Annotated in this window: 42 protein-coding genes and 2 pseudogenes (2 of these 44 only partly in view); 19 read left to right on the top strand and 25 right to left on the bottom strand. The window is 60.8% G+C overall.

Annotated features, from left to right (window positions below; translation table 11 throughout):
• The 16 genes and pseudogenes from acuI to tssB all read right to left on the bottom strand — a co-directional run.
• Nucleotides 1–552 carry the 5' portion of an acrylyl-CoA reductase (NADPH) gene (gene acuI / locus J3P81_RS12040; protein ID WP_434563974.1) on the bottom strand. The gene continues 435 nt to the left of window position 1, outside the view, so only the first 552 of its 987 coding nucleotides appear in the window; the start codon lies at nt 550–552; the stop codon falls past the left edge of the window.
• A gap of 54 nt (nt 553–606) precedes the next feature.
• Entirely contained in the window at nt 607–1,419 is an 813-nt protein-coding gene (locus J3P81_RS12035; protein ID WP_420764019.1) for an oxidoreductase, read from the bottom strand.
• A 252-nt stretch (nt 1,420–1,671) separates the two neighbouring features.
• Complete coding sequence (locus tag J3P81_RS12030; protein ID WP_434563972.1) at nt 1,672–6,552, bottom strand: M10 family metallopeptidase C-terminal domain-containing protein; 4,881 nt, start codon at nt 6,550–6,552, stop codon at nt 1,672–1,674.
• 91 nt (nt 6,553–6,643) lie between these two features.
• Nucleotides 6,644–7,996, bottom strand: a complete 1,353-nt coding sequence (locus J3P81_RS12025) for a TolC family protein (protein ID WP_434563970.1) — start codon at nt 7,994–7,996, stop codon at nt 6,644–6,646.
• A 1-nt stretch (nt 7,997) separates the two neighbouring features.
• Nucleotides 7,998–9,317 (bottom strand): HlyD family type I secretion periplasmic adaptor subunit, encoded by a 1,320-nt coding sequence (locus J3P81_RS12020; RefSeq protein ID WP_434563968.1) that lies wholly within the window; start codon nt 9,315–9,317, stop codon nt 7,998–8,000.
• Nucleotides 9,304–11,049, bottom strand: coding sequence for a type I secretion system permease/ATPase (locus J3P81_RS12015; protein ID WP_434563966.1), 1,746 nt, complete (start codon nt 11,047–11,049; stop codon nt 9,304–9,306). Before J3P81_RS12015 ends, J3P81_RS12020 begins: the two co-directional genes overlap by 14 nt.
• Before the next feature lie 143 nt (nt 11,050–11,192).
• Nucleotides 11,193–12,332: an OmpA family protein gene (locus J3P81_RS12010; RefSeq protein ID WP_434563964.1), complete on the bottom strand. Its 1,140-nt coding sequence runs from the start codon at nt 12,330–12,332 to the stop codon at nt 11,193–11,195.
• A complete protein-coding gene (gene tssE / locus J3P81_RS12005; RefSeq protein ID WP_434563962.1) occupies nt 12,329–12,796 on the bottom strand; it encodes a type VI secretion system baseplate subunit TssE in 468 nt (155 codons plus the stop codon). Before tssE ends, J3P81_RS12010 begins: the two co-directional genes overlap by 4 nt.
• A gap of 3 nt (nt 12,797–12,799) precedes the next feature.
• A complete protein-coding gene (gene tssJ / locus J3P81_RS12000; protein ID WP_434563960.1) occupies nt 12,800–13,336 on the bottom strand; it encodes a type VI secretion system lipoprotein TssJ in 537 nt (178 codons plus the stop codon).
• Nucleotides 13,317–13,700 (bottom strand): annotated as a pseudogene (locus J3P81_RS11995) (type VI secretion system baseplate subunit TssG); the annotation flags it as partial. The pseudogene J3P81_RS11995 and the gene tssJ, both read right to left, overlap by 20 nt.
• Nucleotides 13,606–15,420, bottom strand: a complete 1,815-nt coding sequence (gene tssF / locus J3P81_RS11990; protein ID WP_434563958.1) for a type VI secretion system baseplate subunit TssF — start codon at nt 15,418–15,420, stop codon at nt 13,606–13,608. The gene tssF and the pseudogene J3P81_RS11995, both read right to left, overlap by 95 nt.
• A gap of 19 nt (nt 15,421–15,439) precedes the next feature.
• Nucleotides 15,440–17,026 (bottom strand): type VI secretion system protein TssA, encoded by a 1,587-nt coding sequence (gene tssA / locus J3P81_RS11985; protein WP_434563956.1) that lies wholly within the window; start codon nt 17,024–17,026, stop codon nt 15,440–15,442.
• Nucleotides 17,023–20,097: an ImcF-related family protein gene (locus J3P81_RS11980; protein ID WP_434563954.1), complete on the bottom strand. Its 3,075-nt coding sequence runs from the start codon at nt 20,095–20,097 to the stop codon at nt 17,023–17,025. Before J3P81_RS11980 ends, tssA begins: the two co-directional genes overlap by 4 nt.
• Before the next feature lie 194 nt (nt 20,098–20,291).
• Nucleotides 20,292–20,510, bottom strand: a pseudogene (tssK, locus tag J3P81_RS11975) (type VI secretion system baseplate subunit TssK); the annotation flags it as partial.
• A gap of 23 nt (nt 20,511–20,533) precedes the next feature.
• Nucleotides 20,534–22,069, bottom strand: a complete 1,536-nt coding sequence (gene tssC / locus J3P81_RS11970) for a type VI secretion system contractile sheath large subunit (RefSeq protein ID WP_434563952.1) — start codon at nt 22,067–22,069, stop codon at nt 20,534–20,536.
• Between the two features lie 35 nt (nt 22,070–22,104).
• Nucleotides 22,105–22,608, bottom strand: a complete 504-nt coding sequence (tssB, locus tag J3P81_RS11965; protein WP_434563950.1) for a type VI secretion system contractile sheath small subunit — start codon at nt 22,606–22,608, stop codon at nt 22,105–22,107.
• Nucleotides 22,609–23,085: 477 nt separating this feature from the next.
• Between tssB and J3P81_RS11960 the strand changes: the two genes are divergently transcribed.
• From J3P81_RS11960 to J3P81_RS11925, 8 genes are all read left to right on the top strand, one after another.
• The gene (locus tag J3P81_RS11960) at nt 23,086–23,838 is read left to right on the top strand and encodes a substrate-binding periplasmic protein (RefSeq protein WP_434564103.1); all 753 of its coding nucleotides are present in this window, start codon (nt 23,086–23,088) and stop codon (nt 23,836–23,838) included.
• Nucleotides 23,839–24,049: 211 nt separating this feature from the next.
• Nucleotides 24,050–25,303: a multidrug efflux RND transporter periplasmic adaptor subunit MexE gene (gene mexE, locus J3P81_RS11955; protein WP_420766875.1), complete on the top strand. Its 1,254-nt coding sequence runs from the start codon at nt 24,050–24,052 to the stop codon at nt 25,301–25,303.
• A 15-nt stretch (nt 25,304–25,318) separates the two neighbouring features.
• Complete coding sequence (locus J3P81_RS11950) at nt 25,319–28,498, top strand: efflux RND transporter permease subunit (RefSeq protein WP_420766874.1); 3,180 nt, start codon at nt 25,319–25,321, stop codon at nt 28,496–28,498.
• Nucleotides 28,495–29,919 carry an efflux transporter outer membrane subunit gene (locus tag J3P81_RS11945; RefSeq protein WP_420766873.1) on the top strand — a complete coding sequence of 475 codons (1,425 nt, stop codon included), beginning with the start codon at nt 28,495–28,497 and terminating at the stop codon, nt 29,917–29,919. Before J3P81_RS11950 ends, J3P81_RS11945 begins: the two co-directional genes overlap by 4 nt.
• A gap of 213 nt (nt 29,920–30,132) precedes the next feature.
• Entirely contained in the window at nt 30,133–31,188 is a 1,056-nt protein-coding gene (locus J3P81_RS11940) for a tetratricopeptide repeat protein (protein WP_434563948.1), read from the top strand.
• Between the two features lie 152 nt (nt 31,189–31,340).
• Nucleotides 31,341–32,843: an ATPase domain-containing protein gene (locus J3P81_RS11935; protein WP_434563946.1), complete on the top strand. Its 1,503-nt coding sequence runs from the start codon at nt 31,341–31,343 to the stop codon at nt 32,841–32,843.
• Nucleotides 32,840–34,510, top strand: a complete 1,671-nt coding sequence (locus J3P81_RS11930; protein WP_434563944.1) for a response regulator — start codon at nt 32,840–32,842, stop codon at nt 34,508–34,510. Before J3P81_RS11935 ends, J3P81_RS11930 begins: the two co-directional genes overlap by 4 nt.
• A gap of 147 nt (nt 34,511–34,657) precedes the next feature.
• Nucleotides 34,658–35,548 carry a halovibrin HvnA gene (locus J3P81_RS11925; RefSeq protein ID WP_434563942.1) on the top strand — a complete coding sequence of 297 codons (891 nt, stop codon included), beginning with the start codon at nt 34,658–34,660 and terminating at the stop codon, nt 35,546–35,548.
• A 14-nt stretch (nt 35,549–35,562) separates the two neighbouring features.
• Here the strand turns inward: J3P81_RS11925 and J3P81_RS11920 are convergent, their stop codons facing one another.
• Genes J3P81_RS11920 through J3P81_RS11900 form a run of 5 tightly spaced genes read right to left on the bottom strand, consistent with a single transcriptional unit; the run spans nt 35,563 to nt 42,083 of the window.
• The gene (locus J3P81_RS11920; protein ID WP_434563940.1) at nt 35,563–35,940 is read right to left on the bottom strand and encodes a response regulator; all 378 of its coding nucleotides are present in this window, start codon (nt 35,938–35,940) and stop codon (nt 35,563–35,565) included.
• A complete protein-coding gene (locus tag J3P81_RS11915) occupies nt 35,933–37,198 on the bottom strand; it encodes a hybrid sensor histidine kinase/response regulator (protein ID WP_434563938.1) in 1,266 nt (421 codons plus the stop codon). The genes J3P81_RS11920 and J3P81_RS11915 overlap by 8 nt, the downstream gene beginning before the upstream one ends.
• Entirely contained in the window at nt 37,199–37,792 is a 594-nt protein-coding gene (locus J3P81_RS11910) for a chemotaxis protein CheB (protein WP_434563936.1), read from the bottom strand.
• Nucleotides 37,789–38,604, bottom strand: a complete 816-nt coding sequence (locus J3P81_RS11905) for a CheR family methyltransferase (protein WP_420766867.1) — start codon at nt 38,602–38,604, stop codon at nt 37,789–37,791. The genes J3P81_RS11910 and J3P81_RS11905 overlap by 4 nt, the downstream gene beginning before the upstream one ends.
• Nucleotides 38,604–42,083: a response regulator gene (locus J3P81_RS11900; RefSeq protein WP_434563934.1), complete on the bottom strand. Its 3,480-nt coding sequence runs from the start codon at nt 42,081–42,083 to the stop codon at nt 38,604–38,606. Before J3P81_RS11900 ends, J3P81_RS11905 begins: the two co-directional genes overlap by 1 nt.
• Nucleotides 42,084–42,340: 257 nt before the next feature.
• Here J3P81_RS11900 and J3P81_RS11895 point away from each other — a divergent pair, with 257 nt between their 5' ends.
• The 10 genes from J3P81_RS11895 (at nt 42,341) to J3P81_RS11850 (ending at nt 53,781) form a co-directional block, all read left to right on the top strand.
• The gene (locus tag J3P81_RS11895) at nt 42,341–42,712 is read left to right on the top strand and encodes a response regulator (protein WP_420766865.1); all 372 of its coding nucleotides are present in this window, start codon (nt 42,341–42,343) and stop codon (nt 42,710–42,712) included.
• Between the two features lie 76 nt (nt 42,713–42,788).
• The gene (locus J3P81_RS11890; protein WP_434563932.1) at nt 42,789–44,078 is read left to right on the top strand and encodes a glycosyltransferase; all 1,290 of its coding nucleotides are present in this window, start codon (nt 42,789–42,791) and stop codon (nt 44,076–44,078) included.
• 82 nt (nt 44,079–44,160) lie between these two features.
• Nucleotides 44,161–45,066 carry an AraC family transcriptional regulator gene (locus J3P81_RS11885; protein WP_420766863.1) on the top strand — a complete coding sequence of 302 codons (906 nt, stop codon included), beginning with the start codon at nt 44,161–44,163 and terminating at the stop codon, nt 45,064–45,066.
• A gap of 293 nt (nt 45,067–45,359) precedes the next feature.
• Nucleotides 45,360–46,670 carry an ABC transporter substrate-binding protein gene (locus tag J3P81_RS11880; RefSeq protein ID WP_420766862.1) on the top strand — a complete coding sequence of 437 codons (1,311 nt, stop codon included), beginning with the start codon at nt 45,360–45,362 and terminating at the stop codon, nt 46,668–46,670.
• A gap of 164 nt (nt 46,671–46,834) precedes the next feature.
• Nucleotides 46,835–47,767 (top strand): carbohydrate ABC transporter permease, encoded by a 933-nt coding sequence (locus J3P81_RS11875; RefSeq protein ID WP_434563930.1) that lies wholly within the window; start codon nt 46,835–46,837, stop codon nt 47,765–47,767.
• 10 nt (nt 47,768–47,777) lie between these two features.
• Nucleotides 47,778–48,608 (top strand): carbohydrate ABC transporter permease, encoded by an 831-nt coding sequence (locus J3P81_RS11870; protein WP_014338173.1) that lies wholly within the window; start codon nt 47,778–47,780, stop codon nt 48,606–48,608.
• 39 nt (nt 48,609–48,647) lie between these two features.
• Nucleotides 48,648–49,751, top strand: a complete 1,104-nt coding sequence (locus J3P81_RS11865; RefSeq protein WP_434563928.1) for an ABC transporter ATP-binding protein — start codon at nt 48,648–48,650, stop codon at nt 49,749–49,751.
• A gap of 16 nt (nt 49,752–49,767) precedes the next feature.
• A complete protein-coding gene (locus tag J3P81_RS11860; RefSeq protein WP_434563926.1) occupies nt 49,768–51,249 on the top strand; it encodes a mannitol dehydrogenase family protein in 1,482 nt (493 codons plus the stop codon).
• A gap of 93 nt (nt 51,250–51,342) precedes the next feature.
• The gene (gene xylB / locus J3P81_RS11855) at nt 51,343–52,830 is read left to right on the top strand and encodes a xylulokinase (RefSeq protein WP_434563924.1); all 1,488 of its coding nucleotides are present in this window, start codon (nt 51,343–51,345) and stop codon (nt 52,828–52,830) included.
• A 12-nt stretch (nt 52,831–52,842) separates the two neighbouring features.
• Nucleotides 52,843–53,781: a carbohydrate kinase family protein gene (locus J3P81_RS11850; protein WP_420766858.1), complete on the top strand. Its 939-nt coding sequence runs from the start codon at nt 52,843–52,845 to the stop codon at nt 53,779–53,781.
• A gap of 71 nt (nt 53,782–53,852) precedes the next feature.
• Here J3P81_RS11850 and J3P81_RS11845 read toward each other — a convergent pair whose 3' ends face one another.
• From J3P81_RS11845 to J3P81_RS11830, 4 genes are all read right to left on the bottom strand, one after another.
• Complete coding sequence (locus tag J3P81_RS11845; RefSeq protein ID WP_420766886.1) at nt 53,853–54,131, bottom strand: DUF1652 domain-containing protein; 279 nt, start codon at nt 54,129–54,131, stop codon at nt 53,853–53,855.
• A 378-nt stretch (nt 54,132–54,509) separates the two neighbouring features.
• Nucleotides 54,510–55,517, bottom strand: coding sequence for a threonine ammonia-lyase, biosynthetic (gene ilvA / locus J3P81_RS11840; RefSeq protein ID WP_434563922.1), 1,008 nt, complete (start codon nt 55,515–55,517; stop codon nt 54,510–54,512).
• A 256-nt stretch (nt 55,518–55,773) separates the two neighbouring features.
• Nucleotides 55,774–56,922, bottom strand: coding sequence for a PQQ-dependent sugar dehydrogenase (locus tag J3P81_RS11835; RefSeq protein ID WP_434563920.1), 1,149 nt, complete (start codon nt 56,920–56,922; stop codon nt 55,774–55,776).
• Between the two features lie 40 nt (nt 56,923–56,962).
• On the bottom strand, nt 56,963–57,304 hold the full coding sequence (locus J3P81_RS11830; protein ID WP_420766856.1) for a hypothetical protein: 342 nt from the start codon (nt 57,302–57,304) through the stop codon (nt 56,963–56,965).
• 221 nt (nt 57,305–57,525) lie between these two features.
• Between J3P81_RS11830 and J3P81_RS11825 the strand changes: the two genes are divergently transcribed.
• Nucleotides 57,526–57,671, top strand: partial view of a Ku protein gene (locus J3P81_RS11825; protein WP_434563918.1) — the beginning only. Its footprint extends 745 nt past the window's final position; only the first 146 of its 891 coding nucleotides appear in the window; the start codon lies at nt 57,526–57,528; its stop codon lies beyond the right edge, outside the window.

The following is a 57,671-nucleotide window of genomic DNA, read 5'->3' as shown; positions in this document are numbered from 1 at the left end:
TTCCAGGCGTCCAGTCGACGCGATCACCCGATAGCCCAGGCCCGACAACAGCGCTATCGCCACCGAGCCCGCGCCGCCGTTGGCGCCGGTCACCAGGATATCGCCCCCGTCGGGCGCCAGGCCGCCGTGTTCCAGCGCCAGCACGCTGAGCATCGCGGTGTAGCCCGCCGTGCCAATGGCCATGGCTTGGCGGGTCGAGAATACGTCCGGAACCTTCACGAGCCAGTTACCACTCACCCGGGCCTTCTGGGCGAAACCGCCGTGGTGCGTCTGGCTCAGCCCCCAACCGTTCAGCAGTACCCGGTCGCCAGCCTGGAAACCTGCGTGGCTGGAGCTTTCAACGATTCCGGCGAAGTCGATGCCGGGAATCAACGGGAACTGGCGGATCACCGGCGAGCGGCCACTGAGGGCCATGGCATCTTTGTAGTTCACCGTGGAATATTCGATAGCGACGGTGACATCACCGGGCATCAGGTCCTCTTCGGTGAAGTCGACCAGGCCGGTCGATATGGCTTCATCGGTTTTGGTGGCAAGCAGCGCTTTGAAGGTCATGGTTGTTTTCCTGTGCATTTGAGCGGCGAATGTCGTGGGCCCGGTTGAGCAGATTCACGCCAGTTGCATCGCCTTGCGGATACCGGTATCCAGCATGCCCGCCGGCGCGAAGCGGCGCATGAACTGCAATTGGGCTGCCGCCTTGCCGGCGGTGTAACGCAACTTCGGACGCTCGGCGCGAGCGGCCTTGAGCACCACGTCAGCGACCACATCGGGCCCCTCGGCCGTGGCCATTGCGTGATTGACGACCTTGGTTACCTTACCCCGGATATCCTCGTACAGGTCCAGCTTAGCGTCAGCCTGCAGGCTGTTGCTCTCGAATGATGTCTTGGTATAACCGGGCTCGATGACGACGACCCGGATGCCATGGGTCCGTAATTCATGATCAAGGGCTTGGGAATAGCCATCCACCGCGTGCTTGCTCGCCACGTACAGCGCCACATAGGGCACGGATACCACGCCGAGTATGGAACCGATGTTGATGATGCGACCGACACCCTGGCGACGCATATGCGGCACAACGGCGCGCGTCATTCGCACAACACCGAGGAAATTGGTATCGAAGATCGCCTTGGCCTGGTCGATCGAGCTTTCTTCGGCCGCGGCCGGGGCGAGCCCGAAACCGGCGTTGTTGACCAGCAGGTCGATACGCCCTTCCAACCGCATCAACTGCGCAACCGCGGCCTCGACGCAGGCATCGTCGGTCACGTCGAGTGCCAGCATCTCATACGCCTGATGATCGGCCCGGGCTCCGCGCCGGCTGGTGCCGTATACCTGATAGCCGGCCGCTACGAGGGAGTTGGCAATGGCTTCGCCGATACCGGAAGAAGCGCCGGTCACCAAGGCTACGGGTTTGTGGATCGTCATGGAGTGTTCCTCGGCAACTGGGTCGGGCCCGACATCGATACGTGTCGGGGCAGCTCTATGATGATGAGCATAATCATAGCCGTCAACAGTTTTGATTTTGATTGACATCTAATCTAGGCAAGTCCGACAAACACACGGACAGCCGTCATCCTGCCGCCACGCAGCCTCGGCTGAACATTCCGTTAAGGTGGTTCCAAGCAGGGAGAGCGGTTCGGGACCCGCGACTGCCGTGGGTCCTAAACCGCTTTCTTATCAAGCGACCAGATCGCCGCTATTGAAGGTATTCACGCCGACCAACTGGATTTCGAAATCGGCGTTGAGGTCGCCGTTTACGTTGCCATACAACACATGATCAACGAAGCGTAACTGCCCTGCCCCGGTGAACTCACTCGCGTCGATGAAGCTGAACTTGTTGAACACCGGCGTCAGGGCATTCGCGTCCAGTTTCGACAGGTCGATCTTGTCGCCTTGCAGGCGGCTGAAATCGAGGATGACGTCGCCAGCACCGTCCTTGCCCAGGTCGCTCAACGAACTGAATACAAAACGATCGGCTCCGGTGCCGCCGGTGAGGGTGTCCGTCCCCGCTCCGCCCATCAGCGTGTCGTTGCCTGCGCCGCCGTCGATCCGATCATTGCCAGCCGCGCCGTTCAATACATTATTCGCCGCGTTGCCAATCAGTACGTTTTCCAAGGCGTTGCCGCTTCCGTTGATCGCGGCAGCATCGGTAAGCGTTAGGTTTTCCAGATTGGCACCCAGGCTCCAGCTCACCGAGGAACGCACGGTGTCGATCTCGCTGGCGAGGCTGCTGGTTTCGCTGATGACGTCCCTGAGGTTGTCCACCACGTAGGTGTCGTTGCCGGTTCCCCCGATCAGGGTGTCGATGCCGGCGCCGCCATCGAGGATGTCCGCACCGTCCAGGCCGTTGAGGGTGTTGGCGGCGGCGTTGCCGGCCAGGCTGTTGCCCAGCGCGTTGCCGGTGAGACTGAGCGCGGCGGCGCCGAGCAACTGACCGTCCTCGACGTTGGCCGCCAAGGTGTGGCTGACTGTCGTACGCACGACGTCGCGCCCCTCGTCGGCGAGTTCAACGACGCTGTCGCCGGTGTTATCGAGCATATAGATGTCGTTGCCATCACCGCCGATCAACGTGTCGCGTCCGGCGAGGCCGTTCAGCACGTTAGCGCCGGCGTTGCCGGTCAGTACGTTGTTAAGCGCATTGCCGCTGCCGTTGATGGCGGCGATACCGGTCAGGGTGAGGTTTTCCAGATTCGCGCCAAGCACCCAGTTGACCGAAGCACGTACGCTGTCGATTTCGCTGGCCAGGGTGCTGGTTTCGCTGACGACATCCTTGAGGTTGTCGACCACGTAGGTGTCGCTGCCGGTGCCGCCAACGAGCGTGTCGATACCGAGGCCACCGTCCAGGATGTTGGCGCCGGCATTGCCCGTGATGCGGTTGTTCAGTGCATTGCCGCTGCCATTGATGCTGCCGGCACCGCTCAACGTCAGGTTTTCAAGGTTGGCGCCCAAGGCGAAGTTGACGGTCGAAATAATGCTGTCGATCTCGGTCAGGGAGGCGCCTCGCTCGATGACCGTATCGCCGGCGTTGTCGACGTGGTAGGTATCGTTGCCGGCACCGCCGTCGAGTTGGTCCGCGCCTGCCCCGCCGTTCAAGACATTGCCGGCCGCGTTGCCAATCAGTACGTTTTCCAAGGCGTTGCCGCTTCCGTTGATCGCGGCAGCACCGGTAAGCGTTAGGTTTTCCAGATTGGCACCCAGGCTCCAGCTCACCGAGGAACGCACGGTGTCGATCTCGCTGGCGAGGCTGCTGGTTTCGCTGATGACGTCCCTGAGGTTGTCCACCACGTAGGTGTCGTTGCCGGTTCCCCCGATCAGGGTGTCGATGCCGGCGCCGCCATCGAGGATGTCCGCACCGTCCAGGCCGTTGAGAGTGTTGGCGGCGGCGTTGCCGGCCAGGCTGTTGCCCAGCGCGTTGCCGGTGAGACTGAGCGCGGCGGCGCCGAGCAACTGACCGTCCTCGACGTTGGCCGCCAAGGTGTGGCTGACTGTCGTACGCACGACGTCGCGCCCCTCGTCGGCGAGTTCAACGACGCTGTCGCCGGTGTTATCGAGCATATAGATGTCGTTGCCATCACCGCCGATCAACGTGTCGCGTCCGGCGAGGCCGTTCAGCACGTTAGCGCCGGCGTTGCCGGTCAGTACGTTGTTAAGCGCATTGCCGCTGCCGTTGATGGCGGCGATACCGGTCAGGGTGAGGTTTTCCAGATTCGCGCCAAGCACCCAGTTGACCGAAGCACGTACGCTGTCGATTTCGCTGGCCAGGGTGCTGGTTTCGCTGACGACATCCTTGAGGTTGTCGACCACGTAGGTGTCGCTGCCGGTGCCGCCAACGAGCGTGTCGATACCGAGGCCACCGTCCAGGATGTTGGCGCCGGCATTGCCCGTGATGCGGTTGTTCAGTGCATTGCCGCTGCCATTGATGCTGCCGGCACCGCTCAACGTCAGGTTTTCAACGTTGGTGCCCAAGGCGAAGTTGACGGTCGAAATAATGCTGTCGATCTCGATCAGGGAGGCGCCTCGCTCGATGACCGTATCGCCGGCGTTGTCGACGTAGTAGGTATCGTTGCCGGCGCCACCGTCGAGTTGGTCCGCGCCTGCCCCGCCGTTCAAGACATTGCCGGCCGCGTTGCCAATCAGTACGTTTTCCAAGGCGTTGCCGCTTCCGTTGATCGCGGCAGCACCGGTAAGCGTTAGGTTTTCCAGATTGGCACCCAGGCTCCAGCTCACCGAGGAACGCACGGTGTCGATCTCGCTGGCGAGGCTGCTGGTTTCGCTGATGACATCCCTGAGGTTGTCCACCACGTAGGTGTCGTTGCCGGTTCCCCCGATCAGGGTGTCGATGCCGGCGCCGCCATCGAGGATGTCCGCACCGTCCAGGCCGTTGAGGGTGTTGGCGGCGGCGTTGCCGGCCAGGCTGTTGCCCAGCGCGTTGCCGGTGAGACTGAGCGCGGCGGCGCCGAGCAACTGACCGTCCTCGACGTTGGCCGCCAAGGTGTGGCTGACTGTCGTACGCACGACGTCGCGCCCCTCGTCGGCGAGTTCAACGACGCTGTCGCCGGTGTTATCGAGCATATAGATGTCGTTGCCATCACCGCCGATCAACGTGTCGCGTCCGGCGAGGCCGTTCAGCACGTTAGCGCCGGCGTTGCCGGTCAGTACGTTGTTAAGCGCATTGCCGCTGCCGTTGATGGCGGCGATACCGGTCAGGGTGAGGTTTTCCAGATTCGCGCCAAGCACCCAGTTGACCGAAGCACGTACGCTGTCGATTTCGCTGGCCAGGGTGCTGGTTTCGCTGACGACATCCTTGAGGTTGTCGACCACGTAGGTGTCGCTGCCGGTGCCGCCAACGAGCGTGTCGATACCGAGGCCACCGTCCAGGATGTTGGCGCCGGCATTGCCCGTGATGCGGTTGTTCAGTGCATTGCCGCTGCCATTGATGCTGCCGGCACCGCTCAACGTCAGGTTTTCAACGTTGGTGCCCAAGGCGAAGTTGACGGTCGAAATAATGCTGTCGATCTCGATCAGGGAGGCGCCTCGCTCGATGACCGTATCGCCGGCGTTGTCGACGTAGTAGGTATCGTTGCCGGCGCCACCGTCCAGGGTATCCGCGCCGCCCAGGCCATTGAGCACATTGGCGGCAGCATTGCCGACCAGGCTGTTATTCAGCGCGTTACCGACGAGATTGAGGGCCGCGACACCGAGCAACTGCCCGTTCTCGACATTGGCCGACAAGGTATGGGTGACTGCGGTGCGAACCAGGTCGATACCACCGTCGGCAAGCTCGACGACGCTGTCATTTACGTTATCGATCACATAACTATCGTTTCCGGCGCCACCAACCAGCGTGTCTCGGCCGGCCCCGCCGTCCAGGACATTGTTTCCGGCGTTGCCGGTCAATACGTTGCTCAATGCGTTGCCGGAGCCATTGAGGTTGGCGATACCCGTCAGCGTGAGGTTCTCCAGATTGGCGCCCAGGCTCCAGCTCAAGGAGGAACGTACCGTGTCGATTTCGGTCGCCAGGGTGCTGGTTTCGCTGATGGTGTCCCTGGAATCGTCGACCACGTAGGTATCGTTACCGGCGCCACCGGTCATGACGTCCCTACCGCCGCGGCCATCCAGGAGGTTGCCGAGCGCATTGCCGATCAGCGTGTCGTCATTGGCCGAGCCGATAGCGTTTTCGATCTTCGCGCCGTAGGCGATCGCCAATCCTTCATTGAAGGCAGCGCCGGTCTTGGTGTTGAGGAAGGCCTGGCCGATCTTGCTGAATTGGCCCTCGTTCAGGTTGATACGCACCGCCCCCGCCTGGTTGCTCGCGTCGATGGTGTCGTTGCCGCCCGCGTCCCAGATCGTCTCGAAAACCGATTGGCCAGTCGTCCAGCTATACGTGGTGTTACCGGTCTGCCATTGGTTGTTCGCGCCATACAGGCTCTGGATCGCCGCGATGTCCAGCAGCATGGGTGTCGTCGGCTCGTAGGAGTACGCGCTGTTGTAACTCATGATGGTGTAGCGCACGTCATCGAATTGCGCGGAAAGTACCGTCGGGTTCGACAGGCTCTTGGAGAACGGATGCTTGAGGCCCAGCGCGTGGCCGATCTCATGCATGAAGACCAAGTAGTCGTAGGACCCCTCGTCCGGGGTGGGGTCATTGGTGATCGGCCCCAACCAGACATCGCCCGCGCTGGGCGTGCGGCCGGGATAATAGCCCCACGCTGCGGTGTCATCGTCCATCCACAGGTAACCGCCGAACCGCAAGTCACCCACGTTGGTAGCAGACTCGCTGACTTGGGTGAAATGGAGGTTGGCAACCGCCCCCCAGCTGTCGACGGCACGAACAATGCCGTCCTGCTGCTCCGTCGTTACGGCGTAGCCAAGCAGGTATTCGTTTTCACTGCTGTAGTTACTAGCGAAGTAGGAATCCGCCGTCATGAAGCTGTACGTCAAGGACGTGCCTGCTGTCGCACTACCGCTCCAATAAGTACCGACCAGCAAGCTGTTGACCTGCGCGTTGGTGGTCAGTTTTGCGTTCGAAACGGAGGAATAACCAAGCGGACTGGGCATGCGAACTTCCTTTGGACTGTCTGCGACCTTTCCCGGATGCGGCCGCTACAAGTGGTTTATTTTGCATGAGAAACAAGGGCATTGATATTAGTTAGCCACTATTTTTCGACCGCGCATCCGAAGAGGCTGGGGCAACCAGCCAATCGTTGGCCTTGCGGATGTCCGGCTCCCCTAACCGACCGCTCCAGCGATGCAGGACCAGCAGGCTGGTTACGAAGCGATACTGGGATTGAAAAAAGTCACGCCGCGCACGAAATTCAGCCTGGATGGTGTCCAGCACGTCCACGGCATTCTTGACGCCATAGGCGAAGGCCTTTTCAGTGGCTATCCGGGATTTTTCGGCGGACTCCAGTGCGCGCCGCGTTGCCTTGATCCGGCTGAGCTCGGCGCTCATGCCCAGGTACGCCGTGCGGGTTTCCTTGATGACCTGGCGGCGCAAGGCTTCCAGCTCCTGTTGCGCGACCTCCTTTTCGCTTTCGGAACTCGACACCCGGGCACGGGTGGACCCGCCGCTGTAGAGGGGCATCTGCAAGTCGAGGGACGCGACGAGATTGTCCGAGCGAGGCGCCAACGCACCTTCATAGCCGATGTCGCTGCGTTGCGCCGTGAGATTCAGGCCCAGCCGAGGCAGATGGCCGGCCCTTGCCTCGCCGATCGCCGCCTCGGCGGCACGGATACTGTGTTCGCGGGCGTGCAACGCTGGATTGCTGTCGAGTGCCGTCTGCACCCAATAGTCCTGAGCTTGCGCCGGCAGGCTGAAGACCGGATTGTCGGCAATACGCTTGAACGGTTCCCGGACCTCGCGCCCCACCAGTTCGGAGATGGCCTCGCGACTGACCTCGACCTTGTTCCTGGCCTCGATCTCGTCAGCCTTGAGTGCATCGACCCGCGCCTCCAGGTCGAGCGTATCGGTCACCATTGCCATCTGGCGCGCATACAACGCGTGGACGCGCTTGAGGTTGCGTTCGGTCGCGTCCAATTCGCTACGCACCAGGGACAGCTCGTCCTCCGCCGCAAGCACGGCAAAATACCGTTCGGACAGGTCAATGCTGGCCTGCACCTGCGTGTCATCGGATTCGTATTGGCTCTGGCGCGCCAACTCCACGTATCGCTGGTAGCTGCGCCAGACCTGCGGGTCGTAGATCACCTGGTTGAGCATCACGGCAACGCGCTTGCCGTTGTACTGGATACGGCTCAGCTCGTCCTCCCGCCGACTGCGGTTCACGCTACCGCTGGCGTTGAGCTGCGGCAACAATTGGCCGAAGGCGGCGCGCTCATTGCCCTCGCCGCTGCGAGTCAAGGCTTGCGCCCGCAGGATACGCGGATCGGCGCCTTGCGCTTCCTGGTGCAATTGCCACAAATCGGTATAGCTGGACGCCGCCCCATCGTCGGCGAGGACGCCAAGTGAGCAGGCAATCAGGCACAACGCGACCAAAGACCTCATCTCAATCCTCGATCAGCGAACGGGCGAAGGCGTTACTCGCCGGCTGAATCAAATACTCCAGCAGCGTCCGCGCCCCGGTATTGATCAACACTTCAACCGGCATGCCCGGCACCAGCGTAAGATCGCCGAGCGCCCGGCGCCCGTCATCGGTCAAGGCAACGCGCGCCAGATAATAAGCGGCGCCAGTGTCCTTGTTGACCAGCCGATCGGCCGATACCTGCATCAACCGCCCTTCGACGACCGGCGTCGTGCTGCTGTTGAACGCGCTGAACCGAATGCCCGCCAGTTTGCCCGGCTTGATCCGGTCGATGTCCGTTGTCGAAACCTGTGCTTCGACGATCAATTCTTCATTGGCCGGGACGATATCCAGCAGCGCGGTGCCCGGGCTGACCACGGCACTCAGGGTGTGTATCGCCATGCCCATGACCCTGCCGGATTCGGGCGCGAGGATTTCGGTGCGCTGGTCGCGATCCTGCAGGGTCGCCAAGCGTTCGCGCAGTTCATAGACCTTGGTCCGTGCATCGCCCAACAGGCTCGCGACCTCTGTGGCGAAGGTTTTTTTCAACTGGAGGATTTTCAGTTGCGCTTCGTCGGCCTGAACCCGGGCCCGTGCGCTTTCGGACTGGCTTTCTGCCATTTCCGCCTGCAACCGAGAGAGGCTGCGCTCCTGCTCACGCAGACGCTGCTTGTCCACGTAACCCTCGGCCAACAACGCACGCAGGTCGACGATTTCGTCCTGGTAGGATGCCGCCAGCATTTGCTTGCTGGCCACGACGGCTTTGTACCCGCGAATCTGCTCCTGGATCTGGCCAATGGATTTTTCCTGCAAGGCAATCTCACCAAGCAACGACGTTCGTCGAGCCTGGAAGATTCGTCGTTCGCTGTCGCGCGCCTCGCGCACACGCGGATCGGCGTGATCTAGTGTCGGTACAGGAAGCGGCTCGGGCAGAGCATCGCGTTCAGCCACCAACCGGGCTTCGAGTTCAAGGGCGGCGATCAGTTGGCTGCGCATCGCTTCCATTTCCGAGCGGGCCTGGGTGTTGTCCAGAACCAGGAGCACGTCGCCCGCCTTCACCAGATCGCCCTCACGCACGCGCAGCTCGCGCACAATGCCTCCTTCCAAATGCTGCACCGTCTTGCGATAGCTCTTGACGGTGACCACACCCGGCGCCAGTGCCGCGCTGTCGAGCGGCGCGAAGGTCGCCCAGCCGCCAAACAGGCCGAAGGTCACCAGCAGCATAACGTAGCCGATGCGCCGTACGGGCTTGTCATCGGTCATCAGCTCAGCCCTGTCCACGGATGAGTGACTATTGTTTTGCATAACGCTCATCCGTTTGTGACGGTTCAACGACGCCGGCCTGCCTGGCCGTCGACGCAGCGCCTTGCAACCGTTCCAGCACCCTGTCCCGGGGCCCGAAGAGGCTCAATTCGCCTTGATTGAGGACCAACAGCTTGTCGACCTGCGCCAGCACGCCTGGCCGGTGGGTGATGACAAATACGGTCGCCCGGCTTTGCCTGAGTTTTTGCAACGCCTCGGCGAGCATTCTTTCTCCGGCTTCGTCGAGGTTGGAGTTCGGCTCATCGAGCACTACGAGGCGCGGCTCCCCATACAAGGCGCGAGCCAGGCCGATACGCTGGCGTTGACCACCGGAAAGCCCGCCGCCGTTGGCACCGATCAGGGTGTCGTAGCCGTCTGGCAGTTGAAGCACCAGCTCATGGACCCCGGCCATGCGCGCGGCGGCGACCACCGCAGGCGCATCCACCGGACCGAAACGGGAGATGTTCTGGCTGATGGTGCCCTCGAACAGCTCAATGTCCTGCGGCAGATAGCCCACATAGGGGCCGAGTTCCTCCCGGCGCCATTGGCTGATATCCGCGCCGTCCAGGCGCACCGTACCGGCCATGCCCGACCATATCCCCAACAGCGCCCTGGCCAGGGTCGATTTGCCGGCGCCACTGGGACCAATGATGCCGACCACCGACCCCGCCGGCACCTCGAATCCCACGCTACGAATGATCGGCTTGCCGCCGTTGGGCGAGCCTACCGAAAGCCCCTCGACACGGATCGCCCCCTCGGGCATTGGCAGGGACATGCGCTCAGGTTCGGCGGCGAACTTGAGTAACAATTCATGCAGCCGGGCATATTGCGAACGCGCCCCCAAAAAGCCTTTCCATACGCCAATCAGCTGATCGATAGGGGCCAGCGCGCGCCCTAGCAGAATCGAGCCAGCGATCATGAGCCCGGGAGAAATCTCGTGATTGATCGTCAGGTAAGCGCCAAGGCCCAGGACCAGCGATTGGACGACCTGCCGAAACGTCCTGGAAATCGCCGCAACGGTGGTGCCACGGTCACTGGCGAGGCTTTGCAGCGACAGGACCCTGTAGGTTTGCCCATTCCATTGGTCACGCAGGCTCGTAAGCATGCCCATGGATTCGACCACATCGGCGTTGCGCAGGCTTTTGTGGGTAAACGCCATGGCCGCCATCTGTTCCCGGTTGGCAGCCTGCAGCGGCGCGTGGGTGAGCTTCTCGTTGGCGAAGGCCAGCGCCCCAAGCAACAGCGCGCTCAATAACCCCATCCAACCGTACCAGGGATGGAACATGAACATGACTGCCAGGTAGATCGGAATCCAGGGCGTGTCGAAAAATGCGAAAAGGCCGTTGCCCGTCAAGAACTGGCGTAACCCATTCAAATCACTCACGGGTTGGGCCGTGGCGTTCATGCCACTGGAATTGAGCGCCTGCTTGAAACTTGCGTCGAACAATCGCTGACCTAGCAGCGTGTCCAGACGCGTACTGATCCGTACCATGATCCGCGAGCGAACCCACTCCAGGCCACCCATTGTGGTCATGAGCAGTAACATGATCAGCGTCAGCATCAATAGCGTCGACAGGCTGGCACTGGCTACCGCGCGGTCGTAGACCTGCAACATGTAGAACGAAGGAACCAGCATCAGCAAATTAACGAAAAAACTGAAAAAGGCAACGGAAAGGAAACTGCCCTTGCACGCGGCAAGGGCTTGTTCCAACTCGGTCCTGGAGTGGGCTGGCATGGGTCATTACCTGAGGTCCGATTCCGGTCAAACCTTAAAAAAATCACAAAGGGACAGGCCCGCTGACGCCTGGAAGATCCTTGGTTGGATACCGTTGGAGCACCGGCGAAATCGGGTCTACCAGCGTGTATCGGCACATCAGTTCAGTACTTAAGGGGCATCCCCTGGGATGCGCCGCCCTTGCCCGCGCCCCACGCAGACTCACAAGCCACCACTTGCGGCACCACGCGGATACCGACACGCCGATTGGCCCTTCGCCCAGCTTCGGTGTCGTCTCCAGCTATGGGCTGACCGGCGGCGACGCCCTGGACGGCTAGGCAACCGGCGGGGATTTTGCCCACGTGCTGCATCCAGTCCCGCACTGCAACAGCACGGGCGTTTGAGAGTTGCAGGTTCTGTTCCGATGAACCTGTCCCGTCGGTATGGCCTGAAATGACGATCAACCCGTCTGGCTGGGCCTTGATATCCACCAAGGCCTTGACCAAGGTATCGGTCGAACCAGGCTTGAGCTGCGAACTGCCGACATCGAACAGCGACAGGCTGTCCAACTGCACCGGAGCGGGCAAGACCAACGCTGACCTCGCGCTCATCCGCCACCCGACAACCCCTGCGACGAGAGCGAAGACGAGCGCCGCGCCGCACAGCCATGGCGAAAAGTGCCCCTTACGATGGGTCATGTCCGGCGGGGGCAGGACCACAATGGGTATCGCCAATGCCGGCTCTGTCATTCCCATGGGAAGCAGTGCCGCTTCGATACGTTGATCGCATCGTTCCAAACGTTGGATCAGCTGGTTGACCTGCTGGCGCAGAGACTGGAGAGCCGGCAGCGGCGTGGATGCGTAGCTTGCCAGCCGCTCAGTCAGGCAGCCCAACGCACCATCGAGCTCAAGCAACGCGCGCTGATCGTTGGTCGTCAGCGCCAGGCCACGCAGCAGCGTTTGCAGCTGTGCGAACAACCACCCCAACGTATCCAGGCGCACCCGCACCGACGGCGGCCACAGGCTGGGCCATTGACCGCTGAGCGTCTTCAACAATCGAACGCCTTGGACCATGCCGTCCAAACCGTGACGCTGGCTTCGAGCCAGCGCATAGAAGCTGACGGTTTGCAGCTCCGCACCGTTGAGTTGCAGCAGCACAAGGCATAACTGCTCGACTTTTTGCCAATCCACGTCTGGGCAGGCGCCATGGCCCAATCTGGCCAACTCGTCGCGCAAAGCGACGAACTCAGCATAGCCGCGCGGATCGCCACCGATTCGAACATGCACTTCAAACAACGCGCTCATCGCGCTTGCCTTGCGTTATCCGTTCCCGTTGCCGCCACATGGTTCTGTCGCTTCAGGTGACGCATCAGGACTTTGCCCTCCGGTCCCAACGTGGTACCGAAAGTTACCCGGCGCCCTCCTTTCAACTGCACGTCCAGGGCGCACTCCAAATGCCCCGGCAGTAATTGCGGCAGTAGCTCGATGGCGAGCGCCGTCAATCGCGGTTCGTATTTGAGCAGGGTATGGGTCATGGCCTTCATCAACGTATGGGCGGTAGCCGGTAGCCCCTGCAAAATGGTTCCCATGTCGGGAAGTCCATAATCCGGTAAATGGCTGAGGCTGCCGGCCCGGCTGTTGAGGATGCGTTGCAGGTTGTCCAGGACCGACAGCGCGTGCTGGTCCTGCTCGCTGACGCGATGCAAATCCAGTTCACCATTGAAGTTTTGCAGCAGCATTTCATAGAGCGAAGGGTTGGGCTCGGTCATGGATCAGTCCTTCGCCAACGGGCGCAACGTCAGTTGGTTGGCGCCTATCTCGATGAGCCGTGCCCGATCCGGGTCCAGGTCTTCGCGCCTCAGCAGCAGGCGCCAGGAGCCTAACGCGGCGTCTGGACTTCGAAACAAGCCCACCAGCGCCACTACCCGCGTGCGGGGGTCCATGGGCACGCTCAACAGCGCCCCTGCCCCGGGTTTCACCACCACGGCGCGTTTGTCCAGCAATGCACCTTCGAACAGGTTGTCGTCTGTGTTCACCAGCCCGTCGTAGGTGGCCTGCTCCAACGCGGTACTGTCGCGTAACTGGTAAACCCGCACCAAGGTGGGCAGCGATAAGGCGTTCATGTCCGCGGTTTCGGTGTTGAGCGCGGTTCGTGCGTTGAAATCCAGGTGCAAGGTCTTGACCTGTTTACGGAACATCGTCCCGGTGGTGAACCCCGTGCTCGGCTCGACGGTCTGCGCCGCTCCACACCCGCCAAGCGCAGCGACCAGCACCGTGAGTGCCAACCGGTTAATAAAGGTATGTGACATGTTGTGTTTCCCTGATCCGTGGGTTGGTCGAAAGGCCCTGGTAGCGGCCCATATTGATCGTGAGGGTGTCCTGTTCTCGCGGCTGCCAGGTGTCTGAACCCAAGCCCAGCACACCGGTCATTCCCAGTCGTATCTGCCGATGCCCCAGTATCGGAGTTGGCAGGCTGCTTACCGCGATGGTCAATTGCAGCGTCGCGGTGCAGCGCCATCCCAGGTACACCCGCAGGAGTACAAGCAGGTCGCGGTGAAGCGCTCCGCCGGGCAACCAGTCATTGGCCTCCTGCGCGTCGTCGGTGGACAGCACCAAGTGCAGCTGGCTGTTGACGTCTTGCCCGACATTGCCCAGCGGCGTGCCCTTGGACAAGCGTAGGTTGAAGAATCAGCGTGAGCTGGGTGAACAAATGAATGTCGGCGTAGAGCGCAAAAAAGCGGTTGAGCATTTCACCGAACAGACTGATATCGCCGTCCCCCGAAAAGCCGTGGGCATCCAAGGTGATTTCAATATCCACCCCGCGCAGCAAAAAGCCATTTTCAAAACGTTGGACCAGGTGATGGTTCACCTCGACAATCGCCGCCAGGCGACGCCGGTTCTGCTCGCTGCCGGTCCAGTCATACAACGCCAACGTCCCGCGCAGCACCTCTGCGCTGTCGAGCATCGGCAAGAAATTGGAGCCCAGGTGGCTCAGGATGCGCCAGTGGAAACGGTCGCGGTTTGGCGGATAGCACGGCAACGTCGGCGCACACAGGTTGCGCACCCGCAGGCCGAACTGGGTGGTTTGAACCGCTGTATCGAGCACCGTGCTCTGCAGCGCTTTGCGTGGCAGCTGGCCGTGGGTGCCGATCAGGTGTAACGACAGGCTGGCGTGGGTATGCAGCCGATCCTCGTCGAAGCCTTCTCCGCCCAGGATCAACCAGGTGTCATACAGCCCATTGGCGGCCCGCTTCAGGCGGCTATGGAAATAACGTTCCGGCGCCTCATCACGCAGCATGCCGCCTTTATGGCGAAAACTGGTGAACGGCACGTAGTCCATGCGCTCGGCGCCTTTGGATGCGGTCACCTGGTCCACCGAATAGATTTCCAGATGGCCATCCTGCAAGCGCATCGGACGCAGCAAGTAATCGGTTTGCAAGGGGTCCAGCGCCAACGGGTCGGCCTCCAGTACGAACAAGTTGATCACCGGCACCGAGTGCAGACGAATATGTTCACGGTTCAGGTCGAAGTTCTGCGGCCAGGGCTTGGACAGCACCACTTCGAGCTCGAACCAGGGCGCGCCGGACTCAAGCGGCAGTTGCTCAAGGCCACAGAGGGTGACGAACATGAATTTTTCACGAAACGTGAAGTACTCAAGCAGCAGTTGATAGCCGCTGAAAGCGCTGTCGCCCTTGGGCCACAGGCGATCCTCGTCGCCAAAGCCCTTGGGGGTGAAATACCAGTCCACCGGCTTGCGATCCGACTGTCCTGGCAAGCGCACATACATTGCCTGCCTGTTCAAGGTCAGGGCTTGGTGCAGTGCGCTGGCCAGTGGCGCATCGGCATTCAAGTACAGCGGCAAGCGGCTCAGGTCGATTTGTGACCAAGGGACGGACGCGCTTCGGACAAAACGCAAACGCAGCAGCGAGCGGCCATCCGGTTCGTGGTCGCGCGCCACGACTGTCAACGCCAGCGGCTGTAACGTCACGTCTTGCGTGGTGGTGTAGCGACAGCAGGTGTGCTGCGGCCCGATGGGGCGCGACAGGATCTCGAACCCTCTGGGGATTCGTTCGCTGCGCTTTATCAAGGCAAGATCCGGCGCCAGCTCGATAATCGACAGGGACGGTATGGTCCGCAAGTAATGCGGCCACAGCAGGCTGACCAAGCCTTCGGTGAGCTCCGGCAGATCATCGTCGAGCTTCTCCCGCAAGCGCCCCATCAAGAATGCAAAGCCCTCGAACAAACGTTCTACGTAAGGGTCTTGCGCCCCCGGCTTGTCGAGATTGAGATATGCCGCCCGGTCCGGGAACGCCTCGGCGAATTCCTTGCCGGCCTCGCGCAAATAACGCATCTCGGCGTCGAAATAGCGCAGTGTCAGATTTTCCATGTCCATAAAAGTCCTGAAATGAGTGTCAGCCGCAAAGCACAGCGGCACGTACCGGATCGATGGCCACCAGCGCCGCCAACAAAGGTTCCATGCGTCGAGCCAGGGCAGGTTTGTCCGTGTCGTTGCGTTGGGCCTTGACCCGCAGCAACCTGAGCAGGCGAGCCTTGACCTCGAAATACAACTCGGGCTCCCACGCGCACAGGTCATGGTGCTGTGAAGCGGTGTCCAGTTCCCCCAGCAGGTGGATGGCCAGCTCACTTTTGCCGAACTGTTCTGCCACCCTCGCCATCAGCAGGCGCAGCAGCCATCGTTGGCGTGCGCAAACAATGTCCGGGCGCGCCGCCAGCCAAGCCAGCGCTTGCTCGACCCCTTCTTTGTCGGCCTGCGCCAGGGCTTCGGTTTCCCACGACAAGATGTCGGCATCGCCGATGACCGGTGCCGACGATGGCGCGGCCAACCCTTGCTCCGGGCGGTCTGCGCTGGCTTGCTGGGCAATCCACTCACGTGTGGTCTCATCGGCGAAAGGCGTGCCGTCGCGCCAGCGCAGCAGCTCCAACCCCGGCAACCGATCCAAAAACATGCCCAGGTCACGTCGGACGACATCAGCCCAGCACACCTGCGGCGCCGGTTGTCGACTCAGTGCCTGATACACATACCACTGCAAATCCAACCAGAAATGGTTCACGCCTTCGGCATAGATTCGTTCCGCGTGATCGAGCAACTGGGTCCAGCCCTGCTGCAAGTACAAACGCTTGAGCTGCGCCCGATAGTCAGCCTTGGGCGGCGTCAGCCGGGTGTTGCCATCGGCGTCCTCGGGCGGCGCCTCTTGCACCGTGTCCCAGCGCAGGCTCTTCATCACGCGGTGGGCCGCCAGCCAACCCTGAGGTTGATCACGCAGATAACCAGCCAAGGCCCGGCCGTGGTCCAACAGATCCCGACCGGACTTGATCGCGATAGCAGCCGAAGCCCCGGCCTGGGCTTGCGATTCCTGGCTGGCGGTACTCTGCGGGACCAGCGCCTCCATGCCTTCGGACCGAGCCAATCGGGCGGATAACGCGGCATACAGGGCCCCTAGGCAAGGACGTTGATCGTCAGGCCATGCCGTCAGGCCCTGCTCCAGCCAGGCCAATGCCGCGGCGGTGCGCTCGGCCTCGGTTTTCACCACCTCCGGATACCGCCACAGCGTATCGAGCAGCTTTTCGCCGGCCAGCCACTGCAACGCCATCTTGCGGCTGTTCGGTCGCACGGGCAGTACCGTATCGGTGAACCGCTCCACCAGCGCCGCCAACAGGCTCAAACCGTCGGCCAGCCCGGCTTCGCCGTCCCTGCACAAGCGAGCCCACACGTAATAGGTGGCGACGCGTAAATCCTTACATTTGCGGGTCAGTAGCTCTTCACCCAGTTGGGCCACTCGTTCAGCATCGGCGCCGGACAGCTTGCCAACCTCTTCGCGCATGCATTGAAAATCATCGTCATAGCCAGGGTCGTGCCCAACGGGTGCCGCTTCGCTGATGGGCTGCAGCCAGGGTTGCCAGCGTGCGGCCTGTTCACGGGCGATGGCCAAGGCGTCGCGCTTGCCCAGGCAATGGGTGATCAGGTTTTGCAGGCTCATCGGAGCACCTCATTGCGCGCCAGAGGCACCGCTGGTCCGCCCTCAGCCAAAAATATCCGCCCCGGCAACGTAAACCCTCGCAACTTCAAAAGCGCCATCGGCCCGGCATCCAGTTCGGTGCGCAGGTGCCACGTCAGGCCCAGACCATCGGGCGCCTTGAGCACCATGCGGTAGCGGCTGTCGCCATCGTCCAGCGCGGTGAACGTGGCCTGTTCCAGCAAGCGGATCAGCCCCCAGGCGCCGGCGTAGTCGGCGAACAACCGTTCGCCGGTGTGGACGCTGGTCCACGTCAGGCTGACGCCGGGGTAGTCGCTGCGCCCCGGCCAGCCGAAGCGCTGCCAGCGCTCCTTCTGGTTGAAGTAGTGGTGTTTCTCTCCGTTGAGGATGAAGGTGGTTTGCACCACATCGCGCACGCCTTTGCCGCTCAGTTCAAAACTCAAGCCCAGGCCGCCGTCGGTGTAGAGCACGTCGGCCAGATCGCTCAGTTGATTGACCGCCTCCAGGAATTGGGGATTGACGCGCAAACCGCGACCGTGGCGGGGATCGGCCACCCAGCGGTTGCCTTCCTTGCGCAACACGCCGCTCAACTGGCTGTGGAGAAAACGTTCGATGCGCCCCGTGTCGGCGCGGATCATTTGCCCCAGCATCGGCAACGAAGCATCGCTGGCCGTCGCGGCGAAGGGATAACGCCCGGTAAAGGCCGCGTTCCAATGCTCGACGATCGAACGCCGCCACTGGCTGTTGAGGCCCGCCGCCGACGGTTGCAGCACTCGCTGCCAGGCCTGCTCCAGCGGTTGCACGAACAGCGTTTCGCCCACGCCGGCCCATTGCGCACCGAGGCTGGCGGCCATCAGGCGGCCATAGGATTGGGTATCGGTGAGGTCGATGCCCCGGCCCTGGAACACCGTCTGCGCCAGGGCCTGGGTCATTTCCATGGGGTCGCTGGCCGTGTTGATCTGTTGCAGTTTCAGGCGCACGCGGGTCACTTGGGTGAGGTAGGCCTGGAGGCTCAAATGGTCAGCGCCACCCTTGCCCAGCAAGGCCAACAACGGGCCGAACGTCGGATCCAGCGGGCCGCTCGGCAGGTCGGCCAGCGGGTCTATGGGAGGGGCCTTGTCCGGGCCGATGAGCTTGTGCGCGGACCTCATCAGCGAGTCGCCCAGGGCCGGGACCCGGGTGCCCGCCTGCCCTTGATAGGCCAGGGTATTGATCAACGCGAGCAACGGCGATTGGCGCACGTCGCTCATCAGCGTCAACTGGTCGATGACCTGTTCCAGGCTTTTGGGTTGATTGCCCCGCAGGCTGTTGAGAAACACCAGCCAGGCGCCCGCGTAGTCCTTGAAATAACGTTCGGTCAGGCGCGCCTTGAGCTCGCCGGGCGTCAAGCGCACATCGATGTCACCGGGGCGATCACTGAGCACCCAATCGATTTCTTCGCGGCGCGCCTGGGTGATGTCATCGATGGCCTGGCGCACCTGGCCCTCCCAGGCCTGGCGCGTGAACACTCCCGGCACGCTGGCCTTGCTGGAAAACAACCCGGCGGCTTCGGTGTCGCCCACCATCTGTTGCAGGCCCAGGGCTGGATAGTACGGGGTGGCGTCGTCCAGCACCCGTTGATACAGGCTGGCCTCGGCGTTGCGTTGGCCCAATTGGTCGAGCAGTACCTGGCGCACCTGCGCCACCAACCGCGGGTCGGCCTCGATGCGCCAGTCCGGGTGCGCGGCCAGTTGCTCGGCGTAGAACTGCCACAGGTTCGGTGCGAGGATCTGCCAGAGCCCTGGCGAAATTCCGTCACGCGTGGGTTCGGCGTGGCCCAGGGTCTTGACCAACAGGGGCGCCTCGGCTTTGTCCGGGCGCGCCATCATCAGGTAAGCCTTGAGCTGATCGTAGGCCATACGCGTGCGCTCAACGCGCTCGGGGCTGCCCGGCGCCAGCTTGACCAGCGCCTCCAGTTGCCCGCGCAACCTCGCCGCCGCCGGGTCGCGCACCAGGCGGTTATTGGCCTCGACATACCGGGGCCACAACAGCTCGAGCAAGGTTTCATTGCGGTTCAAGCCAAAGCGCTGGTACCACGGCGCACCGGACACGACACGGTGATCCAGGCGAGCCAGCACGTGGACGAGCGCTTCGAGCGCCAACAGTTGCTCCTCTTGGGTGGATGACTGTTGCAACGCCGTTGACAAGGCCTGCGCCTCGACGATCTGCGCCCGATTGCTCACAAAGGACAGCGCCATCCCCGCGCCCCACACCAGCGCCAGGCCCATGAACAGCCCATAGACGACTCGCGGCGCGCCCCACCCCAACCGCGCGCCGACGGCCTTGTCGCGCTGCACGCCGTGCCACGCCGGGTCCGGCCACCAGAAATGCTCGCCGTCAGCGCTTTGCGTCACGCGCAGTGGCAGGCTGAACCACAACCCTCGCAGCATCACCCCCGGGTTGAACCCACTCAACGACGGCGCCAGCGCCTGCCGCCAACGGGCAATGCCCTCGGCCTGCAAATCTCGGGACAGGCGCAGCAGGAAATCGTGGTGCATCCGCTTCTTGATCTTCATCTGGGCAAAGCCCTGGCAACGCAACGGCTCGACCAGATCCTCCAGGCACGCCTCCAGCAGCGACGGCGTCACCTTGGCCGGCAACAGACAACCCACCGGCTGGCTCTCGCGCCCGTCCTGGGACCAGCCGCTCTCGCACACCTGCCACAAGTGCAACGGCAACCGTCGGCGTAGCCGCCGAGCCAGCCCCTGCAACTGCCGCATGCCCTTGGCCAGCGCCACCGCATCGGTGCTTTGCGGTTTGTCCAGCGCCCAGACCACCCCATCCAGCGCCCGCCAACGGCGTAGGGTGAGCCATGGGTTCAACAGCGGGGTTTGCAATTCTTCCTGGACGCTGCCGCCCCATAGCAGCACGGTGCGTTCGCCTTCGAGCCATTTCTTTTTCGCCAGCTCCGGGGCGATGGCGGCGATCTGGGTGGGCTCGCCGACGATGAGCAGCAGACGGACCTTGTGGCGCCAGAGGGGGCCGTATTGGAAGTGGAGGTTTTCGCGTAGCTCAATCGACGATCTTTCATGCATCGAGTTGGGGTCTGCCTTGTTGAGCGGTAATAGCGGGCTGATGTGTGTCTGATACTTTCGATACGCCGAACGCCCCAATGCATGGCCTAGAAAATGGAATCCACCCAGGAACGACACCACGACGAAGGCTACCGCAGATATGCCCAGCAACCCGAGGGCCTGATGGTCGCTACCAGGCTGAACGCCCAGTGTTTGAGGGTACCGTCGGGCATGCACACGCTTAGCCGGGTTGCCTTGAGCTTACCAAGGCCCAATGCGTCGGTATCGAACTCGACGGCCGTCACGCCCCAGGGATGCGCCAAGGCCAAGCCGGCGCGTTGCTCGTTGGCCCACGCTTCCCAGCGCGCCTGTTGTTGAAACTGTTGCGCAGACAACAGGGTGCCGGACGTCCATAAGGGACGATCGATTTTCATGGCGTCATTTCCTTGAAAGCGAGTCAGGCTTTCGCCTTGGGCATTTGCGAGACCAGGGATAAGTTGACGTCCATGCCCTCGACCTGAAAGTGCGGCACTGCGTACAACTTGACCCGGAAGAAACCGGGGTTGTCCTCGATGTCCTCCACCGTCACCTTTGCGTCACGAAGAGGGTGCGAAGCCTGCAGGTCATCGCCCGGATCGGTCATTTCGGTGACAAGTCCGCCGATCCACTTGTTGAGCTCCAGCTCCAGCAAACGACGATCCTTGGTGGTGCCGATGTTTTCGCGTTGGATCAACTTCAAATAATGGGCAATGCGCGAGAGCAGGAAGATATAGGGCAGCCGTGCGTTGATCCGGCTGTTGGCGGTAGCATCCGCGGTGTCGTACAACGCAGGTTTCTGAGCCGAGCTGGCGGAGAAGAAACAGGCGTAGTCGCGGTTCTTGTAATACGACAAAGGAATGAAACCGAGATTGGCGAATTCAAATTCGCGGGTTTCCGGGATCATCACCTCTGAAGGAATCTTCACCTGGTTGCCAGTGCCCAGGTCATACAAGTGGATCGGCAGGTCGGTGACTGCGCCGCCCGATTGAGGCCCACGGATCTGCACGCACCATCCATTGGCGATGAAGCTCTTGACCATGTTGGCGGCAAAGGCAAAGGATGCGTTGGTCCACAAATACCTGTCGTGATCGGGGCCCTTGACGCTCTCGATGTGATTGAAGCTGCGCACTGGCACGGTATCCGGGCCATAGGGCAGGCGACCCAGGACCCTCGGCATGGTCAGGCCGATGTATCGCGCATCGTCACTGTCGCGAAACGCCTTCCACTTGATGTATTCGGCGCGATCGAAATAGTTGCCGATGTCCTTGATGGCAGCCACTTCCTCCATGGATCGCTTGCCGAAAAATGCCGGCCCCACCGAACCGATGAAGGGCATATGGGCTGCCGCGGCGACTTTCGAAATATTACGCAGCAAGGCGATGTCCTGCGGGCTACGATCGAACTCGTAGTTGGAGATCGCTGCCGCGATCGGCTCTCCGCCCGGCGTGTCGTATTCACGGGTATAGGTATGCAGGTACAGCCCGCTCTGGGCGATTTCGGGGGCGTCTTCGAAGTCTCGTACCAGATCATCCTTGCTGATATCCAGCAGTTCTATTCGCACGTTCTGTCGAAAATCGGTCTGGTCGACCAGGGACTTTACGCCGCGCCAGGTTGATTCGATCCTTTGGAATTCGGCGTGATGCATGACCGCATCAAGTTGACGACTGATTTGCATGTCGAGCAACGCTATATGCTCATCCAGCAGCACTTTGTCCAATCGTTCCACTCTGTGCGGCGATTCCTTGAGCAACTTCAAGAACACACTGACAGCGGCAGTGACGCGCTCGTCAACCGAGGCCTCGGACAGCGCCTCGGCATGCTGGAAAGTTTCGATGCTTCCCAACTCCGCGATGGGATTCAAATTGATCTTACTGAACAGGGCTGCATAAACTCCCTTATCTTCAGCCAATACTGTAGCGCCGCGCGAGTGCACGTTATTACTTTCAGTAGACATATGAATTTACTCTTTGGGCTGCCGCCCGTATTTGATTAGCGAATGTCTTTTGGCGCCAAGGCCGCCAATTCGTCCCGCAGTTCATTGCTGAGCGCATCATCCTGGAGGATGCGCTCCAATTCTTGACGGAAGGCCATGTTATCAAGCAGGTTCGACTTCAAGTCGCGTAGAAGATTGCGCATGGCCAGCAGCGCCCGTAACTGAGGGATCTGCCTGGCTACTTGTTCCGGCTCAAAGTCTTTCATGCGATGAAACTGCAGTTCGATTGAAATATCCTCCCCGTTGTCCGCCAATGTGTTATGCGCAGCGATCGTCAAAGTTGGCGAAAACTCGGCCAGGACATGATCGACGTTGTGCTTGTTGATATTGATCTTGTCCCTGACGGATAAAGGGCGCTGTTCCCTGCCGTTGCTGTAATCTCCCATCACCATCAATTTGAGTGGCAACTCAACTTTCTTTTGCGCGCCGCCAGTGTGCAGATCAAGTTTGATATTGACCCTGCTCTTGGGTACTTCATTCTGGAAACTGTATGAAGCCATGCCTATTCCTCTCAAACCGGATGTTAAGTGTTCGCTGTACAAACATAGCGAAGCGGCGCAGAGCCGGACAGGTCTAGACCTAGGCCATTTCTACGAAAGAGAATGGACTCACAAGCTGTCGGAAAATGGCCTACAGATACGGTTTACAACGAAGCGTTGCCGACGTCGGTGCGCGGTTGACACCCGAGACGCGAAGGAGAGGCTTACAAACGAGGAATGACGCAAACCCATTTTCAAGCCGGGTTTCGCGGCGTCTATCTTGGGAGCGGTTGCCGCCATGCGAAGTTCAAGGCTTTTGTCTTCCGGATGATCTATACCTTCAGGTACACGTCGTCAGGCCAAGGGACAGGCCGACGTGTAGCCAATAATAATGTCGTGCCCTCGGTCGGGTGCTGCTTGCTTTGGACAGCAGGAGGCTATTTGCGCGCCGCCTCCCTCAATAGAATGGCGCGCCTTTCAATGCCTGAAGTAACGATCATGAGCCGGATCACCCGCGTATTGAATGACCGTACCAGCGTATTGTCGCTGCTCTGCCTGCTCCTGGCTGTCGATAGCGCGTGCGGCGAGCCCCAGGTCATTGAACTGCACATTCTCGACGCGCCCCCGTTGACACTCCTCAACGACCCCAGGGGCCACGGCATTGTCGGCGATGTCGCCGTGAAGGCGATCACCCGCGCCGGGTATGCGGTAAAGATCCATGTGCTTCCCTGGGCCAGGGCGCAAAAGCACGTCAGCGAGGAGCATGACTTCTTGATAGCGCCGCTGTCGCGCATTCCGGGGCGAGAAACCCGCTTCACCTGGATTTCGTCGATCATGCCCATGGAGCGCGCGTTCTTCAGCCTCGATCATAAGGTCGGCAGCTTTGCCCAAGCGAAAGAAACCTTTCGCAAGGTGGGCGTCGGCCTGGGCAGCGCGCAAGAGGAAATCCTGCGCACCGAGGGCTTCCGGGACGACCAGATCTACCCGTTGGCCATCGGCGACAACCCTGCCCAAATGCTCCTGATGGGGCGCATCGATGCCTGGTTCAACGGCGTGCCCGAAAGCCGATATATCTGGCCAAAAGTGTCCAAGCGCAAGCTCCTCATGAGTTCAGTGGGCAGCAGTGCCGACCTCTATCTCGCGTGTTCCAGGCAATGCTCGGCGAAACTCGTCGAGGATTTGCGCGGCGCGGTGGAAGCGTTGCGCAATGAAGGGGCGATCAAGCATATCCATGATCTTTATGTCCCGTGACATCGCCGAGCGGGCGATGGCATCAGTCTTGCGAACCACCTGAAGGGATATCAACTGGATTGATAGCCAACTAACGAAAGCCCCGCGATAGAGGCCTCGTCGATGACTTATATCATTCCGGATGATAGTTACCTTTGTTTCATTCGATTCGTTCCTCTGCGCCTCGACACGCATCATCCGCCCATCTCAATACACTTGGCGGATGCTATCCATGGAACATTCACTTTCTAAATTGCGCTTTCCCCTCGCACTGTTGGCGGTGCTGGTGATCAGCGCTTGCGGTAAGACTCCCGATACGGCAGCTTCGATGCCGGCGGCCAAAGTCAGCGTGGCCAAGGTGCTGGAGCAGCCCGTCAACGAATGGGATGAATTCACCGGGCGCCTCGAAGCGCCGGAAACCGTCGAGATACGCCCGCGGGTTTCGGGGCAGATCGATCAAGTTGCTTTCACCGAAGGCGCCCTGGTCAAGAAAGGCGACCTGTTGTTCCAGATCGACCCCCGCCCCTTCCAGGCGGAAGTGCGTCGTCTCGAAGCGCAACTGGCCCAGGCCCGCGCCACCGCGACCCGCAGCGAGAACGAGGCCCAACGTGGCGAGCGCCTGCGTCTGAGCAATGCGATTTCCGCTGAACTGGCGGATTCGCGTACGACCGCTGCACAGGAAGCCCGCGCCGCCGTGGCAGGTATTCAAGCGCAGCTGGACCTGGCCAAGCTGAACCTCAGCTTCACCCGGGTTACCTCGCCCATCAACGGTCGTGTCAGCCGGGCGGAAATCACCGCCGGCAACCTGGTGACCGCCGACGTCACGCCGTTGACCAGTGTGGTGTCCACCGACAAGGTCTACGCCTACTTCGACGCCGACGAGCGTGTGTTCCTCAAGTACACCCAACTTGCCCGCCAAGGCCAGCGCGGCCAAGCCACGCCTGTCTACATGGGCCTGTCCAACGAAGACGGCAATCCGCACCTGGGCCAGATGAACTTCGTCGACAACCAGGTCAACCCACAGACCGGCACGATCCGTGGTCGCGCGGTGTTCGACAATAAAGACGGCGCCTTCACGCCAGGCCTTTATGCCCGACTGAAGCTGGTGGGCAGCGGCACCTATTCCGCCGTGCTGATCAACGACGAAGCCGTAGGCACCGACCTAGGCAAGAAATTCGTCCTGGTGATGGATGGCGAGAACAAGCCGGCCTACCGCGCTGTCGAGCTGGGGCCAAAGATCGAAGGCCTGCGCATCGTGCGCAACGGCCTGAGCAAGGACGACACCATTATCGTCAAGGGGCTGCAACGGGCCCGTCCGGGTTCGCCGGTTACGCCTGAAACCGTGCCGATGGCCAGCGAGCAGACCCTCGCCGCCCTGGCACAACAACGCAAAGCGCTCGAAGCCAGCAATCTGCCCCAGGTCGCGCCCTCCAAGGCAGCGTCCGGAGCGGCAGGCAAACTGGCCTCTGCGTCCCCACGCGGTTAAGGGACTGAACTCAAGATGAAATTTTCCCAGTTCTTCATTTCACGGCCGATCTTCGCAGCGGTGCTCTCGCTGCTGATTCTGATCGCCGGCGCTATCTCGCTGTTCCAACTGCCGATCAGCGAATATCCGGAAGTCGTGCCGCCTACCGTAGTGGTGCGCGCCAACTTCCCGGGCGCCAACCCCAAGGTCATCGGCGAAACCGTGGCCGCGCCCCTGGAACAAGCCATTACCGGCGTCGAGAACATGCTGTACATGTCCTCGCAATCCACCGCCGACGGCAAGATCACCCTGACCATCACCTTCGCTCTGGGCACCGACCTGGATAACGCGCAGGTGCAGGTGCAGAACCGTGTCACCCGCACCGAGCCCAAGCTGCCGGAGGAAGTGACCCGCATCGGCATCACGGTGGACAAGGCGTCGCCCGACCTGACGATGGTCGTGCACTTGACCTCGCCGGACAAACGCTACGACATGCTCTACCTGTCCAACTACGCCTTGCTCAACATCAAGGACGAGTTGGCGCGCCTGGGTGGCGTGGGTGATGTGCAGCTGTTCGGCATGGGTGACTATTCCCTGCGGGTCTGGCTGGACCCGAACAAGACCGCTTCGCGCAACCTGACCGCCACCGACGTGGTGACCGCGATTCGTGAGCAGAACCGCCAGGTCGCTGCCGGTGCCCTGGGTGCGCCGCCGGCACCGAATGCCCAGGCCTTCCAGCTCTCGATCAATACCCAAGGCCGCCTGGTCAATGAGGAAGAGTTCGAGAACATCATCATTCGTTCCGGCGCCAACGGTGAAATCACTCGCCTGAAGGACATCGCTCGGGTGGAGCTGGGCTCCAGCCAATACGCCCTGCGCTCGCTGCTGGACAATCAGCCGGCGGTGGCAATCCCGATCTTCCAGCGTCCTGGCTCCAATGCCATCCAGATCTCCAACGATGTGCGGGAGAAAATGGACGAGCTGAAGAAAGGCTTCCCGGCCGGCATGGACTACAGCATTGTCTATGACCCGACGATCTTCGTCCGTGGCTCCATCGAAGCGGTGGTGCATACCCTGTTCGAAGCGCTGATCCTCGTGGTGCTGGTGGTCATCCTGTTCCTACAGACCTGGCGCGCCTCGATCATCCCACTGGTGGCCGTACCGGTTTCGCTGATCGGTACCTTCGCGGTCATGCACCTGTTCGGATTCTCCCTCAACGCCCTTTCGCTGTTCGGCCTGGTGTTGGCCATCGGTATCGTGGTGGACGACGCCATCGTGGTGGTGGAGAACGTCGAGCGGAACATCGAACTGGGCCTCACCCCCGTGGAGGCGACAAAGCGCGCCATGGGCGAAGTGACCGGCCCGATCATCGCCACCGCCCTGGTGCTCTGCGCGGTCTTCGTTCCTGCGGCGTTCATCAGCGGCCTGACCGGTCAGTTCTATAAGCAGTTCGCCCTGACCATTGCGATCTCCACGGTGATCTCGGCGATCAACTCGTTGACCCTGTCGCCGGCCCTTGCCGCAGTTTTGCTCAAGGGGCATGACGCACCCAAGGACCGTTTCTCCAGATTCCTGGACCGGGTCTTCGGTGGCTGGCTGTTCCGTCCGTTCAACCGCTTCTTCGAACGTGCCAGCCATGGCTACGTGGGTACTGTCGCTCGGGTGATCCGCAGCAGCGGGATTGCCCTGATCGTCTACGCAGGCTTGATGGTGTTGACCTTCTTCGGCTTCTCCAACACGCCGACCGGTTTCGTGCCTGGCCAGGACAAGCAATACCTGGTGGCCTTCGCCCAACTGCCGGACGCCGCGAGCCTGGACCGCACCGAAGACGTGATCAAGCGCATGTCCGACCTGGCCCTCAAGCAGCCTGGCGTGGAAAGCGCCGTGGCCTTCCCTGGCCTGTCGATCAACGGCTTCACCAACAGCCCGAACGCCGGCATCGTGTTCGTGACCCTCAAGCCTTTCGACGAGCGCAAGGACCCGAGCATGTCGGCCGGCGCCATCGCCGGTGCCTTGAACGGCCAGTACTCGGAAATCCAGGAAGCCTACATGGCGATCTTCCCGCCGCCGCCGGTGCAAGGCCTGGGCACGATCGGTGGTTTCCGCCTACAAATCGAAGACCGGGGCAACCTGGGCTACGACGAGCTGTACAAAGAAACCATGAACATCATCGCCAAGAGCCACAACGTGCCGGAACTGGCCGGATTGTTCACCAGCTACACCGTGAACGTACCCCAGGTCGATGCCGCCATCGACCGTGAAAAAGCCAAGACCCATGGCGTGGCCGTCAGCGACATCTTCGACACCCTCCAGATCTACCTGGGTTCGCTGTATGCCAACGACTTCAACCGTTTCGGCCGCACCTACCAGGTCAATGTCCAGGCCGAGCAGCAGTTCCGTCTCGAATCGGACCAGATCGGCCAACTGAAGGTGCGCAACAACCGTGGCGAGATGATCCCGCTGGCGACCTTCATCAAGGTCAGCGACACCTCGGGGCCTGACCGCGTGATGCACTACAACGGCTTCATCACCGCTGAAATCAACGGCGCCGCCGCCCCTGGCTACAGCTCCGGACAGGCCGAGAAAGCCATCGAGAAACTGCTCAATGACGAACTGCCCAATGGCATGACCTACGAGTGGACCGACCTGACGTACCAGCAGATCCTCTCGGGCAACACTGCGCTGTTCGTGTTCCCGCTCTGCGTATTGCTGGCGTTCCTGGTGCTCGCCGCGCAATACGAAAGTTGGAGCCTGCCATTGGCGGTAATCCTGATCGTACCAATGACGCTGCTGTCGGCAATTACCGGGGTAATTCTGTCCGGTGGCGACAACAACATCTTCACCCAGATTGGCTTGATCGTATTGGTAGGACTTGCCTGTAAGAACGCGATTCTGATCGTCGAGTTCGCCAAGGATAAACAGCTCGAAGGCATGAGCCCGCTGGCGGCGGTCCTGGAAGCGTGCCGCCTGCGTCTGCGGCCGATCCTGATGACCTCCTTCGCCTTCATCATGGGCGTGGTTCCCCTGGTGTTCTCCAGCGGCGCCGGTGCGGAAATGCGTCACGCCATGGGTGTGGCGGTGTTCTCGGGCATGCTCGGCGTGACCTTCTTCGGCCTGCTGCTCACCCCGGTGTTCTACGTACTGATCCGTAATTTCGTCGAGCGCAGCGAGGCCCGCAAAGCGGCCCGGGCCCTGAAACTGGAGGCGCAACAATGAGTTTGAAAGCGTTCCTGCCGAGCCTGCTGGTGCTTGCACTGAGTGCCTGCGCCGTAGGCCCGGACTACAAGGCACCGCAAACGGAGGCGGCGAATATCACCACCGCCACCGACGGCGCCGCCGGCCAGAAAAACTTCGACCGCGCCCGCTTCGAAGGCGTCTGGTGGCAGCAGTTCGACGATCCGACCCTCAACTCGCTGGTGACGCGTTCTCTGGAAGGCAACCGGGAATTGCGCGTGGCCTTCGCCCGCCTGCGGGCTGCCCGGGCGATTCGCGACGACGCCAGCAATGACGCCATGCCGACCATCACCAGCCGCGCCAGCAGCGAACTGGGCAAAGGCCAGAACCCGATGGGGCAGACGGACGATCGGGTCAACTCCGAGCGTTATGACCTGGGCCTGGACATGGCCTGGGAGCTGGACCTGTTCGGACGCATCCAGCGCAACCTGGAAGCGACCGATGCCGACCAGCAGGCCGTCGAAGCCGATCTCTACCAACTGCAGGTGACCATAATCGCCGAGCTGGTGGACGCCTACGGCCAACTGCGTGGCGCGCAGCTTCGGGAGAAAATCGCCCTGGCCAACCTGGAGAACCAGCAGGCGTCCCGCAAGATCACCGAAAGCCTGCGTGATGCCGGCGTCGGCGATCAGCTCGACGTGGTGCGTGCCGACGCCCGTTTGGCCGCGGTGGAAGCCAGCGTGCCGCAACTGCAGGCCGAACAGGCGCGTCAGCGCAACCGCATCGCGACATTGCTGGGCGAGCGCCCGGACAAGCTGAGCGTGGACTTGAGTCCTAAACAGCTGCCAGCCATTGCCAAGGCCCTGCCGATTGGCGATCCAGGCCAATTGTTGCAACGCCGTCCCGATATCCTCAGCGCGGAGCGTCAACTGGCAGCCGCCACGGCGCGCATCGGCGTGGCCAAGGCCGACCTGTTCCCCAGGGTCAGCCTGAGCGGTTTCCTCGGGTTTACCGCCGGACGTGGTTCGCAGATCGGCTCCTCGGCCGCCAACGCCTGGGCGCTGGGCCCGAGCATTACCTGGGCTGCTTTTGACCTGGGCAGCGTGCGGGCTCGCTTGCGCGGCGCCAGCGCCGATGCCGATGGAGCACTGGCGAACTATGAGCAACAAGTGTTGCTGGCCTTGGAAGAGTCGGAAAATGCCTTCAGTGATTACGGCAAACGCCAACAGCGCCTCATCTCGCTGATCCGCCAGAGCGAATCGAGCCGCGCGGCCGCCGACCTGGCCGAAATCCGCTACCGCGAAGGCACTGAGGATTTCCTCGTGTTGCTCGACGCCCAGCGTGAACGCCTGGCGGCCGAAGACAGCCAGGCCCAGGCCGAAGTGGACCTGTATCGCGGCATCGTCGCGATCTACAAGGCCTTGGGCGGAGGCTGGCAACCGGAAACCGTCGCCAGCAACTGACACCCTTCCCAACCGAGCTCCTTTGGTTGGCCGCAACCAACCAATTGTTTGCCCCGCGCCTCATTCGGACGCGGGGCTTTTTTATGGATGTCAGAATCCATTGTGGGAGCAGGCTCGCACCCGCGGGTCCCTCACCGCGATTACAGGTTTGACTCAAACGCGGACCTGACCGAAGCTTGCGGCATTTCACGCTCCTGGTTATGGATTACCTGCATGTCTTCGTCTCGCCGCTACCTGCTGTTCACGCTTGCGGTTGTCTTGGCAATCGGTCTCGTCGGGATATGGCTGCGCAATGCCACACCGCAGATTCCCGAGGCCATCAAGCGTGGTTACAGCGAAGCGTTGGAAAGCGCCCGCAACGGACAGCCAGGAGCAGCGCGGATGCTGTACCAGCAACTGGGACGTCCGGACCTCTCCCCCAAGCGCCGGGTATGGCTGCACGGCGAACTGCCCAACTATCCAAGCCCCCAAGCGTTGAAACTGGCGCAGGCGGATTTGCACAGCGAATCGCCGCAGGTCCGCCGCGCGGCGATCGGCAGTATTGTCGGGCTGGTGCCGAACGCCCAGCGCAGCCTGCTGCTCGGCCCGCTTCTGGATGAAAACGACCCGGATGTCCGGTTCGCCGCCGTAAATGCATTGCTGGGGCTGTCACCCGATGAACTTGGGCTGTATTTCGGTGCGATGCAGATCGCCGTCGATACCTGGAAGCAGTCGTTGAACGACAGCCCACCCTCCCCCGAATCCCTCTTTCAGCTTGCCCGGCTGTACAGGCATGACGCCGAACTGGAAAAAGCCCAACAGGCATTGGAGCATCTTCTGCGCCTGCAACCCGACAACCTGCCGGCGCTGGTCATGCAGGTCGATGTGCTGGATAAACAAGGCCAGGGAGAAGCCGCCCGCCAGTTGCTCGCTCGGCAGTTGCAAGCGCAGCCGGCATCGGCTTATCTGCAACATGCGCTGGGCATGTGGCTGTTGCAGCACGGCCAGAGTGAATACGCGGTGCTAGGCTTGGCGAAAGCGGTGGAATTGGAGCCTGATAACCGGCAATACCGTTTTGATCTGGCGACTACGCTGCATGAAGAGCAGGAAGTGGAAGCGGCGCAGAAACAGTTGCAGGAAATCGTCCAGCGCTACCCCGCCGACCGCAACGCCCGGGTGTTGCTGATCAACTATTGGAAGGAGACCGGTCAGTTGCAGCATGTCCAGGTGCTGTTGGCCCAGCTGGAACAACTGAACCCCGACGACCCGGCAATACAACAAGGTTTATAGGGCAATAGGCGTATACCGAAAGTTGTGCAACAGTACGCGTTTTGTCAAAGGAAGCGGAACCGCCATGACTGCCGAAGGTCAAGTGTTCAGGCAGTTCATTTCAGGCGCTAACCCGCCAGCTGCCTACTTCCCTAGTCATGAGAGGGTTATTTTTGATTACATCTAACGAGTTGATCAGCGCAAAAGCCGCCACCGGTATCGAAGGGCTGGACGACGTCCTTTCCGGTGGTTTGTCCCGAGGCCATGTGTTCCTCCTGGAGGGAGAACCGGGCACTGGCAAAACCACGGTCGCGTTGCACTTCCTGCTAGCCGGCGCAAAGGCCGGCGAGTGCTCGTTGTACATCACGCTATCGGAAACCGAGCGTGAACTGCGCCAGGGCGCAGCCTCCCATGGCTGGACCCTGGATGAAAACATCCATATCTTCGAATTGACCCCGCCCGAGAGCCTGCTCAATGCCGAGCACCAGCAAAGCCTGCTGTATTCCTCGGACCTGGAGCTGGGCGAAGCGACCCGGCAGATCTTCGAAGTGGTCGAGCGCGTCAAGCCGACCCGCGTCGTGCTGGACAGTCTCTCGGAGATCCGCCTCCTGGCGCAGAGTTCCCTGCGCTATCGCCGGCAGATCCTGGCGATCAAGCACTATTTCGTGCGATACGACGCTACGGTAGTGCTCTTGGATGACCTGACCACCGAGTCCCTGGACAAGACCGTACACAGTGTCGCCCACGGCGTTATCCGCCTTGAAGAACTGACCCCCAGCTACGGTGCCGAGCGGCGTCGGCTGCGGGTGGTCAAGTACCGTGGGCAGAAATACCGTGGCGGCTACCACGACTTCACCATCATGGGCGATGGCGTGCATGTATTCCCTCGCCTGGTGGCCGCCGAACACCGTGGCCAGTACGTGCGCCAGCAACTGTCCAGTGGCATCAAGGAAATGGACGCCCTGCTGGGGGGCGGCATCGAGACCGGCTCCAGCACGCTGATTCTTGGCCCGGCGGGTACCGGCAAATCCTTGATTTCCTTGATTTTCGCGGCGGCAGCGGTGCATCGCGGCGAAAAAGCCGCACTGTTCATTTTCGATGAAGAGCTGGGGCTGCTGTTCGAGCGCATGAAGCACATCGGCATCGACCTGCTGGAACTGCAAAATACCGGGAATCTGCTGATCGAACAGGTCGATGCGGCCGAGCTTTCGCCCGGCGAGTTTTCCCACCGGGTACGCCGTTGCGTCAACGAAGGCGACATCAAGACCGTGGTCATCGACAGCATCAATGGCTATCAGGCCGCCATGCCCGAAGAAAACGCCTTGGTTCTGCACATGCACGAGCTGTTGCTCTACCTCAACCGCAAAGGCGCGGCGACGTTCATGACCGTCGCCCAACACGGCCTGGTGGGGGACATGCAAGCGCCGGTGGACATCACCTACCTGGCCGACACCGTCATCTTATTGCGTTATTTCGAGGCGCTGGGCAAGGTTCGCCGGGCCATTTCCATCATCAAGAAACGCACCGGCAGCCATGAATCCACCATCCGCGAATACCGCATCAACAAGCAGGGCATGACCATCGGTGAACCGCTGGAAGCGTTCCAAGGCGTATTGCGCGGAGTGCCAACCTATATGGGAGCGGGACACCCGTTGCTTGAGGATGATCCCCAGTGACGTCGGGCGAGCCACTGTCCGAGCGGGCGCTGATTCTCGCGCCCCTGGGACGGGACAGCCAGATTGCCCTGATGATTCTCAACGAGGCCGGCTTTAATGGCCTTGTATGCAGTCATCTGGGTCATTTGTGTGAAGAGTTGGAACACGGGGCGGGCCTGCTGGTGATTTCCTCGGAAGCGCTGGTAGGGCCCGACCTGGAGAACCTGCTCCAATACATCGAGCAGCAACCGGCATGGTCCGACCTGCCCATCGTCCTGCTGACGCACCACGGGGGGCCGGAGCACAACCCAGTCGCACGTATCGGCACACAACTGGGCAATGTGACCTTCCTGGAGCGGCCGTTCCACCCGGTGACGCTCGTCAGCCTGGTGACCACCGCCCTGCGCGGCCGCCGAAGGCAATACGAAGCCCGGGACCGCCTGATCGACCTGAGCACCAGCGAACAACGCCTACAGAACACCTTGGAAACGCTGGAACAGCAAGTCGAGGAGCGTACCGCCCAACTGCGTCACAACGAGGAAGCCCTGCGCCAATCGCAGAAAATGGAAGCGGTCGGCCAGCTCACCGGCGGCATCGCCCACGACTTCAACAACATGCTCACCGGCATCATCGGCAGCCTCGAGCTGCTGCGTCGACGCCTGGCGCGAGGCCGCACCGAAGATCTCGACAGCCTGATCGACCTGGGCGTGACCTCGGCTAATCGCGCCGCGGGCCTGACCCACCGGCTGCTGGCCTTCTCCCGCCGCCAGTCGCTGGATTCCAAGGCCGTGCAGATGAATACCCTGGTGCTGTCAATGGGCGAACTGCTTCAGCGCAGCCTCAACGAAAGCATCGCCCTGGAAATGCGCCTCGACGAACACCTATGGATCGCCGAAGCCGACCCCAACCAACTGGAAAGCGCCCTGCTCAACCTGGTCCTCAACGCCCGCGATGCCATGCCCGGCGGCGGCAAGCTGGTGGTGCAGACCTTCAATAAATACCTGGACACCGGTTTTACCGATGCCTACAGCAACCTCGAGCCCGGCGACTATGTGGTGTTGAGCGTTCAGGACACCGGTTGCGGCATGCCCGAAGCGGTGATGCATCGCGCGTTCGACCCCTTCTTCACCACCAAGCCCATCGGCCAGGGCACGGGCCTTGGGCTTTCGATGATCTATGGGTTCAGCAAGCAGTCACGCGGACACGTGACCATCGACAGCGAGGTCGGCAACGGCACCACCGTGAATCTCTACCTGCCGCGCTTCATCGGCGAAGAAATGCACGAACCGCAAGTCGTCGTCCCACAGGCGCCTTATGCGCAAGATGGCGAAACCGTATTGATCGTTGAAGACGACCCAGCGGTGCGGGTCCTGGTCAGCGCGGTGCTCAGCGAATTGGGCTACGCCTTCGTCGAGGCCGGCGACGCCAACGGCGCGGTGCCGATCCTGCAATCGAACCAGCGCATCGACCTGCTGATCAGCGACGTGGGGCTGCCCGGCATGAACGGAAGACAACTGGCCGAAATAGGCCGCCAGATCCGCCCTGACCTCAAGGTATTGTTCATCACTGGCTACGCTGAACACGCGGCGGTGCGCGGTGGTTTTCTTGACCCGGGCATGCAAATGATCACCAAGCCGTTTACCTTTGATTTGTTGACGGCGAAGGTGCGGGAGATGATCAAGGTTTAGAAGACGCCGAATATCTTAAATGCCGATCACGCCAATAGATAGCTGTAGGAGTTGTCAGTTATCCGTACGACTTTTTCCTGATTGAATTTTTAACGCAGAACCCTGGGCGACCCGTCCGGGGTATTGATAATGCGTTAGAGGTGGATCATGAAAAAGTTTGGCATATGGGTACTGTTGCTCACGTTGACAGGGAGTGCCGTAGAGCATGCTTTCGCATTGGATTGGCGCCGTTCGGGTGACGCAGTGGCGGCCGATCTGAATCGACGATACCGCGATCTTCGGGTTGACTGCGGCACCGCTTTAAGGCCGAGTTTTCTTTGTACCGGTATAATGCTGCGCTCGACAAAAGGCGGACCCAATTACTTCACTTGGAATCCAAGCCCATACTCGCAACGTAGCGGTGGGGTTTCGTTTTCCTACCTGAGGAAGGATGTGAAATTCCAAGGGTTGGTTTATGGGCAAAACAGCGGTTTCATTTTTTATCCAGACTTGATCAGGGATCCCGCTAGTTTCCACGTGCAAGTCCTATGCGCCTTCCCTATGGACGGAGCAACCAACAACCGGGACAAATCCGGCTGTGGCGCTTACCCTTTCCCGAATGCAACCCAACGCCATCAAAGCCAACGTTGCGAGACATTGGGCATCACCACCGCAGAGCAATGGGTACAGAACCAGAATACCCATAGTGCGCGGTGCGGTTTTGACGTCGATGACCGAACGAACAATGCGAACGCGAAGTCTTTTGCTCAGACCATCCGTGCTCATAACCTCGCCGGGTTTTTCGAGGGAAGCTACGCTTATATCGAGCTCGTTCTCGAAACGTGGCCACAGTATGACAATCCCGTTTCGCTTCCCATCGAGGCTTTTTTCTATACGGAAGGCGGGAAGGCAAACGCCCAGCAGGAGCAATATCACTATTGGAATCAGTCCGGAGGAGAGATTAGGCCGATTATCAAGCTGATACTGCCGGCAATACCTTCTGACGATGCAGTATTCAGTTTCACGGCCAGCGATCAGTGGCGTCTTACTGGGTACTAGTGAAGCGTTTGAAGTCAGGACAACATTTCTTGCATGACTTTCTGCAACACATCCAAGTCAAACGGCTTGTCCAGGATCGGCGCCTTGCGGGTAATGGGGCTATCCGTCTCGCGCACTTCCTGGGCGTAGCCACTGATGAAAATAACCTTCAGGTCCGGACGCAACCTCACCGCTGGCTCAGCGATCTGCACCCCGGAAATACCCCCGGGCAGACGGAAGTCGGTAATCATCATGTCCAGATGAGGCTTGCTCGCCAGGATCTCGAACGCCTGCTCGCCGTTTTCAGCCTGCAGCACCCGATACCCCTCCCCGGAAAGATAGGCCGACAGCACCATCAGGATCGAAGGGTCATCCTCGACGATCAATACAACGTCTTGCGCATCTTCACTCATGAGAAGCCTTTGTTGAATCAATAGCTGCTGATACGACCCTGGGGTCGCTCAGAGGTTGCGTCCGTTCGCCAGTTTTCTGAAAAGGCAGACAAACGCGAAACAACGCCCCTTCGTTGAGGCGGCTGTTGACCGTGATGATGCCGCCGTGGGCGGTGACGATCTGCTCGGAAATGAACAGCCCAAGGCCCAGGCCGGCGGCGGCGGCCTTTGACGACACCCGTTCGAATTGCTGGAAAATACGCTTCTGGTTCTCTTCGCTGATCCCGATCCCGTGGTCCTGGACTTCGATACAGGCATGCTCCGACGTCTGGTAGACGCGCACCTCGATCGGGCTCTTGCAGCCATAGCGCAACGCGTTCGTCAGCAGGTTCGAAACCACCTGCTCGATACGAAACTCATCCCAATGCCCTTCCACCGAAGGTTCGGCGGTACAAGTCACGGTGCATTCGGCGGCACTGATCTGTGGTTGGAAGTTGTGCAGCAGGTTTTGAACCAGCGCCGTCAGATTGAAACGGGTCGGACGGATGGACAACTTGCCGGTGCGGATCCGCGATACGTCCAGCATGTCCTCGATCAAACGGATCAAGCTCTTTATCTGGCGTTCGTCGCGCTCGACCATCGCCTTCACTTTATCCAGGGTGAAGGCGGCGGCGTTGTCCCGCGCCAGGTGCATTTTACGCAACTGCGTTTCCAGGATCAGGCCGTTGAGTGGCGTGCGGACTTCGTGGGCGACGATCGACATGAAGTCATCGCGCATGCGCACGGCCTGCTCCAGCTCGCCGCGAGTGGCTTGCAATTGCTCTAGCAACAGCTCTTGCTCCCGGCGGCTCTGCTCCAGGGCAAGCACTTGCTCCTTCATCGCCTTTCGCTGGCGATAAAGTTCGACGAACACATTGACCTTGCTTTTGACCGCATGGGTATCCAGCGGCTTGTGCAGGAAGTCCACCGCGCCGTTTTCGTAGCCGGTGAACGCGTAGTTGCGCTCCCGGCCGGCCGCGCTGACAAAGATGATCGGGATACTGCGGGTCTTTTCCGTGCCGCGCATCAACTCGGCCAGTTCGAAACCGTTCATGCCCGGCATCTGCACATCGATGATCGCCAAGGCAAAATCATGTTGCAAAAGCAGCGACAGCGCTTCGTCCGCCGACAAGGCCTTGAACACCCCGCGGTCATCGCGCTGGATCAGCGCTTCCAGGGCCAACAGATTCTCAGGCAGATCGTCGACGATCAGCAGTTTGGCTTGAATATCTCTTGGCATTTAGTTCATTTCCAGCCCGGCCAGCAATTGGCCGATGCCCTGCAAAGTTAGGATATGGTCAGGCTCGTGCAAGCTAAGGGCCGCTTCAGGCATGGTGCAAACCTGCGCCTCCTTCGGGTCCTGGACGACCGTGATGCCGCCCAGCGCCTTGACCCTGGCCAAGCCTAGGGCGCCATCGCTGTTGGCGCCGGTCAATACCACCGCCAGCAGACGAGGGCCATAGACATCGGCGGCTGACTCGAACAGCACGTCGATCGACGGCCGCGAATGGTGAACCGGCTCTTCGAGGCTCAGCGACAGGCTACGGTCGGCCTCGATCGAGAGGTGATAACCAGGGGTTGCAACGTACAAGGTGCCCGGAAGGATGTCTTGCTTGTCGCGGGCTTCTTCAACGGGTATCGCCAGGCGATGACGCAATACCTGGGCTAACTGACTGTCCCGCTCATCGGGCAAATGCAACACCACCAGCACAGGCAGGCTGAAGCCTTTGCGCAAGTGGCTGAAAATCTTGAGCAACGCTTCGACGCCGCCGGCGGATGCGCCGACGACGACTGCTTCGATCAAGTGGCTGGATCTGTCCGTCAGTGGATTCATAACTTGCGATAGATCCGTTCCTGTTTGACCAGCGGTTCGAACTGCGCACTGAACGCCGAAAAATCCAGCGTCTCCTTGCTCCCCAACACCAGGAACCCACGGTGGCAAAGGGACTCATGAAACAACCCGAAAGCGCGATCTTGCAGCTTTTTATTGAAATAAATCAATACGTTACGACATGAAACTAATTGGGTTTCTGAAAATACGCTATCGGTTGCCAGGCTGTGGTCGGCAAAGGTCACATGCTTGCACAAGGTCTTGTCGAACATCGCGTAATCGTAGGCGGCCGTATAGTAGTCGGCAAACGAACGCTTACCGCCGGCGAGCTGGTAATTCTGGGTGTAGGCCCGGACATTTTCCAGGGAAAAGATGCCCTGCTTGGCTTTTTCCAGGGAGCGCGGGTTGATGTCCGTGGCGTAAATGAACGTACGATCCAGCAACCCCTCTTCTCTTAGCAGGATGGCCATTGAATAGACCTCCTCCCCTGTGCTGCAACCGGCGATCCAGATCTTGATCGACGGGTAGGTCTTGAGCAGCGGCACCACTTCCTCGCGGATGGCAAGGAAATGCGCAGGATCGCGAAACATCTCACTGACAGGGATCGTCAGCAACTGCAGCAGTTGCATGAATGCGCCAGGGTCGTGCAACACACGTTCCTGCAAGGCCGATATGGTCTTGCATTCGAATTGGTTCAACGCATGCAGCACCCGGCGCTTGATGGAAGCGCCGGAGTAGTCGCGAAAGTCGTAGCTGTACTTCAAGTAGATCGCTTCGATCAACAAACGAAGCTCAATGTCTGTGTTTCGTTCCACTAGATTCTTTCCATATTCGGCAACCACACGCGAATCAGTGAGAACAGGCGATCCAGGTCAATCGGCTTGGCCAGGTAATCGTTGGAGCCCGCCGCCAGGCAACGCTCCTGATCATCCTTCATGGCCTTGGCGGTCACGGCGATAATCGGCAATTTGCGCCAGCGGGGGTCCTTGCGGATCAGCGTGGTCGCTTCGAAGCCATCCATCTCGGGCATCATCACATCCATCAGCACCAGGTCGATGTCTTCCACTTCATTCAAGCGATCAATCGCCTCATACCCATTGCGCCCGATCACCACGATCGCCCCCTTGGCCTCCAGGGCGCTGGTCAGAGCGAAGATATTGCGCACATCGTCGTCCACCAACAGCACCTTGCGGCCTTCGAAGACCTTGTCGCGGCTGCGGGCGGTCTGGAGCATGCGCTGTCGTTCATGGGACAACCGGGATTCGACTTTGTGCAGAAAGAGAGTGACTTCGTCCAACAGGCGTTCCGGCGAGCGGGCGCCCTTGATGATGATCGAGCGTGAATATTTGCGCAGCTCCGCTTCCTCATCCCGCGTCAGGTTACGCCCGGTGTAGACGATCACGGGCGGGAATGAACAGATCTCTTCGCTGGACATGCGCTTGAGCAAGTCATTGCCCAGCATGTCCGGCAGCTTGAGGTCAATGATCATGCAGTCGTAGACGTTATTGCGCAGCAGGTCCAGGGCTTGCTGCGCCAGGCCTACGGCGGTGATCTCGATGTCGTCGTCGCCGATCAGACGGGTAATGCTGTCGCGCTGCAAGTCATCGTCTTCAACCAACAGCACACGTTTGACCTTCTGGGTCAGCTTGGCCTCCAGTCGCGCGAAGACGTCCTTGAGCTCCTCCCGGGTGGTCGGTTTGACGGCGTAACCAATGGCGCCCATGTGCATCGCCGCTTCGACGCGGTCTTCGACGGAAATGACGTGCACCGGGATGTGGCGGGTCTGGGCCTGTTCCTTCAGGCGTTGCAAAACGGTAAGCCCGGAGTGGTCCGGCAGGCGCATGTCCAGCAGAATGGCATCGGGGCTCAACTGCAGGGCCAGATCAAAGCCTTCGTCGGCGCCATGGGCCACCAGGCACTGGTAGCCCAGCTCATGGGCGAGGTCGAACAGGATGCGGGCAAACTTGGGTTCGTCCTCGATGACCAGGATGCAACGGGAATCGAACGGCGCCTTGTCCCGGTCGTCGGCGAATTGCGGGAGGGGTGCGTCCACCTCGGCAATCAGCGGCACGGGTGCCGGGGCACGGGTCGTTGCAGGCACGGTTGCGGTCGGGGTAAAGGTCACTGGATTCACCGGATTTTCCCCGGGCTCGACGTAACGCTCCGGCAAGACCAGCGTAAAGACACTGCCCTGCCCTGGCTCGCTGGTCACCGAGATCGAACCGCCCAGCAAGGTCGCCAGGTCTCGGGAGATCGACAGCCCCAGCCCGGTGCCGCCATAGCGGCGGTTGGTGGTGCCATCGGCCTGGCGGAACGCCTCGAAGATACTCTGTTGCTGATCGGCGGCGATGCCGATGCCCGAATCACGCACCATGAAGGCAATGCCCGAGCCCGGCTGGCCGGTTACGGACACCTGGACCGAACCCCGTTCGGTGAACTTCACCGCGTTGGACAGCAGGTTCTTGAGTATCTGTTCGAGGCGCTGGCGGTCGGTGTACAGCATCGACGGCGCGTCCGGCAGCAACTGCACCTCGAAGTCCAGTCCCTTTTCAGCCGTCAACGGCTTGAACGTATCCTGGAGCCCTTCCACCAAACGCGCCACGCTGGTGTTTTCCGGCCGCACTTCCAGCTTGCCGGCCTCGACCTTGGAGATGTCGAGGATGTCATTGATCAGGTTCAGCAAGTCATTTCCGGCGGAGTAGATCGACTCGGCAAACTTCACCTGTTCATCGCTGAGGTTATTGTGAGGGTTCTCCGCCAGCAATTTGGACAGGATCAGCGAACTGTTGAGCGGCGTGCGCAGCTCATGGGACATGTTGGCCAGGAACTCGGACTTGTACTTGCTCGAACGCTGCAATTCTTCGGCGCGTTCCTGCAATTGGATCTGGGCCAGGTTCAGCTCGCTGTTCTTCTGGTCCATGGCGTCGCGCTGCTCGGCCAGTTGTTCGTTGGTCTGCTCCAGTTCCTGTTGCTGGGCTTCCAGGTGCGCCTGGGATTCCTTCAGGATGCGCGACTGTTCTTCCAGCTCTTCGTTGGCGGTCTTGAGCTCTTCCTGCTGCACTTGCAACTCTTCGTTCAACTGCTGGGTTTCGGCCAGCACTTCTTGCAAGCGTTGACGATAGCGGGCCGCTTCGATGGACGTGCCGATGTTCCCGGCCACCAGCTCCAGCAGCTCGATGTCGCGCGCGGTCAACGGCCGCAGGAAGCCCAGTTCAACGACACCATTGATGCGGTCATCGTCACGGGTCGGCACCACCAGCACGCAGTTGGGCAGTCCCTCGCCGAGCCCGGAGCTGACCTTGAGATAATCCTGGGGCACATCGTCCAGCCGGATAAGACGCCCCTGCCGCACGGCCTGCCCGGCGATGCCCTCGCCATCGATGATGACCTGCTGGAGTTCGTCATCCTCCTTGGACATGCCATAGGTGGCGATACGCCGTAGCGTGCCGTTTTCTTCCCGTGCATAAAGGGCGGCGACCACGGTGCCCAGGTACTGGGCACAAAACTGCAAGATGTTGCGCCCCAGCAGATTCAAGCTCAACTGACCGAGGACCTGTTCCGCCAACTGGGTCTGGCCATTGCGCAACCAGGCCTGTTTCTCCAGGTGCAAGGCACTCTCCTGCTGGACTTTCAGGCTGGCGCTGTAGTTGCCAGACAGTGTCAGGAGATCCCGACGGCCAACATAGGCCAGCAGCCCACTGACTGCGGCGACGAACAGCAGATACAGAGCGATGCTCCAGACCGTGGTGGTGCGCACCTGTTCGTTACGTTCGGCGCGCAGTTGTTGCTCGGTCTCGACGACATCCTCGAAGGTCTTGCGTATTTCGTCGGTCAACCGCTTGCCGCGCCCGGCCTTGAGCGCACCGCGATAGTCCCCGCCGCTGCGATGAAGATCGATCATGCCTTGGGCGTAATTGGCCCATTCCACCTGGAGTGCCTCAATCCGGCGCAAACGGTCGGTCTGTACCGGATTATCGGCTGTCAGTTCCAACAATGTGTCCAGTGCCACCGCAATCCGGGGCTTGGCCACTTCATAGGGGTCGAGGAAGTGCTCGTCGCCACTCAGCAGGAACCCGCGCATGCCTGTTTCCAGGTCAACGCTCAGCTTCAGCGCTTCGTTGGCGTTATTGATCACCCGGTCGGTGTGCCCGACCCATTGGATCACCGAGAGAAGGTAGGTGATAAGCACGATGAAAAACACCGCGCTGAGCGCACCGATACCCAAGGGGAGGCTGATGTTACGGCTCAGAAGCTTGCGAAAACTTTGTTCGTCAACCGAAGACGAAGGAGTCATGGAAAAGGCCTTGGTGAGCAGTTGAAAATCATGGAGTTTGCCCAAAAATACGGACTGGATCCACATTTCTGACGATTCAAGGTCGCAAATCCAAGGCGCTGTACCCCGGTTGTAAGGATGCGACTATCCTTGTCAGCTCTTGTACTATAGATCCTTTCTTGTACAGCTTCGGGAACTTGTGCCGCCTCTCGACTTACTCATGCATTACGGCCGGTTATTACCAAGCCCTTACGATTCCACCTTCCGAGAAGTCCATTATGTCCGTCCCTGCCCCTGTCACCCCTCCCACCATCCTGGTCGTCGAAGACGACAACATCGTGCGCATGTTGATTGTCGACGTGCTGGAGGAACTGGAATACGAGGTATTGGAGGCAGAAGGTGGCGAAGAGGCGCTTAAGCTCCTGGAGGAGAAGGACCGTTCCATCGACCTGATGATGACGGATGTCAGCATGCTGCCCATGGACGGTCGCGAGTTGGCAACAAAAGCACGCGAAGTGCGCCCCGGACTCCCCATCCTGTTCGCCAGTGGCTACGCCGAAAGCATCGACGTGCCAGAAGGCATGAGCGTCATCGGCAAACCCTTCTCCATCGATCAATTGCGCGACAAGGTCCAAAAGATTCTTTCTTGAGCGCGGACGCATTGTTGGTCACTATCGGCGCCCCGCGCGCCGACTGCGCCTGAAAATGCTCCAAGGATTGCCCGTCATGCCTCACCCCACCACCAAAGTCCTGGTTATCGGCTACGTCTGGCCCGAGCCACGCTCATCGGCGGCCGGCGGGCATGTCATGCAACTGCTCGAAGCCTTTCTCGAACAAGGCTGGGACATCACCTTCAGCAGCCCCGCCAGACCCGGTGAGAACCGCGCCGACCTGATTGGCCTGGGCATCCGGGAAGTACCGATCGAGCTCAATAGCAGCAGTTTTGATGTGTTTATCAGTGAGCTGGCGCCGGATATCGTCCTGTTCGACCAATTCATGATGGAAGAGCAGTTTGGCTGGCGGGTCGAAAAGCACTGCCCCGACGCCCTGCGCGTGCTCGAAACCTCGGATCTGCAAAGCCTGCGTCATGCACGGCATCAGCGACTGAAAGACCGCTTGAAGTCCGATGAGTCCTCCCAGGACTTCAGCGACCTGTTCGCCCCGGCCTTGCGCGAGGAATTCGAGCTGATGGCGGACACTGACATGGCAAGGCGGGAAATTGCAGCCCTCTTGCGTTGCGACCTGAACCTGATGGTATCTGAGTTCGAGATCGAGCTGCTGGTGGAACACTTCAAGGTGCCCCGCGAGCTGTTGCTCTGGTGCCCGTTGATGCTGGACTTGCCGACCGAGCCGTTCGTGCCCTTCGAAGACCGAGCGCATTTTCTCAGCATCGGCAATTTCCGCCACGCACCGAACTGGGACGCCGTGCTCTGGATGAAAAACGCTATATGGCCACTGATTCGCCAACGATTGCCGGGTGCGCAGCTGCATCTCTACGGGGCCTACACCCCGCCCAAGGCAGCGGCACTGCATAATCCAGCCCAAGGGTTTCATATCATGAACTGGGCCGAGGACGCCTTGCAGGTCATGTCCGCGGCACGTATCTGCCTGGCGCCGCTGCGTTTCGGCGCCGGCATCAAGGGCAAGCTGATCGAAGCCATGCTATGCGGCACGCCCAGTATCACCACGCCCATAGGTGCCGAAGCCATGCACGGCGGCATGCCCTGGCCCGGAGTGATCGCGCAAAGCGCCGAGGCCATCGCCGAAGCCGGCGTACAGCTGTATACCGACCAGGCGCGCTGGACCCATGCCCAGGGGGCCGGGTTGGCCTTGCTCGCGGAACGTTTTCGCAGGCAGGTCCACGGCCCTGCCTTGATTGACAGTATCAATGCCTGCCGCGTCGACCTTGCGCGGCGCCGTCGGGACAATTTCACCGGCAGCATGCTGCGCCACCACCAGCACAAGAGCACCCAGTACATGTCCCAATGGATCGAGGAAAAGAACCGCAACAGCTGACTCAATCGTCGCTCCGAGGGCTGGAACCCGGGCGGCGAAGGGGGCATTATCCAGCGGCGATAACAACAAAAGCGCCAAACCCATGACCCGCACAGCCAGAGTCACCGACCCTTCCTATGAGTTGATGGACGACCACAACGGGCTGTCCATCATCTACCGCCAGCACGGTTTTCCCTGTCCGCTGGTGCGCTGGCATTTCCACAAGGAATACGAGCTGCACCTGATCGTCGCCAGCTCGGGCAAGGTTTTCATTGGCGATTACATCGGCAATTTCTCCCCGCAATCGCTGTTCCTCACCGGCCCCAACCTGCCCCATAACTGGATCAGCCAGGTCGCCGAGGACGAAGTGGTGGCCAAGCGCGACATGCTGGTGAATTTCACCGATGAGCTGTTTGAAAGTGGGCACCAGGTATTTACCGAACTCAAGACGCTGGCGCCGCTGCTCGAACGCGCTCAACACGGCATCGAGTTTCGCTGCAAGCGCACCGTCCGCCAGGCCATGACCTTGATGCAGCGCATCGCCGATGCGCAGGGCATGAGCCGGCTCGGCTACTTTTTCATCCTGATGGAGCTGTTGGCCAGCTGCGATGACTATCAATTGCTCTCCGGCGCCACCGCCCCACAAGCGGCTGATGAGCACAGCATCGACCGCACCAACCGCGCGGTGGACTATATTTTTGCCCACTACGCCCGGGAATTGCCCCTGGAAGAAGTGGCCGAGCACCTGGGGATGAAACCGACCTATTTCAGCCGGGTGTTCAAGCAAGCCACCGGGCGTTGCTTCATCGAATTCGTCAATCGGCTGCGCATCAGCAAATCCTGCGAATTGCTCGCCGATGGCGACAAGCCGGTGACGGATGTGTGCTTTGAGTCGGGCTTCAACAATATTTCCAACTTCAACCGACGCTTCCAGCAACTCAAGGGCATGACGCCTTCCCATTATCGGCGGCTGGCGGTGCAGCGGTTGACCGAGCAGAACCAGGGCTGAATCTTCATCGCCGCCCATGGCGAGGGAGCTTGCTCCCGCTGGGCCGGGCTGGCGCTCCAGCGCGAAGCGGCCCCAAAATGGGGCTGCTGCGCAGCCCAGCGGGAGCAAGCTCCCTCGCCACAGTTTTTCGCGAATTTCACTCAGTGCAAAAAAGTATCAGTAAAAGTGCGACGGATGATTTGTCATGCCGTCCATTGAGGGCTGTAATCAGCGCACATTCTTCCTCTCATCCGGAAGACACAAAAACAATAACTGTCCTTCTGCAGCCCGTGGGCGCGGAAAAGGAGTGCGCGATGAAACCTTCGGTAAAAGCTCTGCTTGTCTCCACCTGCATGACCCTCAGCAGCGTCAGTTTCGGCGCACAAACCCTGACCATTGCCACCGTCAATAACAGCGACATGATCCGCATGCAAAAGCTTTCGAAGACCTTCGAGGCCGAGCACCCGGACATCAAGCTGAACTGGGTGGTGCTTGAAGAAAACGTCCTGCGCCAGCGCCTGACCACCGACATCGCCACCCAGGGCGGTCAGTTCGACGTGCTGACCATTGGCATGTACGAAGCCGCACTCTGGGGCGCCAAAGGCTGGTTGGAACCGATGAAAGACCTGCCGGCCGCCTATGACCTGGATGACATTTTCCCGTCCGTGCGCGATGGCTTGTCGGTAAAGGGTTCGCTATACGCCCTGCCGTTCTATGCTGAAAGCTCGATCACTTACTACCGCACGGACCTGTTCAAGGACGCCGGGCTGACCATGCCCGAGCACCCGACCTGGACCCAGATCGGAGAGTTCGCGCAAAAGCTCACCGACAAATCCAAGGAACAATATGGCCTGTGCCTGCGGGGCAAGGCCGGTTGGGGCGAGAACATGGCGCTGATCACGACCCTGGCCAACGGCTTTGGCGCGCGCTGGTTCGATGAGAAATGGCAGCCGCAATTCAATGGACCCGAGTGGAAGGATGCCCTGAACTTCTACGTCGACAACATGAAGAAATCCGGCCCGCCGGGCGCTTCCAGCAACGGTTTCAACGAAAACCTGGCCCTGTTCAACAGCGGCAAGTGCGCGGTCTGGGTCGATGCCAGCGTCGCGGGCTCGTTCGTGACCGACAAGACCCAGAGCAAGGTGGCCGATCACGTAGGCTTCACCTTCGCGCCCCACGAGAAAACCGAAAAAGGCACCTCGTGGATGTACTCATGGTCGCTGGCGATCCCGGCCAGCTCCAAAGCCAAGGAAGCCGCCAAAGTGTTTACGACTTGGGCAACGTCCAAGGAGTACGGCCAGTTGGTCGCCAAGACTGATGGCATTGCCAACGTACCACCGGGCACCCGCGCCTCCACTTACAGCGACGAGTACATGAAAGCCGCGCCGTTTGCCAAGGTAACGCTGGAATCGTTGAAAGTCGCCGACCCGAAAGCCCCCACCCTCAAGCCTGTGCCCTACATCGGCATCCAGTTGGTCACCATTCCCGAGTTCCAGGCCATCGGCACCCAGGTAGGCAAGTTCTTCTCGGGCGCGCTGACCGGCCAGCAGACCGTGGACCAGGCGTTGACCGCCGCGCAATCCACCACCGAACGCGAGATGAAGCGCGCCGGGTATCCCAAGTAAAGGCCTGTAAGTATCCATTTGTGGCGAGGGAGCTTGCTCCCGCTGGCGGGCGAAGCCCGCCCTGGCGATCTGAAAGATTGCCTATCGGTATGGGCCCGCTACGCGGTCCAGCGGGAGCAAGCTCCCTCGCCACAGGGAAACGCGTCGCATAAGAGTAAGCACTCATGAATACCTCAACAACGACAGTCAAAGCCCCCATCGAAATAGCCCCGCCGGCTCGCAAGATCCGCCTGGCCAACCCCGGCTGGTTCCTGGTCAGCCCTTCGGTCGCCTTGTTGCTGCTGTGGATGATTGTGCCCCTGGGCATGACCGTCTACTTTTCGATGATCCGCTACAACCTGCTGTACCCCGGCGAAAACGAATTCGTCGGGCTGGAAAACTTCACCTATTTCCTGACCGACTCGGGCTTCATGCCCGGCGCCACCAATACCCTGTTGCTGGTGGGCAGCGTGCTGTTGATCAGTATCGTCCTCGGGGTGTTGATCAGCGCGTTGCTGGAGGCCAGCGAGTTTTTTGGGCGCGGCATCGTCCGCGTGCTGCTGATCTCGCCGTTCTTCATCATGCCCACGGTCGGTGCGCTGATTTGGAAAAATCTGATTTTCCATCCAGTCTCCGGGATCCTCGCTTCGGTGTGGAAGCTCTTCGGCGCCCAACCGGTGGATTGGCTGGCGCACTACCCGCTGCTGTCGATCATCGTCATCGTCAGCTGGCAATGGCTGCCCTTCGCGATCCTGATCCTGATGACCGCCATGCAGTCCCTGGACCAGGAACAGAAAGAAGCTGCCCGCCTGGACGGCGCCGGCCCCATCGCGATTTTCTGGCACTTGACCCTGCCACACCTGGCCCGCCCGATTGCCGTGGTGGTGATGATCGAAACCATTTTCCTGCTGTCGGTGTTCGCCGAGATCTTCACCACCACCAACGGTGGCCCTGGTTATGCCTCGACCAACCTTGCGTACCTGATCTACAACCAGGCACTGGTGCAGTTCGACGTCGGCATGGCGTCGGCCGGTGGGCTGATTGCCGTGGTCATCGCCAACATCGCCGCCATCATCCTGGTCCGGATGATCGGTAAAAACCTCACCGACAAGCATTGAGGCCGTCGCCATGACTCTTCAACAATCCCGTCGACTGCAAAGCCTGCTGTTGGGCACGCTGGCCTGGGCCATCGCGATCCTGATCTTTTTCCCGATCTTCTGGATGGTGTTGACCAGCTTCAAGACCGAAATCGACGCCTTCGCCACGCCGCCGCAGTTCATCTTCGCGCCGACGCTGGAGAACTACCTGCACATCAACGAGCGCAGCAACTACTTCAGCTTCGCCTGGAACTCGGTGGTGATCTCATTCAGCGCCACCGCCCTTTGCCTGCTGATCGCAGTGCCGGCGGCGTACTCCATGGCCTTCTACGAAACCCAGCGCACCAAAGGCACGCTGCTGTGGATGCTTTCCACCAAGATGCTGCCGCCGGTGGGCGTACTGATGCCGATCTACCTGCTGGCCAAGCAATTTGGCCTGCTGGACACGCGCCTTGCGCTGATCATCATCTACACGCTGATCAACCTGCCGATCGTGGTCTGGATGATTTACACCTATTTCAAGGACATCCCTCGCGACATCCTCGAAGCCGCGCGGCTGGACGGCGCCACCTTGTGGCAGGAAATGGTTCGTGTGCTGCTGCCCATCGCCAAGGGCGGGTTGGCGTCTACCGTGCTGCTGTCGCTGATCCTGTGCTGGAACGAGGCGTTCTGGTCGCTGAACCTCACCTCGTCCAAAGCGGCGCCGCTGACTGCCTTGATCGCCTCTTACTCCAGCCCGGAAGGCCTGTTCTGGGCCAAATTGTCCGCCGTCTCGACCCTGGCCTGCGCGCCGATCCTGATCTTCGGCTGGATCAGCCAGAAACAACTGGTGCGCGGCTTGTCCTTCGGCGCGGTGAAATAACGCGCCTTACACAGTTATCAGAAGTGGAGGCCCATCATCATGGCCAATCTGAAAATCAAGAATCTGCAAAAAGGCTTCGAAGGTTTCTCCATCATCAAGGGCATCGACCTTGAAGTGAACGACCGCGAGTTCGTGGTGTTCGTCGGCCCGTCGGGCTGCGGCAAGTCCACGCTGCTGCGGTTGATCGCCGGCCTTGAAGAAGTCAGCGACGGCACCATCGAACTGGACGGCCGCGACATCACTGAAGTCAGCCCGGCCAAGCGCGACCTGGCGATGGTGTTCCAGACCTACGCCCTTTACCCGCACATGAGCGTGCGCAAGAACATGTCCTTCGCCCTGGACTTGGCCGGCGTGCCCAAGGCCGACGTCGAGAAGAAAGTCAACGAAGCGGCGCGCATCCTCGAACTGGGGCCGATGTTGGAGCGCAAGCCCAAGCAACTGTCCGGTGGACAGCGCCAGCGCGTGGCGATCGGCCGGGCCATCGTGCGCAATCCGAAGATTTTTCTGTTCGACGAACCGCTGTCCAACCTCGACGCCGCCCTGCGGGTGCAGATGCGTTTGGAATTGGCGCGTCTGCACAAGGAACTGCAAGCGACGATGATCTACGTGACCCACGACCAGGTCGAAGCCATGACTCTGGCCGACAAGGTCGTCGTGCTCAACAGCGGGCGCGTCGAGCAGGTGGGCTCGCCTCTGGAGCTGTACCACCAGCCGGCGAACCTGTTCGTCGCCGGCTTCCTCGGAACGCCGAAGATGGGCTTCCTCAAGGGCAAGGTCACCGGTCTGCACGACCAGGGTTGTGAAGTGCTGCTGGACGCCGGCACTCGCATCAGCCTGCCGCGAATTGGCTCGAACTTGAGCATCGGCGGCGCGGTAGCCCTGGGGATTCGCCCGGAGCACCTTAACCTGGCCCAGCCGGGCGATTGCACGCTCCGGGTGACCGCCGATGTCAGCGAGCGCCTGGGCAGCGACACCTTCTGTCACGTCATCACCGCTTCCGGCGAAGCCCTGACCATGCGCGTGCGCGGTGACCTGGCGAGCCGATTCGGCGAGCAACTGGACCTGCACCTGGACGCCGAACACTGCCACTTATTCGATGCCGAGGGCGTAGCGGTTTCCCGCGCGCTGCGCGCTGCCGCCTGATTGCCGAGATTTTGCGATGAAACTCAACCGACAGAACCTGCACAACCTCAACGCAGAGGTCGTCCTGCCCGCTTATAACCTGGACGACCGGCGCCAAGGCATCGCCCACATCGGTGTCGGTGGCTTCCACCGTGCGCACCAGGCGTATTACACCGATGCATTGATGAACACCGGCGAAGGCCTCGACTGGGCCATTTGCGGCGTAGGCCTGCGCCCCGAAGATCGCCGCGCCCGGGACGACCTGGCCGGCCAGGATTTCCTGTTCACCCTCTATGAACTGGGCGACACCGACGACACCGAGGTCCGGGTGATCGGTGCCATCACCGACATGCTGCTGGCCGAAGACAGCGCCCAGGCATTGATCGACAAGCTGGCCGACCCGCAGATCCGCATCGTCTCGCTGACCATCACCGAAGGTGGCTACTGCATCGACGACAGCAACGGCGAGTTCATGGCCCACCTGCCGCAGATCCAGCACGACCTGGCCCACCCCGACGCGCCGAAGACCGTGTTTGGATTTCTGTGCGCAGCCCTGGCCAAGCGCCGCGCCGAGGGGACGCCGGCGTTTACCTTGATGTCTTGCGATAATCTGCCCCACAACGGCGCGGTGACGCGCAAGGCGCTGCTGGCCTTCGCCGCGCTGCGTGATCCGGCGCTGGGGCAATGGATTGACCGCAACGTGAGTTTTCCCAACGCCATGGTCGACCGCATCACCCCGATGACCAGTGGCGCCCACCGCTTGCAGCTGCATGACGAGCATGGCATCGATGACGCTTGGCCGGTGGTATGCGAGCCGTTCGTGCAGTGGGTATTGGAAGACAAGTTCGTCAACGGTCGCCCGGCCTGGGAGAATGTCGGCGTGCAATTTACCGACGACGTTTCGCCTTACGAAGAAATGAAGATCAAGCTGCTCAACGGCAGCCATCTCGCCCTGACCTACCTGGGTTTCCTCAAGGGTTATCGCTTCGTCCACGAAACCATGAACGACCCGTTGTTCGTGCGCTACATCCGCGCCTACATGGACTTGGACGTCACGCCCCAACTGGCGCCGGTACCCGGCATTGATCTGACGCTGTACAAGGACACCCTGGTGGAGCGCTTCTCCAACCAGGCCATCGCCGACCAACTGGAACGGGTGTGTTCGGATGGCTCGTCGAAATTTCCGAAGTTCACCGTACCGACCCTCAATCGCCTGATTGCCGACGGCGGCGAGACCCGCCGCGCGGCGTTGGTGGTGGCGGCCTGGGCGGTGTATCTAAAGGGTGTGGACGAAAATGGCGCGGTCTATTCAATTCCCGACCCTCGCGCGGCTTTCTGCCAGGCGCTGGTGGCTGACGATGCCCTGGTGACCCAGCGAATGTTGGAAGTAGAAGAAATCTTCGGCACGGCTATACCTCGCTCACCTGAATTCGTGGCAGCCTTCGAATGGTGTTGCAACAGCTTGCGCGAGCATGGGGTAACGCGGACGCTTGAGCGAGTGCTGGCGGATCAAGACTAGGTACGGCCCGCCTTTCGTGGCGAGGGAGCTTGCTCCCTCGCCACAGGTTTTGTATGTCCCTGACGATAATCTGATGCTGATCCGAGGATTTCCATGGCAAACCAACAACTGTTCCTGGGCATCGACTGCGGCACCCAAGGCACCAAGGCGCTGATCCTCGACGCGGCCAGCGGCCAGGTACTCGGCCTGGGCGCCGCGGCCCACAGCATGATCAGCGGTGCCAACGGCCGCCGTGAACAAGAGCCCCAGCAGTGGCTCGACGCATTCACCCAGGCGACGCACCAGGCATTGGCCGCCGCCGGGGTCGATGGCCAGGCGATTCTCGGCATCGGCGTGTCCGGGCAGCAGCATGGCTTGGTGCTGCTGGATGACCAAGGCCAGGTCCTGCGCCCGGCCAAGCTTTGGTGCGACACCGAGACCACCCCGGAAAACGATCGGCTGCTGGCGCACCTGGGCGGTGAAAGCGGCAGCCTCGAACGCCTCGGCGTGGTGATCGCGCCGGGCTATACGGTATCCAAATTGCTCTGGACCCAAGAGCAGCACCCCCAGGTCTTCGAGCGCATCGCCAGCGTCCTGCTGCCCCACGATTTCCTCAACCACTGGCTCACCGGTCGCCATTGCAGCGAATATGGCGATGCCTCGGGTACGGGTTATTTCAACGTACGCACCCGTCAATGGGACGTGGCGCTGTTGCGGCATATCGACCCCAGCGGCCGGCTGCAATCGGCTTTGCCCGAACTGATCGAGGCTCACCACCCTGTCGGCAGGATCCTGCCGGAGATCGCCGCACACCTGGGGCTGAACCCCGAGGCGGTGGTGTCCAGCGGTGGCGGAGACAACATGATGGGCGCCATCGGCACCGGCAACATCCAGCCCGGCGTGATTACCATGAGCCTCGGGTCCTCCGGCACCGTGTACGCCTATGGAGCGGAGCCTACCGTCAGTCCGCAGCCATCGGTAGCGACCTTTTGTTCCTCCAGCGGCGGCTGGCTGCCGCTGATCTGCACCATGAACCTGACCAACGCCACCGGGGCCGTGCGCGAGCTGCTGGACCTGGACATCGACACCTTCAACACCCTGGTATCCCAGGCACCGATCGGTGCCGAGGGCGTCTGCATGCTGCCATTCCTCAACGGTGAACGTGTCCCCGCCCTGCCCCACGCCACTGGCGCCCTGCTGGGCCTGACGACCACCAACCTGAGCCGGGCCAACCTGTGCCGCGCGGTGGTCGAAGGCACGACATTCGGCCTGCGCTACGGCCTGGACCTGTTGCGTGCCAATGGCCTCAAGGCCCAGAGCATCCGCCTGATCGGCGGCGGCTCGAAGAGCGCGGTCTGGCGGCAGATCGTCGCGGATATCATGGACACCACCGTCATCTGCACCGAGCAGAGCGAGGCGGCGGCCCTGGGCGGGGCAATCCAGGCTGCGTGGTGCCATGGCGGCGCGCAAGAATCCCTGGCCGATCTGTGCGAACGCTGCGTCACGCTCGACCCGGCCAGCGAAACCCGCCCCGTCACCGAGCATGTCGCGGCGTCGCAACACGCCTACGAACGTTATCGGCAACACGTCGCAACCCTTTGAGAGCAGGCAATTATGTATTTGGTGTGTGGTGAAGCGCTGTTTGATTTCTTCAGCGCAAATGAAGCACGAACCCCGGCTTCCCAAGTGAATTACAAAGCGATTGCCGGCGGCTCGCCCTTCAACGTGGCGGTGGGGCTGCGGCGGTTGGGGGTCGAATCGGCGCTGTTTACCGGGCTTTCCGCCGACTATCTGGGTCGTCGTCTGCACCAAGTGCTGGTCGACGAAGGCGTCAGCACCCGGTTCGCCCACGACTTCGATGTGCCAACGACCTTGGCGATGGTAGCTGTCGGGGCCAACGGCTCGCCGCATTACAGCTTCCGTGGCGAAGGCTGCGCGGACCGCCAACTGAGCCTCGACCATCTGCCGACCCTGGGCCCGGAGGTGCGCGGTTTGCACGTCGGCTCGTTTTCCCTCGTGGTGCAACCCGTTGGCGATACATTGCTTGCGCTCGTGCAACGCGAGAGCGGCAAACGCCTGATCAGCCTGGACCCGAACGTGCGGCTCAACCCGCAACCGGATATCGAGCTCTGGCGCTCGCGAATAGCGACACTGGTGCCGTACGCCGACCTGATCAAAGTCAGTGACGAGGACTTGAGCCTGCTTTATCCCGACCGCGATCCACAGGATGTCATCGCAGGTTGGCTGGAACACCGCTGCCAACTGGCGTTCCTGACCCGTGGGGGCCAGGGCGCGACGGTGTTCAGCCGTCAGCATGGGGTGTGGTCGCTCCCCGCTTGCCCGGTGCAAATTGCCGATACCGTGGGCGCAGGCGACACGTTCCAGGCGGCGTTGATCGCTTGGCTGACCGAACAGCGATTGGATGATGTGGAGGGTTTGCATTCGCTGGACGCTGGGCAAATCGGCAAGATGCTCGACTTCGCGATGCGCGCTGCTGCGTTGACCTGCGCCAAAACCGGACCGGATTTGCCGTACCGCCAGCAGCTTGATTAGAAAGGAATGACTCGACGCCGGGTTCGAACACATCGGACCCGGGCGTCAGGCTTGCTTAGGTTGGGCTGGGGTTAGCGCCCGTTCATTCGGTGCTGCTGATGAAAATAATTGCCTGAACCGTGACCGTGATCCAGTTCAGTACGCAGCTCGGCAATCAGATCATTGATCGCCCGGCAGCCCGTGAGCTTGGTGGCATCGATGTCGCTCTTGACCAGTGCTACGCGATCGGTTTCATGATCGTCGTAGATCTTGACGGTCATGGACAAGTCCGGTGACAAGGTGCATTGCGACCGCTTGGGCAGCAGGCTGCTTTCGATGATGTTTCGCATTTCGAGGGCAGATAAAAACATGGCAACTCTCTCCTGTTGAGCCAGCCAATTCATGTTCACGACGGCGGTATTTTCGTCCGTTTCTTCCCTGCGGACTGGACTGTGAATGCCGTGCCGTTCGTTCATTTTGGCGTTTTCTGGTGTTGGGGCCCGTAGATCGGGCTCCTGTATTTACCCGCAATTAATATGCCCATGTCTGAATACCTCCAGACTGTTTCAAATCAATGACTTAGCCAGTAACGCCCTTGGAAGGACCATGCAAAATGCATGGCGAGGGCCTTTCTTCCATGCAAACTGCAATCAGTCAGTTCGACTTGCCACGCTCAGAGTAGCCACTGTTTCGACTTCATGGCCGGGCGTCCGTCGGCTGATTCAAAAAATTCGCCTGACGGTTCAACATCAAGCGATTTCCACGGCAGCACGTTCCGCCACGTGGCGCAAGCTGTCGAAGTTAATGTTGGCACCAGAATCGATAGCAACGAACGTTTGCCCTTGCGCTCCGCTTTGCGCCACGTGTTGCTTGATTCCCGCTACCGCCAGTGCACCGGAGGGTTCTGTGATCGAACGTGTATCATCATAGATATCTCTGATCGCCGAGCAGAGCTGGTCATTGGTCACGGTGATCACATCATCGACACAGAAGCGACAGATATCGAAACCGTGGGCGCCGATCTGCGCCACCGCCACACCATCGGCAAAAGTGCCCACGCTGGGGAGCGTCACCCGCGCACCCGCTGCCAGCGCGGCTTGAAGACAGGCGGAGTGTTCTGATTCAACGCCGATGATGCGGACTTCGGGGCGTAGATATTTGACGTACGCCGCCACCCCGGCGATCAGCCCTGCGCCGCCCACTGGAACGAAAATCGCGTCCAATCGGCCTGGGTGCTGGCGCAGGATCTCCATCGCAACGGTTCCCTGCCCGGCGATAACATCCGGATCGTCGAACGGCGAAACGAACTCCCGCCCGGTGCGGCGAGCCAGTTCCAACGCGAACGCCAGGGCAAACGGGAAACTTTCACCGTGCAACAACGCCTCGGCGCCTCGGCTGCGTACACCCGCGACTTTCAACTGCGGCGTGGTCTGCGGCATCACAATGCAGGCCGAAATGCCCAGCTCCCGCGCCGCCAGCGCCACGCCCTGGGCATGATTGCCCGCCGAGGCGGTGATGACCCCACGGCTGCGCTGCTCCGGGGTCAGTTGCACCAACTTGTTGTAAGCACCGCGGATCTTGAAGGAAAAGGTCGGCTGCAGATCTTCACGCTTGAGCAGGATCTGATTGCCGAGGGCCTGGGATAGCGCGGGTGCCGCCTGCAACGGTGTGGCCACCGCCAGCTCGTAGACCGGGGCGGCAAGGATCCTTTTTACATACTGTTCCAGCAAATCCAGCTCGGCACTGGTCGGGGTCATGGCGGTCTCCTGGTTCTGAAGAAGCCCTGGAGACAGAAAGAAAAAACCCGCCTCTAGGGCGGGTTCGGTGCAGCCGTCAGCTAGCCCGCCAATCAGGAATGGCGGTAATAATGCTTGGCTGGCTGCGCAATACGGTGGAAGTCATGGCTGGAAATTAGCCGCGACGAAGCGGTAAGTCAACGGAAATCAAGTCGCTGCAATCTTGTGGCGAAGGGGTGAATCCCCTCGCCACAACTTTAGTTTCATCGCATCGCGATTACTTCAGTCCGACCTTGTACAACGCGCCGTCATCTTCGTCCGTCAATACATAGAGGAAACCATCCGGGCCCTGGCGAACATCGCGGATGCGCTCCTTGAGCTCACCCAGCAAGCGCTCTTCATGAACGACCTTGTCACCTTCGAACTCCAGGCGAATCAGGTCCTTGGACACCAGCGCGCCGATAAACGCGTTGCGCTGCCAAGGCTTGAAACGATCGTTGTCGTAGAACGCCATGCCGCTGAGCCCCGGCGATACCTGCCAGACGTGGTGCGGCCCTACGGTGCCTTCGACAGTCTTGCCCTGGGCCTCGGGAATCGGCGCGCCGGAATAGTTGTCGCCATGGGTCGCCAACGGCCAGCCATAGTTCTTGCCTCGCTCGATGATGTTCATCTCGTCACCACCCTTGGGACCGTGCTCGTTTTCCCACAACGTGCCGTTCCAGGGGTTCAGCGCAGCGCCTTGGGGGTTACGAATGCCGTATGACCAGATCTCCGGGCGTACGTTTTTCTGGCCGACGAAGGGGTTGTCGTCAGGCACCTTGCCGTCGGGGTAGACCCGCACGATCTTGCCCTGCAGCTTGTCCAGGTCCTGGGCGGTGGCACGGTCGTTGTTCTCCCCAAGCGTAATGAAGAGATAGCCATCCCGGTCGAACACCAGGCGGGAACCGAAGTGGTTGCCAGTGGAGAGCTTGGGCTGCTGTCGGAAAATCACGTCGAAGCCGTCAAGGCTTTTCAAGTCCTTGGACAATTGCCCCCGGCCCACGGCAGTGCCGGCCTTGCCGTCCTCCCCGGCCTCGGCGTAGGACAGGTAGATCGTGCGGTCCTGCTTGAAGTCCGGAGACAGCACCACATCCAGCAAACCGCCCTGTCCCTTGGCCCAGACCTGCGGAACACCGTTCAGCGGTGCAGACAATCTTCCATCGGTGCTAACCCACCGCAGGTTGCCGGCGCGCTCCGTCACCAGCATGCCTTGCTGGTCAGGCAGGAACGCCACGGACCAAGGGTGCTCGAGCCCCCTGGCTACCGTCGTGACTTCGAGGGTGCCCTCCTCGCTCTTGAATGCCTGGACTTGCGCGGCGAAGACCGGCGTGGCGAGGACCACCATGGCGCTGGCAAACAGGGTGGCCCGGAATGTTTTACGCAACATGCACACTTCCTTCTGTGGTGACGTGGATCAGGACGGCGCCTCAGCGATTGCCGTTGTTCGTGTTCCTGGGGGGTGTCGGAGATTCGATCGTCGGCCGTGGCGAACCGGCTGGCGAGCCAGCCCGAGGATAGCCGTTGCCGATACCGCCATTTTCCAAGGTCGGGGGCCGCGGCACCGGCACCGTCGGGTTGCTGCGAATGGTTGGCACGTTGGGCTGGGTGCCCTGCATGCTGTTGGGGTTGGCCCGGCGGATCGGGCTGTTGTACGGATTGTTGTTGCCCGGCACGTTCTGCGCTAGCAACACGGGCCCGGTGACCGGGGTAACGGCCTGGGCCGTGGCGCTCATGAAAAGCGCTATCAAGGCGAGCACCCGCCTGTTCATGGAAACCTCCCTGCAACACGAGACGATACCGGCATATCGAAAGCACGCTACGCCGCAGGTTCGTTGTTGTTAAGCGAAATATCCCACTGAAGATGTAACGAGGCATCTCCGCCTGCGGCCTCCCATGGACGTCAACCGCAGCCAGCCGGCGCCCGGCGGAAACTTTTCCCAAGCCAGTGGGGTCACCAGAGAGACCACTCACCGGTAAGGAAAAATGCACCATGGCACGGGCAATCTGGAAAGGCGCAATCAGTTTCGGACTGGTCCACATTCCCGTGGCGCTGGTGTCGGCCACAGCGTCCCAAGGCGTGGATTTCGACTGGCTGGACAAACGCAGCATGGATCCGGTGGGGTACAAGCGTGTCAA

The organism is Pseudomonas sp. R1-6 (assembly GCF_051132115.1).
Taxonomy (GTDB): domain Bacteria; phylum Pseudomonadota; class Gammaproteobacteria; order Pseudomonadales; family Pseudomonadaceae; genus Aquipseudomonas.
Note: the sequence above shows the minus strand (reverse complement) of the source record. Positions and strands in the feature narration are given on the sequence as shown.

What these genes read in the sequence shown, in the direction of transcription:
- J3P81_RS12035 (WP_420764019.1), bottom strand. Translation starts at nt 1,419, where the DNA reads ATGACGATCCACAAACCCGTAGCCTTGGTGACCGGCGCTTCTTCCGGT.
- J3P81_RS12030 (WP_434563972.1), bottom strand. Translation starts at nt 6,552, where the DNA reads ATGCCCAGTCCGCTTGGTTATTCCTCCGTTTCGAACGCAAAACTGACC.
- J3P81_RS12025 (WP_434563970.1), bottom strand. Translation starts at nt 7,996, where the DNA reads ATGAGGTCTTTGGTCGCGTTGTGCCTGATTGCCTGCTCACTTGGCGTC.
- J3P81_RS12020 (WP_434563968.1), bottom strand. Translation starts at nt 9,317, where the DNA reads ATGCAAAACAATAGTCACTCATCCGTGGACAGGGCTGAGCTGATGACC.
- J3P81_RS12015 (WP_434563966.1), bottom strand. Translation starts at nt 11,049, where the DNA reads ATGCCAGCCCACTCCAGGACCGAGTTGGAACAAGCCCTTGCCGCGTGC.
- J3P81_RS12010 (WP_434563964.1), bottom strand. Translation starts at nt 12,332, where the DNA reads ATGAGCGCGTTGTTTGAAGTGCATGTTCGAATCGGTGGCGATCCGCGC.
- tssE (WP_434563962.1), bottom strand. Translation starts at nt 12,796, where the DNA reads ATGACCGAGCCCAACCCTTCGCTCTATGAAATGCTGCTGCAAAACTTC.
- tssJ (WP_434563960.1), bottom strand. Translation starts at nt 13,336, where the DNA reads ATGTCACATACCTTTATTAACCGGTTGGCACTCACGGTGCTGGTCGCT.
- tssF (WP_434563958.1), bottom strand. Translation starts at nt 15,420, where the DNA reads ATGGACATGGAAAATCTGACACTGCGCTATTTCGACGCCGAGATGCGT.
- tssA (WP_434563956.1), bottom strand. Translation starts at nt 17,026, where the DNA reads ATGAGCCTGCAAAACCTGATCACCCATTGCCTGGGCAAGCGCGACGCC.
- J3P81_RS11980 (WP_434563954.1), bottom strand. Translation starts at nt 20,097, where the DNA reads ATGCATGAAAGATCGTCGATTGAGCTACGCGAAAACCTCCACTTCCAA.
- tssC (WP_434563952.1), bottom strand. Translation starts at nt 22,069, where the DNA reads ATGTCTACTGAAAGTAATAACGTGCACTCGCGCGGCGCTACAGTATTG.
- tssB (WP_434563950.1), bottom strand. Translation starts at nt 22,608, where the DNA reads ATGGCTTCATACAGTTTCCAGAATGAAGTACCCAAGAGCAGGGTCAAT.
- J3P81_RS11960 (WP_434564103.1), top strand. Translation starts at nt 23,086, where the DNA reads ATGAGCCGGATCACCCGCGTATTGAATGACCGTACCAGCGTATTGTCG.
- mexE (WP_420766875.1), top strand. Translation starts at nt 24,050, where the DNA reads ATGGAACATTCACTTTCTAAATTGCGCTTTCCCCTCGCACTGTTGGCG.
- J3P81_RS11950 (WP_420766874.1), top strand. Translation starts at nt 25,319, where the DNA reads ATGAAATTTTCCCAGTTCTTCATTTCACGGCCGATCTTCGCAGCGGTG.
- J3P81_RS11945 (WP_420766873.1), top strand. Translation starts at nt 28,495, where the DNA reads ATGAGTTTGAAAGCGTTCCTGCCGAGCCTGCTGGTGCTTGCACTGAGT.
- J3P81_RS11940 (WP_434563948.1), top strand. Translation starts at nt 30,133, where the DNA reads ATGTCTTCGTCTCGCCGCTACCTGCTGTTCACGCTTGCGGTTGTCTTG.
- J3P81_RS11925 (WP_434563942.1), top strand. Translation starts at nt 34,658, where the DNA reads ATGAAAAAGTTTGGCATATGGGTACTGTTGCTCACGTTGACAGGGAGT.
- J3P81_RS11920 (WP_434563940.1), bottom strand. Translation starts at nt 35,940, where the DNA reads ATGAGTGAAGATGCGCAAGACGTTGTATTGATCGTCGAGGATGACCCT.
- J3P81_RS11915 (WP_434563938.1), bottom strand. Translation starts at nt 37,198, where the DNA reads ATGCCAAGAGATATTCAAGCCAAACTGCTGATCGTCGACGATCTGCCT.
- J3P81_RS11910 (WP_434563936.1), bottom strand. Translation starts at nt 37,792, where the DNA reads ATGAATCCACTGACGGACAGATCCAGCCACTTGATCGAAGCAGTCGTC.
- J3P81_RS11900 (WP_434563934.1), bottom strand. Translation starts at nt 42,083, where the DNA reads ATGACTCCTTCGTCTTCGGTTGACGAACAAAGTTTTCGCAAGCTTCTG.
- J3P81_RS11895 (WP_420766865.1), top strand. Translation starts at nt 42,341, where the DNA reads ATGTCCGTCCCTGCCCCTGTCACCCCTCCCACCATCCTGGTCGTCGAA.
- J3P81_RS11890 (WP_434563932.1), top strand. Translation starts at nt 42,789, where the DNA reads ATGCCTCACCCCACCACCAAAGTCCTGGTTATCGGCTACGTCTGGCCC.
- J3P81_RS11885 (WP_420766863.1), top strand. Translation starts at nt 44,161, where the DNA reads ATGACCCGCACAGCCAGAGTCACCGACCCTTCCTATGAGTTGATGGAC.
- J3P81_RS11880 (WP_420766862.1), top strand. Translation starts at nt 45,360, where the DNA reads ATGAAACCTTCGGTAAAAGCTCTGCTTGTCTCCACCTGCATGACCCTC.
- J3P81_RS11875 (WP_434563930.1), top strand. Translation starts at nt 46,835, where the DNA reads ATGAATACCTCAACAACGACAGTCAAAGCCCCCATCGAAATAGCCCCG.
- J3P81_RS11870 (WP_014338173.1), top strand. Translation starts at nt 47,778, where the DNA reads ATGACTCTTCAACAATCCCGTCGACTGCAAAGCCTGCTGTTGGGCACG.
- J3P81_RS11865 (WP_434563928.1), top strand. Translation starts at nt 48,648, where the DNA reads ATGGCCAATCTGAAAATCAAGAATCTGCAAAAAGGCTTCGAAGGTTTC.
- J3P81_RS11860 (WP_434563926.1), top strand. Translation starts at nt 49,768, where the DNA reads ATGAAACTCAACCGACAGAACCTGCACAACCTCAACGCAGAGGTCGTC.
- xylB (WP_434563924.1), top strand. Translation starts at nt 51,343, where the DNA reads ATGGCAAACCAACAACTGTTCCTGGGCATCGACTGCGGCACCCAAGGC.
- J3P81_RS11850 (WP_420766858.1), top strand. Translation starts at nt 52,843, where the DNA reads ATGTATTTGGTGTGTGGTGAAGCGCTGTTTGATTTCTTCAGCGCAAAT.
- J3P81_RS11845 (WP_420766886.1), bottom strand. Translation starts at nt 54,131, where the DNA reads ATGTTTTTATCTGCCCTCGAAATGCGAAACATCATCGAAAGCAGCCTG.
- ilvA (WP_434563922.1), bottom strand. Translation starts at nt 55,517, where the DNA reads ATGACCCCGACCAGTGCCGAGCTGGATTTGCTGGAACAGTATGTAAAA.
- J3P81_RS11835 (WP_434563920.1), bottom strand. Translation starts at nt 56,922, where the DNA reads ATGTTGCGTAAAACATTCCGGGCCACCCTGTTTGCCAGCGCCATGGTG.
- J3P81_RS11830 (WP_420766856.1), bottom strand. Translation starts at nt 57,304, where the DNA reads ATGAACAGGCGGGTGCTCGCCTTGATAGCGCTTTTCATGAGCGCCACG.